Annotated in this window: 51 protein-coding genes (2 of these 51 cut by a window edge); 29 read left to right on the top strand and 22 right to left on the bottom strand. The window is 71.6% G+C overall.

Going from position 1 to position 57,671, the window contains the following annotated elements; translation table 11 throughout:
- Both O7631_RS13990 and O7631_RS13985 read left to right on the top strand, forming a co-directional pair.
- A protein-coding gene (locus O7631_RS13990; protein ID WP_278144603.1) for a MarR family transcriptional regulator crosses the window boundary here: on the top strand, window positions 1–365 show its 3' portion. The gene continues 97 nt to the left of window position 1, outside the view; the window shows 365 of its 462 coding nt (coding positions 98–462); the start codon falls outside the window, past its left edge; its stop codon occupies window positions 363–365.
- A gap of 57 nt (window positions 366–422) precedes the next feature.
- Window positions 423–1,997: a tetratricopeptide repeat protein gene (locus O7631_RS13985; protein ID WP_278144602.1), complete on the top strand. Its 1,575-nt coding sequence runs from the start codon at window positions 423–425 to the stop codon at window positions 1,995–1,997.
- Between the two features lie 447 nt (window positions 1,998–2,444).
- Here the strand turns inward: O7631_RS13985 and O7631_RS13980 are convergent, their stop codons facing one another.
- A complete protein-coding gene (locus O7631_RS13980) occupies window positions 2,445–3,836 on the bottom strand; it encodes an ATP-binding protein (RefSeq protein ID WP_278147936.1) in 1,392 nt (463 codons plus the stop codon).
- Between the two features lie 68 nt (window positions 3,837–3,904).
- A complete protein-coding gene (locus O7631_RS13975; protein ID WP_278144601.1) occupies window positions 3,905–4,561 on the bottom strand; it encodes a response regulator transcription factor in 657 nt (218 codons plus the stop codon).
- A 95-nt stretch (window positions 4,562–4,656) separates the two neighbouring features.
- On the opposite strand from O7631_RS13975, the gene O7631_RS13970 reads away from it, so the two are divergent.
- A complete protein-coding gene (locus O7631_RS13970) occupies window positions 4,657–5,820 on the top strand; it encodes a sigma-E factor regulatory protein RseB domain-containing protein (RefSeq protein WP_278144600.1) in 1,164 nt (387 codons plus the stop codon).
- Between the two features lie 60 nt (window positions 5,821–5,880).
- Here the strand turns inward: O7631_RS13970 and O7631_RS13965 are convergent, their stop codons facing one another.
- Window positions 5,881–6,516, bottom strand: a complete 636-nt coding sequence (locus O7631_RS13965; RefSeq protein ID WP_278144599.1) for an SGNH/GDSL hydrolase family protein — start codon at window positions 6,514–6,516, stop codon at window positions 5,881–5,883.
- Window positions 6,517–6,663: 147 nt separating this feature from the next.
- On the opposite strand from O7631_RS13965, the gene O7631_RS13960 reads away from it, so the two are divergent.
- The gene (locus O7631_RS13960; RefSeq protein WP_278144598.1) at window positions 6,664–8,967 is read left to right on the top strand and encodes an ATP-binding domain-containing protein; all 2,304 of its coding nucleotides are present in this window, start codon (window positions 6,664–6,666) and stop codon (window positions 8,965–8,967) included.
- A 114-nt stretch (window positions 8,968–9,081) separates the two neighbouring features.
- On the opposite strand, the gene O7631_RS13955 is transcribed toward O7631_RS13960, so the two are convergent.
- Entirely contained in the window at window positions 9,082–9,501 is a 420-nt protein-coding gene (locus O7631_RS13955) for a hypothetical protein (protein ID WP_278144597.1), read from the bottom strand.
- Window positions 9,502–9,694: 193 nt separating this feature from the next.
- On the opposite strand from O7631_RS13955, the gene O7631_RS13950 reads away from it, so the two are divergent.
- Together O7631_RS13950 and O7631_RS13945 are read left to right on the top strand one after the other, a co-directional pair.
- The gene (locus O7631_RS13950; RefSeq protein WP_278144596.1) at window positions 9,695–11,737 is read left to right on the top strand and encodes a glycerophosphodiester phosphodiesterase family protein; all 2,043 of its coding nucleotides are present in this window, start codon (window positions 9,695–9,697) and stop codon (window positions 11,735–11,737) included.
- A 178-nt stretch (window positions 11,738–11,915) separates the two neighbouring features.
- Window positions 11,916–12,290 (top strand): hypothetical protein, encoded by a 375-nt coding sequence (locus O7631_RS13945; protein WP_278144595.1) that lies wholly within the window; start codon window positions 11,916–11,918, stop codon window positions 12,288–12,290.
- A gap of 70 nt (window positions 12,291–12,360) precedes the next feature.
- Here O7631_RS13945 and O7631_RS13940 read toward each other — a convergent pair whose 3' ends face one another.
- The 5 genes from O7631_RS13940 to O7631_RS13920 all read right to left on the bottom strand — a co-directional run bounded on the left by O7631_RS13940 (window position 12,361) and on the right by O7631_RS13920 (window position 16,557).
- Window positions 12,361–13,311 (bottom strand): sporulation protein, encoded by a 951-nt coding sequence (locus tag O7631_RS13940; RefSeq protein WP_278144594.1) that lies wholly within the window; start codon window positions 13,309–13,311, stop codon window positions 12,361–12,363.
- Window positions 13,312–13,420: 109 nt separating this feature from the next.
- Complete coding sequence (locus O7631_RS13935) at window positions 13,421–14,293, bottom strand: hypothetical protein (protein WP_278144593.1); 873 nt, start codon at window positions 14,291–14,293, stop codon at window positions 13,421–13,423.
- Entirely contained in the window at window positions 14,294–15,346 is a 1,053-nt protein-coding gene (locus O7631_RS13930) for a HEAT repeat domain-containing protein (protein ID WP_278144592.1), read from the bottom strand.
- Window positions 15,347–15,469: 123 nt separating this feature from the next.
- Window positions 15,470–15,691: a DUF397 domain-containing protein gene (locus tag O7631_RS13925; protein ID WP_278144591.1), complete on the bottom strand. Its 222-nt coding sequence runs from the start codon at window positions 15,689–15,691 to the stop codon at window positions 15,470–15,472.
- Window positions 15,688–16,557: a helix-turn-helix transcriptional regulator gene (locus tag O7631_RS13920; protein WP_278144590.1), complete on the bottom strand. Its 870-nt coding sequence runs from the start codon at window positions 16,555–16,557 to the stop codon at window positions 15,688–15,690. The genes O7631_RS13925 and O7631_RS13920 overlap by 4 nt, the downstream gene beginning before the upstream one ends.
- A 331-nt stretch (window positions 16,558–16,888) precedes the next feature.
- On the opposite strand from O7631_RS13920, the gene O7631_RS13915 reads away from it, so the two are divergent.
- From O7631_RS13915 to O7631_RS13905, 3 genes are all read left to right on the top strand, one after another.
- Window positions 16,889–17,146, top strand: a complete 258-nt coding sequence (locus tag O7631_RS13915; RefSeq protein WP_278144589.1) for a DivIVA domain-containing protein — start codon at window positions 16,889–16,891, stop codon at window positions 17,144–17,146.
- A 74-nt stretch (window positions 17,147–17,220) separates the two neighbouring features.
- A complete protein-coding gene (locus O7631_RS13910; protein ID WP_278147935.1) occupies window positions 17,221–17,481 on the top strand; it encodes a hypothetical protein in 261 nt (86 codons plus the stop codon).
- 22 nt (window positions 17,482–17,503) lie between these two features.
- Window positions 17,504–18,034, top strand: coding sequence for a hypothetical protein (locus tag O7631_RS13905; RefSeq protein ID WP_278144588.1), 531 nt, complete (start codon window positions 17,504–17,506; stop codon window positions 18,032–18,034).
- Window positions 18,035–18,199: 165 nt separating this feature from the next.
- Here the strand turns inward: O7631_RS13905 and O7631_RS13900 are convergent, their stop codons facing one another.
- Window positions 18,200–18,973 carry a DeoR/GlpR family DNA-binding transcription regulator gene (locus O7631_RS13900; protein WP_278144587.1) on the bottom strand — a complete coding sequence of 258 codons (774 nt, stop codon included), beginning with the start codon at window positions 18,971–18,973 and terminating at the stop codon, window positions 18,200–18,202.
- Window position 18,974: 1 nt separating this feature from the next.
- The gene (locus O7631_RS13895) at window positions 18,975–20,990 is read right to left on the bottom strand and encodes a beta-galactosidase (RefSeq protein WP_278144586.1); all 2,016 of its coding nucleotides are present in this window, start codon (window positions 20,988–20,990) and stop codon (window positions 18,975–18,977) included.
- 284 nt (window positions 20,991–21,274) lie between these two features.
- On the opposite strand from O7631_RS13895, the gene O7631_RS13890 reads away from it, so the two are divergent.
- The 7 genes from O7631_RS13890 (at window position 21,275) to O7631_RS13860 (ending at window position 28,806) form a co-directional block, all read left to right on the top strand.
- Window positions 21,275–22,603 (top strand): ABC transporter substrate-binding protein, encoded by a 1,329-nt coding sequence (locus tag O7631_RS13890; protein WP_278144585.1) that lies wholly within the window; start codon window positions 21,275–21,277, stop codon window positions 22,601–22,603.
- Between the two features lie 21 nt (window positions 22,604–22,624).
- A complete protein-coding gene (locus tag O7631_RS13885) occupies window positions 22,625–23,581 on the top strand; it encodes a sugar ABC transporter permease (RefSeq protein WP_278144584.1) in 957 nt (318 codons plus the stop codon).
- The gene (locus O7631_RS13880; protein WP_278144583.1) at window positions 23,578–24,459 is read left to right on the top strand and encodes a carbohydrate ABC transporter permease; all 882 of its coding nucleotides are present in this window, start codon (window positions 23,578–23,580) and stop codon (window positions 24,457–24,459) included. The genes O7631_RS13885 and O7631_RS13880 overlap by 4 nt, the downstream gene beginning before the upstream one ends.
- Complete coding sequence (locus tag O7631_RS13875; protein WP_278144582.1) at window positions 24,456–26,675, top strand: alpha-galactosidase; 2,220 nt, start codon at window positions 24,456–24,458, stop codon at window positions 26,673–26,675. Before O7631_RS13880 ends, O7631_RS13875 begins: the two co-directional genes overlap by 4 nt.
- 11 nt (window positions 26,676–26,686) lie before the next feature.
- Window positions 26,687–27,088 carry a YciI family protein gene (locus O7631_RS13870; protein ID WP_278144581.1) on the top strand — a complete coding sequence of 134 codons (402 nt, stop codon included), beginning with the start codon at window positions 26,687–26,689 and terminating at the stop codon, window positions 27,086–27,088.
- A gap of 3 nt (window positions 27,089–27,091) precedes the next feature.
- Entirely contained in the window at window positions 27,092–28,363 is a 1,272-nt protein-coding gene (locus tag O7631_RS13865) for a sigma-70 family RNA polymerase sigma factor (RefSeq protein ID WP_278147934.1), read from the top strand.
- A gap of 122 nt (window positions 28,364–28,485) precedes the next feature.
- Window positions 28,486–28,806, top strand: a complete 321-nt coding sequence (locus tag O7631_RS13860; RefSeq protein WP_145784789.1) for a multidrug efflux SMR transporter — start codon at window positions 28,486–28,488, stop codon at window positions 28,804–28,806.
- A 73-nt stretch (window positions 28,807–28,879) separates the two neighbouring features.
- Here the strand turns inward: O7631_RS13860 and O7631_RS13855 are convergent, their stop codons facing one another.
- The gene (locus O7631_RS13855; protein WP_278144580.1) at window positions 28,880–30,256 is read right to left on the bottom strand and encodes a cellulase family glycosylhydrolase; all 1,377 of its coding nucleotides are present in this window, start codon (window positions 30,254–30,256) and stop codon (window positions 28,880–28,882) included.
- 377 nt (window positions 30,257–30,633) lie between these two features.
- Between O7631_RS13855 and O7631_RS13850 the strand changes: the two genes are divergently transcribed.
- Entirely contained in the window at window positions 30,634–31,596 is a 963-nt protein-coding gene (locus tag O7631_RS13850; protein WP_269680351.1) for a TIGR03557 family F420-dependent LLM class oxidoreductase, read from the top strand.
- A 174-nt stretch (window positions 31,597–31,770) separates the two neighbouring features.
- Here the strand turns inward: O7631_RS13850 and O7631_RS13845 are convergent, their stop codons facing one another.
- The 7 genes from O7631_RS13845 to O7631_RS13815 form a co-directional block, all read right to left on the bottom strand.
- The gene (locus O7631_RS13845; RefSeq protein WP_278144579.1) at window positions 31,771–32,859 is read right to left on the bottom strand and encodes a hypothetical protein; all 1,089 of its coding nucleotides are present in this window, start codon (window positions 32,857–32,859) and stop codon (window positions 31,771–31,773) included.
- Window positions 32,860–32,904: 45 nt separating this feature from the next.
- Window positions 32,905–33,705 (bottom strand): endonuclease/exonuclease/phosphatase family protein, encoded by an 801-nt coding sequence (locus tag O7631_RS13840; RefSeq protein ID WP_278144578.1) that lies wholly within the window; start codon window positions 33,703–33,705, stop codon window positions 32,905–32,907.
- Window positions 33,706–33,713: 8 nt separating this feature from the next.
- On the bottom strand, window positions 33,714–35,204 hold the full coding sequence (locus O7631_RS13835) for a phosphatase PAP2 family protein (RefSeq protein WP_278144577.1): 1,491 nt from the start codon (window positions 35,202–35,204) through the stop codon (window positions 33,714–33,716).
- A 71-nt stretch (window positions 35,205–35,275) separates the two neighbouring features.
- Entirely contained in the window at window positions 35,276–36,277 is a 1,002-nt protein-coding gene (locus tag O7631_RS13830; protein WP_278144576.1) for a YihY/virulence factor BrkB family protein, read from the bottom strand.
- Entirely contained in the window at window positions 36,270–37,274 is a 1,005-nt protein-coding gene (locus O7631_RS13825) for a diacylglycerol kinase family protein (RefSeq protein ID WP_278144575.1), read from the bottom strand. The genes O7631_RS13830 and O7631_RS13825 overlap by 8 nt, the downstream gene beginning before the upstream one ends.
- 93 nt (window positions 37,275–37,367) lie before the next feature.
- The gene (locus O7631_RS13820) at window positions 37,368–37,946 is read right to left on the bottom strand and encodes a Clp protease N-terminal domain-containing protein (protein ID WP_278147933.1); all 579 of its coding nucleotides are present in this window, start codon (window positions 37,944–37,946) and stop codon (window positions 37,368–37,370) included.
- A complete protein-coding gene (locus O7631_RS13815) occupies window positions 37,946–38,182 on the bottom strand; it encodes an HTH domain-containing protein (RefSeq protein WP_007457155.1) in 237 nt (78 codons plus the stop codon). The genes O7631_RS13820 and O7631_RS13815 overlap by 1 nt, the downstream gene beginning before the upstream one ends.
- Before the next feature lie 127 nt (window positions 38,183–38,309).
- On the opposite strand from O7631_RS13815, the gene O7631_RS13810 reads away from it, so the two are divergent.
- The 6 genes from O7631_RS13810 to O7631_RS13785 all read left to right on the top strand — a co-directional run bounded on the left by O7631_RS13810 (window position 38,310) and on the right by O7631_RS13785 (window position 45,614).
- Window positions 38,310–38,849, top strand: a complete 540-nt coding sequence (locus tag O7631_RS13810; RefSeq protein WP_269680359.1) for a PadR family transcriptional regulator — start codon at window positions 38,310–38,312, stop codon at window positions 38,847–38,849.
- Window positions 38,846–39,574 carry an ABC transporter ATP-binding protein gene (locus tag O7631_RS13805; RefSeq protein WP_269680360.1) on the top strand — a complete coding sequence of 243 codons (729 nt, stop codon included), beginning with the start codon at window positions 38,846–38,848 and terminating at the stop codon, window positions 39,572–39,574. The genes O7631_RS13810 and O7631_RS13805 overlap by 4 nt, the downstream gene beginning before the upstream one ends.
- Window position 39,575: 1 nt before the next feature.
- Window positions 39,576–41,339: an FtsX-like permease family protein gene (locus O7631_RS13800; protein WP_278144574.1), complete on the top strand. Its 1,764-nt coding sequence runs from the start codon at window positions 39,576–39,578 to the stop codon at window positions 41,337–41,339.
- 101 nt (window positions 41,340–41,440) lie between these two features.
- Window positions 41,441–42,301, top strand: a complete 861-nt coding sequence (locus O7631_RS13795; protein WP_278144573.1) for a universal stress protein — start codon at window positions 41,441–41,443, stop codon at window positions 42,299–42,301.
- A 62-nt stretch (window positions 42,302–42,363) separates the two neighbouring features.
- Entirely contained in the window at window positions 42,364–44,757 is a 2,394-nt protein-coding gene (locus O7631_RS13790; protein ID WP_278144572.1) for a phosphoketolase family protein, read from the top strand.
- An 11-nt stretch (window positions 44,758–44,768) separates the two neighbouring features.
- On the top strand, window positions 44,769–45,614 hold the full coding sequence (locus tag O7631_RS13785) for a universal stress protein (protein ID WP_278144571.1): 846 nt from the start codon (window positions 44,769–44,771) through the stop codon (window positions 45,612–45,614).
- 36 nt (window positions 45,615–45,650) lie between these two features.
- Here the strand turns inward: O7631_RS13785 and O7631_RS13775 are convergent, their stop codons facing one another.
- Window positions 45,651–47,996 carry a heavy metal translocating P-type ATPase gene (locus O7631_RS13775; protein WP_347403505.1) on the bottom strand — a complete coding sequence of 782 codons (2,346 nt, stop codon included), beginning with the start codon at window positions 47,994–47,996 and terminating at the stop codon, window positions 45,651–45,653.
- A gap of 297 nt (window positions 47,997–48,293) precedes the next feature.
- On the opposite strand from O7631_RS13775, the gene O7631_RS13770 reads away from it, so the two are divergent.
- Together O7631_RS13770 and O7631_RS13765 are read left to right on the top strand one after the other, a co-directional pair.
- Window positions 48,294–49,277: a nitroreductase gene (locus O7631_RS13770; protein ID WP_278144570.1), complete on the top strand. Its 984-nt coding sequence runs from the start codon at window positions 48,294–48,296 to the stop codon at window positions 49,275–49,277.
- 97 nt (window positions 49,278–49,374) lie between these two features.
- Window positions 49,375–51,051: a GAF domain-containing sensor histidine kinase gene (locus O7631_RS13765; RefSeq protein WP_278147931.1), complete on the top strand. Its 1,677-nt coding sequence runs from the start codon at window positions 49,375–49,377 to the stop codon at window positions 51,049–51,051.
- Window positions 51,052–51,061: 10 nt separating this feature from the next.
- Here O7631_RS13765 and O7631_RS13760 read toward each other — a convergent pair whose 3' ends face one another.
- Window positions 51,062–51,700, bottom strand: a complete 639-nt coding sequence (locus O7631_RS13760; RefSeq protein ID WP_278144569.1) for a response regulator transcription factor — start codon at window positions 51,698–51,700, stop codon at window positions 51,062–51,064.
- A 200-nt stretch (window positions 51,701–51,900) separates the two neighbouring features.
- On the opposite strand from O7631_RS13760, the gene O7631_RS13755 reads away from it, so the two are divergent.
- Complete coding sequence (locus tag O7631_RS13755) at window positions 51,901–52,875, top strand: nitroreductase (RefSeq protein WP_278144568.1); 975 nt, start codon at window positions 51,901–51,903, stop codon at window positions 52,873–52,875.
- Between the two features lie 11 nt (window positions 52,876–52,886).
- On the opposite strand, the gene O7631_RS13750 is transcribed toward O7631_RS13755, so the two are convergent.
- Window positions 52,887–53,879, bottom strand: a complete 993-nt coding sequence (locus O7631_RS13750; RefSeq protein WP_278144567.1) for an NAD-dependent epimerase/dehydratase family protein — start codon at window positions 53,877–53,879, stop codon at window positions 52,887–52,889.
- A 228-nt stretch (window positions 53,880–54,107) separates the two neighbouring features.
- Here O7631_RS13750 and O7631_RS13745 point away from each other — a divergent pair, with 228 nt between their 5' ends.
- The 3 genes in view from O7631_RS13745 to O7631_RS13735 are tightly spaced (at most 7 nt apart) and all read left to right on the top strand, a layout consistent with a single transcriptional unit that may run on beyond the window.
- A complete protein-coding gene (locus O7631_RS13745; protein WP_278144566.1) occupies window positions 54,108–55,040 on the top strand; it encodes an ABC transporter ATP-binding protein in 933 nt (310 codons plus the stop codon).
- Window positions 55,037–55,759, top strand: coding sequence for an ABC transporter ATP-binding protein (locus tag O7631_RS13740; protein WP_278144565.1), 723 nt, complete (start codon window positions 55,037–55,039; stop codon window positions 55,757–55,759). Before O7631_RS13745 ends, O7631_RS13740 begins: the two co-directional genes overlap by 4 nt.
- Before the next feature lie 7 nt (window positions 55,760–55,766).
- A protein-coding gene (locus O7631_RS13735; RefSeq protein ID WP_278144564.1) for a permease crosses the window boundary here: on the top strand, window positions 55,767–57,671 show its 5' portion. It continues 1,266 nt past the right edge of the window; 1,905 of the gene's 3,171 nt are visible here — the first part of the coding sequence; the start codon lies at window positions 55,767–55,769; its stop codon lies off the right edge, out of view.

The following is a 57,671-nucleotide window of genomic DNA, read 5'->3' as shown; positions in this document are numbered from 1 at the left end:
AGCTGCAACGCGACGCGGGGATGCCGCACGCCTACTACGAGATCCTGGTCCGCCTCTCCGAGGCACCGGGTCGGCAACTACGGATGAGCGAGCTGGCCGAGGCCGCCGGGTCGTCACGCAGTCGTCTCTCGCACGCCGTGTCCCGGCTGGAGACCGCCGGCTGGGTGCGCCGGGAGGACTGCCCCACCGACCGGCGCGGGCAGATCGCGCTGCTCACCGACGAGGGTTTCGCCACCCTCGCGGCCGCTGCCCCCGGCCACGTCGAGGGGGTACGCCGGCACCTGTTCGACGCGTTGAGCCCCGCCCAGGTGGACCAGCTGCGGCGGATCAGCGAGACATTGGCCGAGCACCTGACCGGATCCTGACCAATCGACACCGGCGCGGGTCTTGTACTTACCGTCGTCGGATGAGCACGATGGGGCGTGTCTTCCGGCTTCGGCGAACTGACTGATCAAGCGCACGACCTCGTGTCGTCTGGCGATCTGGCCGGCGCGCAGCAGCTCCTCTCCGACGCGCTCACCGACGCCGACCCCCGCCCGGCCAACGCCACCACGGAGCTGGCCGAGGCCGCGAGCCTCCAGGCGCGGGTGTTGGTGGCCCTCGGTGAGCCGCACTCCGCCCGGGGCTGGGCAGCCTTCGCGTACGCGGCCACGACCCGGCTGCACGGCCGCTCCGACCCGCGCACGGTGGCCGCCGCGGCAACCCTGGCGGCCGTGCTGCACCGGGTCGGCAGCCATTCCCGAGCTGCCCGGCTCTACCAGGAAGTCATCATCGAGCTGACCGCGCAGGACGGCCCCGAGTCCCTGCGGGTGCTCGCCGCACACGCCGACCTGGCCACGGTGGAGTACGCCCGCGGCCAGTGCACGGTGGCCCGTGACCGGCTCCAGGACGCCTGGGAACTGCACCGCGAGGTGTACGGCGACGGGCATCCCAGCGGCATCAAGATGCTGGCGCGCCTCGGGGCGATGCAGCGTGACTGCGGACAGTTCACCGAGGCTCACGACAACCTGGCGCTGGCCCGCGAGCTGTGCCGGCAGCACCTGCCGGCGGACGACCCGCTGGCGGCGCAGGTGGCGGCCCTGGCCCGGGCGGCGGCCAATCCCGACCACGCGTGCACCGACAACCCGCCGACCGCCCGGGACACTCCGGTCGTGCCGGCCGCCCGCGTCCCACCCCAGGACGACGACCCGGCCGAGGCCGGCCATCCGCCAGCGCCTCCGCCACACCACGCCGCGACGATGGCGGCCGGCGGGGCGGTGCCGAACCCCCGAGCGCCAGCCGACGAACCCGTCGGGTCGGCGGGATGGCCACCGGAGCCGACGAGCGAGCCCACGCCGTACCCCACGGAAGCCCCGGTGCCCCCGTCGGTGGTCGGGCTGGCCGGCGGCACCGAGGAGCAGTCCGGGGTGTACCGGCTGCGCCGACCTCCCCCGCCGGCCGACCCGTACGCGCCACTGGAGCCGTACACCCCGTCCCGACTGTTGCCGGTGCCGGTGCACCGCGCGCCGCCGACGCAGCGCAACCGGCTGGTGCCGGTGTTGGTGGCCGGCGTGGTCGTGGTGCTGCTCGGCGCGGCTGCGGTGATCGCCGGGGTGGCTCGGGTCGGCGGCGACGACGAGCCGACCCCGCCGCCGGCCACGGGCTCCCCCACCGCCGCTCCACCGGCCAGCACCGCACCCGCCGCGACCGTCACCCCGCCCACGTCAGGTGCCGCCGCGGCGCCGATCGGCAGTCCTCCCGGCACGGTGACGTTGCGCGACAGCCGGGACAGCATCGTCTTGAACTGGACCTACCCCACCGGCAGCGAGGGCCCGGTGGTCATCGCGGGTGGTCGCACCGGCCAGGACCGCAACGTCTTCGCGACCCTGCCCGCCGGCACCACCAACTACGTGATCTACGCCCTCAACCGCACCAACGACTACTGCTTCACCGTGGCGGTCGTCTGGTCCACCGATACCGTCGCGAGCTCCGAGCAGGTCTGCACCCGCCGCCGCTGACCCCGCCGCACCCACCGGCGGCCGCCGACCCGCCAGCCCAGCCCTCACCAGCCGGCTCTGCCAGCGACGCCCCGCCAACCGCGCCGTGCCAGCGACCCCCGCCAACCGCGCCCCGCCAACCGCGCCCCACCGCGCCCCGCCAGCGATGGCCTGCCGGGCGCGCCCTCGCGACCACGCCCGGCCGCCCTCACTGAGCGTGGTGCACCCGCCGACAAACGCGCCGTCACGCCCCGTCACATCCAGCGCACCCCGCCACACATCCCAACCCGCCTTTGCTGTGCTTACCTAGACGCACCACCGCATTGAGCAGGTTGAATGGCGCGGCGGGCGCTATGGCACACACACGGCCAGCATCGCTCTATGTAGCTGTCGCATCCGCGGGTGCACAGCAAAGGGGAATCGCCGGGTGGATGGGGAGTCCCTCGGCGTCACGGAATGTCAATGCCGTCACGGCACGTTCGAATGTGGCCCACGGCTGTCCTCAGCGCCGGCTACCGCCGGCAGCAGCAGGCGCACCCGCAGCCCGCGCTGCTCCGGCCCGTCGCCCAGGGCGATGCTGCCCCCCGCACGCCGCACCAACTCCCGGACGATCGCCAGCCCCAGGCCGGCGCCACCGTCGTCGCGGGCCCGCCCGTCGTCGAGCCGGGTGAACCGGTCGAAGACCCGATCCCGGTCCGCGACCGGGATCCCCGGGCCGTCGTCGGTCACCGTCACCAGGTGGTACGCCCCGACACCCGGCCCGACCGCAGCCCTCGCCGTCGAGGTCGCCTCGGCCGCGAGTACGACAGCGGTGTCCGCGTGCCGGACCGCGTTGTCGACCAGATTGGCCAGCACACGACGCACCTCGTCGGCGTTGCCGGTCGTCCAGAGCGGGCCAGAGGGCGACTCCACCCGGACCGGTGGCGACGGGTAACGGGCTGCGACCTCGGCCAGCAGCGCGCCCAACTCCACCGGGCCGACCCCCCGACTCGGAGGCGCTTCGTCGAGGCGGGCCAGCAGCAGGAGGTCGTCCACCAGACGGCTCAACCGGTCGGTGTCGGCGAGCAGGTTGGCGGTCACCGCCGTCCAGTCCGTCCGGTCGGCGAGGCGCTCGGCCACCTCCAACTCGGTCCGGATGTTGGCCAACGGGCTGCGCAGCTCGTGTGCGGCGTCGGAGACGAACGCCCGCTGACGGATCCGGGCGGATTCCAGCCGGTCCAGCATGCCGTTGAGGGTGACCGCCAACCGGTGGATCTCGTCGGCGGAGGCGGGCACCGGCAACCGGCCGGCGCCAGCCCGTCCGGTGATCTCCTCCGCGCCTCGGCGCAGCGCCTCGACCGGCCGCAGAGTCGCGCCGACCACCCGCCAGGCCACCGCGGCCAGCACCGCCACCAGCAGCGGGAACGCCACCAGCAGGATGGTCCGGACCACGTGGGTGCTGTGCCGCACGTCGGCCATCGAACGGGCGACCAGCACGGTGAGCGGGTCCGCCGCGGTGCCCACGGGTACGGCGACCACCCGGACCGGGCCGGCCAGCCCGACCCGCTCCGCCGGCACCTCCAGTCGCTGCCGACGGTCGTGGTCCAACCGCTCCGGGCGGACCATCGGCACCAGCCGGTCGGCGTCGATCGAGGCGGCCCTGATCCGCCCCTGCGCGTCGACGACCTGGACACGCACCTGACCGCCGGCCACCGGCAGCGGATCGGGTAACGCGTCCTCGGCGGCGAGCAGAGCGACCGCGTCGGCGGTCCGGAACGCCTCGGTGTCGACAGTTCGCTGGAGCACGAAGCCGAGCGCGCCGAGCAGCACCACCCCGCCCAGGGCGAGCCCGACCGTGAGGCCGAGCACCCCGATCGCCATGAGCCGGCCCCGCAGACCGAGCACCGGCATCCAGCGGTTCCCCGCCCGGCGGACACCCGCCGGACTGCTCACGTCGCCAGCCGGTAGCCGGCACCCCGGATCGTCTCCAGCCGGTCACGGCCGAGCTTGCGACGCAGGTAGCCGATGTACACCTCGACGGCGTTCGGCGCGGTCTCCACGCTCGCGTCCCAGACGTGGTCCAGCAACTCGGTCTTGGAGACGACCTGGCCGGGTCGGCGCATCAGGTAGTCCAGCAGCGCGAACTCCCGCCCGGTCAGGACCACCTCGGCGTCGGCCCGGGTCACCTGTCGACGGGCCGGATCCAGTCGCAGGTCACCGACGGCCAGCACCGTCGGGCGTTCCGGCGCACCCCGACGCAGCAGCGCCCGCAGCCGGGCCAGCAGCACCACGTACGAGAAGGGTTTGGTCAGGTAGTCGTCGGCGCCGCAGTCGAGGCCGTCGGCCTGGTCGTACTCGCCGTCCTTGGCGGAGAGCATCAGCACCGGCAACCAGTGCTGCTCCGCCCGCAGCCGCCGGACCAGCTCGTAGCCCGAGAGACCGGGCAACATCACGTCGAGGATCATCGCGTCGTAGCCGCCGTGCCGGGCCGCGTCCAGGCCGGCCGGGCCGGTCCCCGCCACGTCCACCGCGAACCCCTCGGCCTGCAGGCCGCGTTGCAGGGCGGCCGCCAACCGGGCCTCGTCCTCCACCACCAGCAAACGCACCACCCAAGAGTGCCACCCGGGTCAATCGTGACGGTCCGGCTTCCTCAGCACGCTCACAGGACCAAGAGGGCACGATGTACGCAGGAGGTGTCACCATGTCCGTCCTGAGGAGCCGTCCCGTCCTTCGTTGGCTGGTCCCCGCCACCGCGGCCGTCGCCGTCATCGGCGGTGGCGCGGCGGTCGGCACGTTCGCCGCCGAAGCCGAGCCGAGCCTGCCACCACGCACCGCGGCCCAACTCCTGGTCGACCTGCAGACGTCCCGGCTGGAGGGGTTGTCCGGGACCGTCGTGCAGCGCGCCGACCTCGGCCTGCCGCCCCTCGTCGGTCTGGTCCCCGGCAACGAGCTGACCACCATGCTGACCGGCACGCACACCCTGCGGGTCTGGTATTCCGGCCCGGACCAGCAGCGGGTCGCGCTGCTGGACACCCTGGGCGAACAGGACGTGATCCGCAACGGCCGGGACCTGTGGACCTGGCAGAGCCGTACCAACACCGCCACCCACCGCACCCTGAGCGGAGATCTCGGGGCCGGAAAGCCGGCTCCCGAGCAGGCAGCCAACCTCCCGGCAACCCCGCAGCAGGCCGCCGACCTGGCGTTGGGAGCGGTCGACCCGAGCACCGAGGTCAGCGTCGGCCGGTCCGCCACCGTCGCCGGCCAGGACGCGTACGAGCTGGTGCTCCAGCCTCGCGACCGGGCCTCACTGGTGCACCAGTTGCGGATCGCCATCGACGCCGAGCGGCACGTGCCGCTGCGCTTCGAGGTGCTCGCGAAGGGCAGTGACCGGCCGGCGTTCGAGGTGGCCTTCACCGAGGTGGACTACCGCCGCCCGGACGCCGACCAGTTCACCTTCAACCCGCCGCCCGGCGTGACGGTCACCGAAGAGAAGGCCGAGGCGCCCACGGCCGGTAAGCCCGGCCACGGCGTACCGCCGACGGCCGGCAAGCCCGGTCACGGCGACCCGGCGGGTGACCCGAAGGTCCGCGCGGTGGGCTCCGGCTGGACGACGGTGCTGATCGCCCGCCTCGACGGGCCGCTCGCGGGCGCGAAGGCCCCGGCCAAGCCGGCGGCGCCGGCCGGCGGCTCGGTGCCGGACATCGACGTGTCGACGTTCCTCGGCGGGCTGGCTGCCGTCAACGGGGACTGGGGCAGCGGCCGGCTCCTCACCAGCAAGCTGTTCAGCGTGCTGCTCACCGACGACGGCCGGGTGCTCGCCGGCGCTGTCACTCCGGAGCGGCTGTACGAGGCCGCCCGCGGCTGATCCCCTGCGGCGTCAACGCCGGGTCGACCTGACGGTCGGCCCGGCGTTCCGCTGCCCGGATCAGGAGGTGGTGGTAGCGCCGAGGGCGTCGAGGTAGGCGTCAGCGAGGACCGCGTGACCGGGCAGGTGCGGGTGTACGCGGTCGTCGGCCCAACGCTTCGCCGGGCTCACCGCCAGCACCCGGTCGAACGCCGCCTGGTTGGCCACGTGCACCGCGTCGAACTCGGCGGCCAGCCTGGAAACCACCGCCGCGTACCGGTCGGTGTCGGCGCGCTGCGGATCGTCGCGGTCGGCCTCGATGAGGAACGGGTCGCCGAGGATCAACCGGCAGCCGGTGGCGGCAACTGCCCGACGCAGCAGGTCGCGCAGGGTGCGCTCGTACTCGTCGATGGGAACGGCCTGGTCCGGTCGGTCGGTGTAGCGCCGCCAGATGTCGTTGATGCCGATCAGCACCGCGAGCCAGTCGGGGCGCTCGGCGATGGCGTCGTCATCCCAGCGAGTCGCCAGGTTCCGTACGGTGTCACCGTTCACACCCCGGTTGACCCATTCCAGCCGCAGCTCGGGATGCCGTGCGTCGACCAGGGCGCGCACGAGGCTGACATAGCCGTTTCCGTAGGGCGCGGCGGTGTCACGTCGACCACAATCGGTGATGCTGTCGCCGATGAAGACCACCCGTTGACCGGTCCGCAGGATCATCAGCCGCCACCTCGCGATCACCGGCGCGCCAGCCCCGACCGGCTTGGTGAGAACCGGCGGGGCGCGCTATCTTCAACAGTTCGAGGGCACAAAAAAGAACGGCTGAAAGCCGTTCCTGCAAAGGATTCTAATCTTTAGGGAGACGGCTTGTCAAGGCACTCCGGCGGTTCCGGCGAATTGCCGCTCGACGACGAGATCGGTCGCGAGCAGGAGTACGTCTCGATGCTCTACGACCGGCTGGACGGGTTGCGTGAGCAGGCCGCCGACCGGCTCACCGCCGAGCTGCGCAACACCGGCGGGACCCTCCAGGACCGCTCGCAACGCGACAGCTCGGTAGCGATGTACGCCGATCAGGTCGAACAGTTCTCGGCCGTGGAGAACGGGCTGTGCTTCGGCCGCCTCGACGGTGACGACGACTCCCGCCACTACATCGGCAGGATCGGCATTTTCGACACCAGTGGCGACTACGACCCGTTGCTGATGGACTGGCGGGCTCCCGCCGCCCGCCCGTTCTACCTCGCCACCGCCGCCAACCCGCAGGGCGTACGCCGACGCCGGCACCTGCGCACCCGGCAGCGCAAGGTGACCGGGCTCAACGACGAGGTGCTCGACATCGACACCGCCTCCCCCGGTGGCCACGAGGAGCTGACCGGTGAGGCGTCCCTGCTCGCCGCTCTCAACGCGGGGCGCACCGGCCGGATGCGCGACATCGTCGAGACCATCCAGGCCGAACAGGACGAGATCATCCGCGCGGAACTGCCGGGCGTGATGGTCGTCCAGGGCGGGCCGGGCACCGGCAAGACCGCCGTCGCGCTGCACCGGGCGGCGTACTTGCTCTACACGCACCGACGGGAACTCTCCAGCCGGGGTGTGCTGCTGGTCGGCCCGAACGCGACCTTCCTGCGCTACATCTCCCAGGTGCTGCCGACGCTGGCCGAGACCGGCGTGCTGCTGCGTACCCAGGGTGACCTCTTTCCGGGGGTCAGCGCGCAACGCGTCGAGCCGGCCGAGACGGCCGCGTTGAAGGGCCGGGCGGTGCTGGCCGAGGTGCTGGCGCTGGCCGTGCGGGACCGGCAGTGGGTGCCGGACGAGCCGCTGGAGATCGAGGTCGAGCGGGAGACGTTGACCCTGGACCCGGAGACGGTGCGTACCGCCCGGGACCGGGTACGCCGGACCGACCGGCCGCACAACCTGGCCCGTGCGCTGTTCGACGTGGAGATCGTGCACGCGCTCGCCGAGCAGGTGGCCGAACGGATCGGCGCCGACCCGCTGGGCGGGGACAACCTCCTCGACGAGGCGGACCGGGCCGAGATCCGGCGGGAGCTGCGGGAGGAGTCGGAGATCCAGGCCGCGCTCGACCGGCTCTGGCCGGTGCTGACCCCGCAGCGGCTGCTCGCCGACCTGTACGCCGACCCGGACCGGATCGCCGCCGCCGCGCCGATGCTGACCGACGACGAGCGCGCGCTGCTGCGGCGCGAGCCGGGTGGCTGGACGCCGGCCGACGTACCGCTGCTGGACGAGGCCGCCGAACTGCTCGGCGAGGACGAACGGGCCGCCGCCGCCCGGCGGGACCGCATCCGCATGATGGAACGGGAGTACGCCGAGGGCGTGCTGGAGATCGCCCGGGGTTCCCGGTCGATCGACGTCGAGGACGAGGCCGAGGGCGGTGAGATCCTCGGCGTGACCGACCTGATCGACGCCGACCGGCTGCTGGAGCGGCAGGAGGAGGCTGACCGGCTGACCACCGCGCAGCGGGCCGCCGCCGACCGGACCTGGGCGTTCGGGCACGTGATCGTGGACGAGGCGCAGGAGCTGTCACCGATGGCCTGGCGGTTGCTGATGCGCCGCTGCCCCAGCCGGTCGATGACGATCGTCGGTGACGTCGCGCAGACCGGCGCGCTCAGCGGTACGCCCTCCTGGGCGGACGCCCTCGCCCCGTACGTCGCGCAGCGGTGGCGGTTGACCGAGTTGACGGTCAGCTACCGCACGCCCGCCGAGATCATGGCGGTCGCCGCCGACGTGTTGGCCGAGATCGACCCGGCGCTGCGTCCGCCGCGCTCGGTGCGCGAGAGCGGCGTACCCCCGTGGGACCGGACGGTGCCCGACGAGCAGTTGGCGGCCGAACTGGTCGCCGAAGCCACCCGCGAGGCCGCCGGTCTGACCGACGGCCGACTCGGCGTGCTCGTGCCGGCCGGACGGGTGGGCGAGTTGGGCTCGGCAGTCACCGCCGCCCTGCCGGAGGCCGCCGTCGGCGAGCATCCGGAGTTGGAGAGCCGGGTGGTGGTGTTGACCGTCGCGCAGGCCAAGGGCCTGGAGTTCGACTCCGTGCTGGTGGTCGACCCGGACCGGATGGTCGCCGAGTCCCCACGAGGCCGCAGCGACCTCTACGTGGCCCTCACCCGCGCCACCCAACGCCTGGGCATCCTCCGCCCCACAGAGCCCCGCCCCTGACCCCCGGCCCAACGCCCCGCCCAACACACCGGTCGATCATGAGGTTGACGTGGACTGTGATCTCCGACAGCCACGTCAACCTCATGATCACGCCCAAGAGGGTGGGTGGGTGGGTTAGTCGGTGGATTTGTCTCTGATGGACTTCGCTGGGCCGGTCGCCGACGTGGACTGGTCGCTGGTGCCGCCGCCCCTCGGGGTGCTCAGCCCACCTGTGGTGGCGTCGCCGGTGGTCGTCGGGGCCACCGTGCCCGGGTGCCGCTCGGGCTGGCGGGCCACCCGGCGTACGCTCGCCGGCCCGGCGGTGCCACCGGTGGTGGTCACCGCTCCCTGACCGCCGACCGGGCCGCCGTCGCGCAACACCTGCGGGTCGATCCGTTCCTTCGCCGGGTCGAACGGGTCGTCGCGCTGGATCTGGCTCTCCACATCGGTGCGGGGCACTGTCACCTCGTCGAGGGCGCCCTTGCCGTACACACCGCCGGCGATCCGGTCCTCGGCCTCGCGGGCGGCGTTCTGCCGCATGTCGTCCTCACGCACGTCCATCACCTCGCAGAAGCTGTGGAACCGACTGCGTGCCCGGCCACCGGCCGGCCAAACCCGGGCTGACCGGCAAGGGTCGTCCACGGCGGTTCACCGGTACGCCGTCCACTGGCCGCCTTCCCGCCGCGCGAGCTGTCCATGCTGTCCGGCGACCGGTGGGAGATGCCCGCTGGCAGGAGGGGATGACAGCGTGCGCACAGTACGCCGTACCGCCGTCGCGGCTGTGGTGGCCGCGACGGTGACGACCGGGCTCGCGGTGCCCGCCCAGGCGAAGCCGCGACCGGACCGGACATTCGACGTGCAGGCCCACCGGGGCGGCCTCGGGCTGCGGGTGGAGAACACCCTCGCCTCCTTCGGCAACGCCCTTCAACTCGGGGTGACCACCCTCGAACTAGACGTGCAGATCACCGAGGACGGTCAGGCCGTCGTCACCCACGACCGGAAGATCAGCGGCGCCAAGTGCGTCGACACCACAGCGGTGACGGCCGGTGACCCGGAGTTCCCGTACGTCGGCAAGTACATCAACACGCTCACCCTCGCCCAGGTGCGCACGTTGGACTGCGGGTCGAAGACCCTTGCGGACAAGCCGGGGCAGGTCGCCGCCCCGGGCGCCCGGATGCCGTTGCTGCGTGAGGTCTTCGCGCTGGTCAACCGCTACCGGGCCAAGGACGTGAAGCTCAACGTCGAGACCAAGGTCGAGGCCGGAGCGCCCACCGAGACCGCGCCCCGCGAGCAGTTCGTCCGGGTCACCGCGGCCGAGATCCGCGCCGCCGGGCTGCTCAAGCAGGTCACCATCCAGAGCTTCGACTGGGGTGCGCTGATGCGCATGCGCCAGGTCGAGCCGAAGCTGCCGCTGGTCGCCCTGACCAACTACGACTTCCTCCAGACCGGCAAGCCCGGCGCCTCACCGTGGCTGGGCGGGCTGGACATCGACGACTTCGGCGGCGACCCGATCGCGGCGATCCGTAGCTTCGGCGCCAGCGCCTTCTCGCCCGTGCACGGCATGCCGCAGAACGGCACGGTGACCGACCCCGGCTACCAGCCGTACGTCACCAAGGCGATGGTCGCCCAGGCGCACCGCTACGGGATCAAGGTGATCCCGTGGACCGTCGACGACGTGCCGACCATGGCCAAGCTCATCGACGACGGCGTGGACGGCATCATCACCGACTACCCGGACCGGCTGCGCGGCCTGCTGGCGCAGCGCGGCTACCGGCTGCCGAAGGCGTACGCGTCGCCGTTCGACATCCAGGCGCACCGGGGCGGCCGGGCCACCCGGCCGGAGAACACCCTGCCGGCGTTCGCGAACGCGCTGTCCAACCGGGCCATCTCGACGTTGGAACTGGACACCGGCGTGACCGCCGACGGCAAGCTCGTGGTGCTGCACGACCGCACCGTGAACGGCTCACACTGCGTCGACACCAAGCCGGTGCGCCGCGGCGACCGCATGTTCCCGTACGTGGGCAAGCCCGTGCACGAGCTGACCCTGGCGCAGCTCAAGACCGTCGACTGCGGCACGAAGACGCTGCCGGAACTGCCCGCGCAGGTGCCCGCGCCGGGTGCCCGGATCCCGACCCTGGACGAGGTCTTCGCCCTGGTGAAGGCCAGTGGCCGCAGTGACATCGGGATGAACATCGAGACGAAGATCAGCCCGGGGGTGGACGACACCGAGCCGTACCGCAGCTTCACCCGCAAGCTGGTCGACGCGATCCAGCGCGCCGGCTTCACCGACCGGGCCACCATCCAGTCGTTCGACTGGCGCACCATCACCTACGCCCGCCAGCTCGACCGGCGGATCGGTACTGTCGCGCTGGTCTGGCAGTACGGGCCGGAGGAGTGCAAGACCCTCGCCGACGAGTGCTCGTTGCAGGCGGCGTACGGCGACCCGTCGGTGAAGAGCCCGTGGACCGGCGGGCTGGACTGGTGGAAGTACCGGGACCTGGGCAAGCTGACCCGGGCCGCCGGCGCCGGCACGGTGTCGGCCAACTGGCAGGTGCACGACCCGAAGCAGGGCACTGTCGCCTCGGCCGACTGGTACCTGCGGGAGAACCCGGCATACTTCCAGGGACCGGACGTCCGGACCCTTCAGACGCGGGACGACCTGAAGGTGATCCCGTACACCGTCGATGACGCGGCGGTGATGCAGCGGGTCATCGACCTCGGCGTCGACGGCATCATCACCGACGACCCGGACCTGTTGGTGAGCGTGGCCGTGCGCAACGGCCTGCGCTGACCCGACGCACACCCGATCGCCGGCCGGATTTTTCCGGCCGGCGATCGGTGTTACCTGCTCCAGGGCCTCGGGTAGTCGGGGGTTGTCCCCGCCACGAAAGCGAACCGTGCCGTGGCCGAAACGCGGTAGCGGGGCGAGGGAAGGCAGGTACGACTCATCGCATCCTGAGGAGGACCAGATGAGCACGCAGGCTGCTTCCACCCGGCCGATGAACCGGCCCATGAACGACCCGCAGAACCCCGCTCAGATGCGGGACATGCAGACCCAGCAGATGCCGTCCATGCGGGACGGTCACCGAGACCCGATGCCGTCGCCGGGCACGGAGACCAAGCAGGCGTTCCTGACGACGGAGTTCTGGGTCTACGCCGCTGCGGTCGCGCTCCTGGTGATCTCCGCGTTCTGGCGGGGCAGTGCCACCAACGGGTTGAACATCAACAACCCGAACCAGGCGTGGCTCTTCCTGACCATCCTGACCGGTGGTTACCTGGTCAGCCGTGGTCTGTCGAAGGCCGGCTCCGCGCGCCGGTCCGGCAAGGAGCGAAGCAGGCACTGACGCGTCGCGTCGAAACAGTGGCCTCCGGGAGAATCTCCCGGAGGCCACTGTCGTCTCGTTTCTGGGGTGACTACTCGTCGCCGCCGAAGTCGCCGAAGTCGCCCTCGAACGCGTCCTCGATCATCTCGCCGGCGATCATGCCGCCCGCGACACCGAGCGCTGCGCCGGCCACCATGCCGCCCATGCCCATGCCGCCCCGGCCGTGACCGTGGCCGTGGCTCGGGCCGTACTGCGAGCGGAGGCTGCCGTAGCGGGACGTGGTCTCACGCAGCCAACCGTCGACGACCTGCGCCCAGTCGACGCGGTCGACGTCGGCGTGCGACACCTGGTAACGGCCGAACGCGTCGTGGCCGGCGCTGAGGAAGCCGCCACGCTTGTCGCACTCCAGGATGACCTCGACGCCGTACTGGTTGGTGACGAAGGTCAGCTCGACCTCGTTGATGGTGCTGGCGTACTGCGGCGAGGCGAAGAACTCGATCTCCTGGTAGAACGGCAGCGTCTGCTGCACGCCCCTGATGTGACCGCGCTCCAGGTCGGCGCTCTTGAACCGGAAACCGAGGCGCTGGAACGCCTCCAGGATCCGCTCGTGCACCGGCAGCGGGTGCACCGCCACGTGGTCCAGGTCGCCCTTGTCGACGGCGCGGGCGATGGCCAGCTCGGTGCGCAGACCCATCGTCATGCCATGCAGGCGCTGCCCGTACACGTCGGTGATCGGGGTTTCCCACGGGATCGGCAGCTGGAACGGGATCGAGAGCTGCTGCTTCGGGGCGAGCTGCAACGGGCCGCTGACCACCATCCGGTGGAACTCCATCGTGCCCGCGTACTCGGCGTCGTGTCCTTCGACCTCGACCCGGGTGACCAGGCCGATCACCACCTGCTCGATGGCTGCCTCGGCATCGCCACCGACCAGGTTGACCTGCCCGTCGAGGGTCAGGCCGGGCCGGGTGTTGGGGTTGGTCAGCACGGTGTCCACGCTGGGACCGCCCACGCCGAACGCGCTCAACATCTTCTTGAAGACCATCGGAACTCCTGTGCGACAGCCGACCGATCCAGGATGGAGTCGGACGTTCACTCACCGCGCACCCTATCCAGAACCCCTGTGAGATGGCTGTGAAGCGGCACCGGACACGTCAACGCCCCACTCGCGAAGGTCGTGACCGCTGCACCTCACGGTCCTGGGCGGCGTTGTCCAGGACCGTGACCACCACCTGTTCGGGCAGATTGATCAGGGGACGCAGGTCACCGTCGATCACCATGCCGACCACGAGCCGCCGCAGACCGGACGCGGCGGCGAGGGGCGACGCCGACGCGATCGCGCCGAGACGCAAGGTGTGCAGGTTCGGAAGACCCGCCACCGGCTCCAGCCGCAGCGGCTCGACCGGCTCCCCTTTTGCATTGGGCCTGACCACCACCTCCCGCAGTTCGACCAGGCGGTCCAACGGCCCCAGGGAAGGCACTGTGGCGTCGACTACTTCGAGCGTCCGCAGCTTGGGGGCTTCTTCGACGCCGTGCAGGGCCAGTGACGTCTTGTGCCCTTCGATCCGCAGGTACACCAGCTCGGGCTTGACACCGAGCAGGGCCAGGTCCGAGCCGGTGTACCGATCGATCGTCAGGTGTTGCAGGGCCGACAGCCCGCCGATCGTCTCCAGGCCCGGTCGCTGTGACAGCACGAGCGTGTCGAGCTTCGGCGTCAGATCGAGCCGGACCGCCTTCTTGGACCGCGTCATCAATGACAGACCGAGGAGGCCTTCGAGCTCGAACACGAGCGTGTCGTCGCGCAACGGACCCTCGATCGCGACCCTGCGCAGATCGGGCAGGTCGCGTAGGAAGCTCAGGTCGAGCTTGCGACCGACGTCGCCGTCGAAGGCGAGGAAGACAGAGTCGTAACCACCCTCGACGTACCGTCGGGTGTCAGCCTCCCGCCAGACGCCGTCCGAGAGTAGGTATTCGCCAGGATTCACCGTCTGGTTGCCGAACACGGTGCTGTCTCCTCTGCCGCTCACCTAACAGCTCCCGTAGGGGCGTACACACGTCGGGGTGACGTCTGCGATCACCAGATCGGCCGCACGCTCGGTGTCATTCCCGGCTCGCCTGAGCAACCCGTCGACCCACCAATGGCCGGACAGGTCGGCTCCGTCGGTGACGTCGAGGTAGAGGCCGAGGTCGCATCGCTCACCGAAGACCGTGATCTCCAGGTCGGGTCGTCGCCGGTGCACGGCGTGCAGAAGCAACCACGCCGCCTCGTCGCGCTGGGCGCGCAGCAGCGGGTCGCACTCGCGCAGCGCCTCGGCGACAGCGTCCGCGCCCGGGTCGAAGCCGTCCAGCAGCGGCAACAGCGACGGATCGCCCAGGTACGCGGCGGCCCGGAAGGTGAGCGTGTGGACCTCGTCTTGGACGAGCAGGTCGCGTACCAGGGGAAGCGCCCGGGGGTCCCGCCGCCGCGCCAGACCCCGCGCGCCCTCCGCGCGTACCTCCGGGTGGGTGTCCTGGGTACGGTCCCACAGCGCCTGCCGGACGGCCTCGCCGTCGGCGGTGCTCACGAAACCCAGGCCGAATGTGGCCCACTCCCGGACCTGCGGATCCGAATCGGTGCACAGGTCGATCAACACCGCCTCGCCGGCCGCCTCCGGCGGATCGTCCAGCACCGCCGGCACCGCGACCGCGACCTGGAAACGCACGTCGGTGTCCCCGCTGCCCGCGAGGGCCACCAGGGTCGGCAGGGCCCGGGCGTCGAAGGTGTCGCCGAGGGCGCGTGCGATCGACCAGTGCACCTCGGGGTCGGACTCGTGCGCCGCCAATCGGATCAGGGCGGTAGCGACCTCTTCCCGCAGGTCCAGGTGCAGGCTGCTCGTCGCGCCGAGCAGGTCGCAGGCCGCCGCGCGAACCACCCGGTCGGGATCCGAGAGTTTGCCGACAGCCAGCCCGACGGCGTCCGCGCCCGATTCGGCGGCGCGGCGAATGAGGTCGGACCCGTCGTCGGAGTCGCCCGACTCGACGACGCCACGCAGCCGTTGCACCGCCTGGTCGAACAACCCCGCCACCTCGTGCGACTTCACCGCCGGATGGTGCCACACCAGCTTGTCGACGGCTGGGCCGTTTTCACCGTGATCAACTCGGGATCCCGAAAGCCGGGGTGTCCGAGCGACCGGGACACCCCGCTTTCCAGGAAGCCGAGTCGATCAGGGGTGGGTGGGGGCGAATGCGCCGTCCTTCACCCCGGCGACGAACGCGGTCCATCGATCGGCGCTGTAGACGAGTGTGGCCGCCGCGCGATCCTTGCTGTCGCGCACCGCCACCCGACCAGACCCATCCAGCACCGGCCCCGCCTCGACGCAGCTACCGCCGTTGCTGTTGCTTCGCGTGCTGATGTGCCAGGCCACCGCCGGTAAAGCCTCGCTCATGGCAGGTCCTCCGTGATCTTGGCGATCAGCGCGGCCGTTTCGCGCTGGTTGAGCGCAACATCTCGGAGCCGATGGTACGCAAGGGCGTAGCGTTTCGACCTCGGAGATTCCATGAAGCGGCGCCCGCCCAGGGTCTCGGCATAGGCGACCTCGGGATAAGGCTTGGGCATCCGGAAGAGGACGAACGAGCCGTCCAGGCCGGCGTGCAGGCCAACCTGCGACCGCAACACGCGAAGGTCGATGTTGGGTCTTTGGAGCAGGCCGCTCAGGTGTTGGAGTTGTGCGCGCATCACGGCAGGGCGGCCCACCGGTCGGCGAAGAACGCTTTCGTCGATGATCGCGGCTACACGGACGGCAGGCTCTCGGCTCAACACACGTTGGCGATCAAGCCTCAGTTGCAGCCACTTGGCGACTGAGAAATCTGTCGCCTGCTCCCCCTCGGCATTGCGGATCACTGCCTCTGCGTAGCCAGGCGTCTGCAACAGGCCCGGGATGAGAAAGGCATCCCAGGACGAGATCTGCTCGGCTCGCGTCTCCAGCCAGGGGAAGTCGATGAAAGAGGCATCCACCAACTCGTCATAGTCGTCGTCCCACCGGTCGGTCCGCCAGGCATCCTCGGCGAGCTGAATGAAACGGTTCCGCTCACGCCCGTCGTACTCGCCGTACAGATCGAGGAGGGACACCACGACTCCACGCCGAAACGGCCATTCGGCGCGCTCCCACCGCGCGATGGACGAGAAGTCGCGCTCCAAGAACTCCGCTGCCTGCTTGAGGGTGATGCCGCGTCGCTCTCGCAGCTGTCGCATCTGCTGACCGAGCCACTGTGCGCGCAGTGTCTGAACGATCGCCTCACGTCTGGCCGGCATAGTTTCCCTCTCCTCGCGAACCCTCATGACGAACTTTGTTGGTGCCGTTGCACCAATGCCGAAGCCACTGGAAACGTGGCCTGCGGGTGAGGGTGATCGCCGGCCCCCGGGAAAGCCCGGTGCAAACACGGCAACCGCGGCTGTGCCAACAGCCGAGAAGGTGACGAGAGACGGCTTTGCGAGTGGCAGTCACATACCGGCTCTCGTCGGGTCTCAACTGGAGCGTCGGGATCAATCCCGGCTCCGAACCGACTTGACGAATAACTACCACGGGAAAGGGCGCTCGCGCGACCCTGACCCGCCCGCCGATTCACGACGCGCGAGGTGACGAATGACCCGAGGCACGCTCTACGACGGCACGCGGCTGGCGCGACTGCACCCGAGTCAGGTGCGCGACCGGCAGTTCTCCACCGACGGCTTCGGCCGCCGGGGTCTCGATCCCCGGGAGGTACGACGATTCTTACACCGTGTCGCGTTGGAGCTGGCGGCGCTGCACCACGATGTCGCCCGGCTCAGCGAGGAGAACGCACGGATCAAGCGAGCACTGCGCGACTGGCAGAGCGCCTGGTCCGCGCGGCGTCAGGCATGAGCCCAGGCTGGGAGCACCAGTACAGCGGGCTCTTCACGCCGCTGCCACGTTTCGCCGTCGAGGCGTACACCGGCATGGCGGAGCCGACGCCCCGGTACGTGATTCATCTGCCGGTGGTGGTCGACGACCTGGCCGGGGCCCTGCACCTGGCCCGGATGCTTGCTCGCGCGCTGGCCTCGATGTCGCAGGTCGACGTCGGCGGCAGCACCGTCTCGGCCGAGGACGCGCAGCACGTACGACATTGGGTGTTCTGCGACCGGGTCATGCCCGACCGCCGCCGGTGCGCGCGGCAGGCCGACCACGACGACGCCTGCTCGCCTGTCGACGACCCCTGATCCGACGTCTACCCTCGTGGCGGTGAAAACGGGGAGACGGGCACGTGCAGCCACGCTCGCTGCGGCGGTCGTTCTGCTGGCGGTGGTCGGATGCGACATGGCAGCGGTGGACGAGACGCGTGGATGCCAGGAGCAACGACAGGCCGATGAGGCGAAGGTCCTTGTCGGCCGCTGGGAGTGGCCGGAGGAGCTTCCGCTCATCGGCGAGTACGCGGAGATTCACTGGCAGGCGCGCGCGTTGGGCGACCCGTGCTCACGGCTGCCGGGTCCGACGGACTGGGAATACCAGGGCGTCATCGTCCTGCGTCCCGAGGACGCGCGCACGATGGCCGAACAGTTCGACTTCGTGCCGTTCGCATCCATCGACCCGGCTGAGCTGACCCACTCGCACACACCCACGGACGTGCGACCGGACCTCGTGGCGTTCCTTCCGGCCAAGCCCCAGTGGCTGCACAGTCAGACCTACAACGAGACAAAGCCGTCTCCGCGCAGGCGGGTGGCGTTCCTCGACCTGGAGCATCACACGCTGCTGTTCATGCTGAACGACAACTAATCGCCCCTCGCCGCGTACTCACGCGAGGTCGCCGCCGGCCGCCCGTCAGCTCGCCGATGTGGCGGTGTCCCGCGCGACGGATACCGCCACATCGGCGATGTGGGGGTCGATCAACCGCGCGTGGCTCAGGCCGGACCGAATCGATCAAGGTCGGGGCCACTGCGTCTAGACCTCCACGACGACCAGCTCGCCGACCTGTTCGCCGATCGTGGTGCGGGCCTCGGCCGGCAGCCCGGCGTCGGTGATCAGGACGTCGGCGGCTTCCAGTGGGGCGATGGTGGCGATCCCGATGGTCTCCCACTTGGTGTGGTCGGCGAGCACCACGAACCGACGGGCGGCACCGATGAGGCAGCGGTTGACGCCGGCCTCCAACAGGTTCGGGGTGGTGAAGCCGGTGCGCGGGCTGAGCCCGTGGACGCCGAGGAAGAGCAGGTCGACGTTGAGCGCGCTGATCGCCGCCTCGGCGACCGGGCCGGTCAACGCGTCCGACGGGGTACGGATGCCGCCGGTCAACACGACTGTCTGATCGGCGCGCGGGTTCTGGTAGAGCGCGTCGGCCACCGGGATCGAGTTGGTCACCACTGTCAGTCCGCGTACGTCGGAGAGCAACGTCGCCAGCGCCGCGGTGGTGGTGCCGGCGGAGAGCGCGATGGCCATCCCCGGCTCCACCATCCGCGCGGCCCGCTCGGCGATGGCCCGCTTCTCCGCCTGCTGCCGGATCGACTTGGCCGCGAAGCCGGGCTCCTCGGCGGAACCCGGCCCGGCGAGCGTCGCGCCGCCGTGCACCTTGTCCACCAGGCCGCGCTCGGCCAACACCTCGAGGTCGCGTCGGATGGTCATGTCGGACACGCCGAACCGGCTGACGAGCTGACTCACCCGCACACCACCGCGTTGGCGGATCAGGTCGAGGATGGCGGTCTGCCGCTGCTGGGCGAGCAACTCAGGGAACCTCCTTCCCAGTGGAGGCGTCGGGTCGGGCCTCTCGGACGACCGCCACCTCACCGGCCGACACCGTCAGCTCACCGGCACACGGTGCGCCGGTCAACAACTCGACGCCGGTCGCCGGGAGCCGTGCCTCCGCGTCGGTGTGGTTGAGCACGAACAACCAGGTGCGGTCGCCGTCGCGTCGGCGTACCACTTCCACACCCGTCGGCGCCGGCGCGGCCGGTCGGACGCCGGCCTCGTCGACGAGCCGGGCGACCAGCCGATCGGTGGCCGGTTCGTCCAGCCGCGTGCCGACGTACCAGGCGGCACCGTCGCCGACCCGGTGCCGGGTCAGCGCCGGCACACCCGGCAAGGGCCCATCGGTGTACGACGCCAGCACCTCCGCGCCTTCGGCGTGCAGCCATTCGGTCCACACGTCGGCGGTGCTCCCGTCGTCCAGTCGGACCTGCTCGCCCTCGCGCAGCGGGAAGAACTCCTCGGTCCGTACGCCGAGCAGTGCCCGGAACGCGCCGGGGTAGCCGCCCAGCCGGATGTGGTCGTCGGCGTCCACTATGCCGCTGAAGTAGGTGACGGCCGCGATCCCGCCGCCCTCGACGTAGCGGTGCAGGGCCTCGACGTCGGCGTCCCGGACCAGGTAGAGGGTCGGTGCCAGGACCAGCCGGTAGCCGCTGAGGTCGGTCGACGGGTGCACGATGTCGGCGGTCACGCCGGCCCGCCACAGTGCGCCGTACAGGGCGTTGAGCCGGTCGGTGTAGGTCACGTCGACGCTGGGGTGCGAATCCAACTCGACCCCCCACCAGGCCTCCCAGTCGAACAGGATCGCCACGTCGGCGTCCACCCGACTGCCGCGTACCTCGGCGAGGGCCTTGAGGTCCGCGCCGAGCCGGCAGACCTCGCGGAACACCTTGGTGTCCGGTCCGGCGTGCGGCACCAGCGCGGAGTGGAACTTCTCGGCGCCGGCCCGGGAGGCGCGCCACTGGAAGAACAGCACCCCGTCCGCGCCGCGGGCGACGTGGGTCAGGCTGTTGCGGCGCAGCTGGCCGGGCAGCTTGGCCACGTTGCGCGGTTGCCAGTTGACAGCGCTGGTGGAGTGTTCCATGAGCAGCCACGGCTCACCGTTGGCGACGCCCCGGGTGTGGTCGGCGGCGAGCGCGATCCCGAGGTGCGCCCGCGGGTCGGCTGCCGTCAGGTAGTGGTCGTTGGAGACGAGGTCCACGTCGGCGGCCCACGAGTGGTAGTCCATGTTCTTGGCCATGCCGACCATGAAGTTGGTGGTCACCGGCTGACGGACCAACGTCTTCAGCACCTCGCGTTCGGCGCGTAGTTGGGCGCGTTGTTCGTCGGAGGAGAAGCGCAGGAAATCCAACTGCTGCGTGGGGTTGGCGAAGGTCGGGGCGGTGCGCGGAGGGTTTATCTCGGCCCAGTCGCCGTAGCGCTGGCTCCAGAACGCGGTGCCCCACGCGTGGTTGAGCCGGTCCAGGTCGCCGTAGCGCTCCCGCAGCCAACCGCGGAACGCCTCGGCGCTGACGTCGCAGTAGCAGTGCACGTTGTGGCAGCCCAGCTCGTTGGAGACGTGCCACATCACCACGGCGGGGTGCTCGGCGTACCGGCCGGCGACCGCGCGTACCAACTCCAACGACCGCTCCCGGAAGACCGGGGAGCTGGGGCAGTACGCCTGTCGGCCACCGGGCCAGAGGATCGCGCCGTCGGCGCGGCGGGGCAGCGTTTCCGGGTGGGCGCGGGCCAGCCAGGGCGGTGGGCTGGCGGTGGCGGTGGCCAGGTCGACCTGGATGCCGCCGTCGTGCAGCAGGTCGAGCACCCGGTCCAGCCAAGCGAACTCGAACCGGCCCGGCGTGGGCTCCAGCAGTGCCCAGGAGAAGATCCCGACGGAGACCAGGTTGACGCCGGCCCGGCGCATCAACTCGACGTCTTCCGACCAGGTCTGCTCGGGCCACTGCTCGGGGTTGTAGTCGCCGCCGAAATGGATGCCGTCACCCTGCCATCGCCGCATGACAGCTGAGGGTGCACCGGCTGAAGTACGCAAGTCAACAGGTTCCAACATCGACTTTCTTTCCAACGTTTACCCCGTAACAGCCTTGTCACGACTGGGTTATCAGAGGCGAACATCCCTCTTGACAGAGGCCTACGGAGGGGTAGCTTGATGCCCCAATGGCCGTTCGTGTTCGCCAATGTGGATTCTCGGTGGATCGCGATGAGTGATCACGACGACGGATTTACCGTCACCACCCTCTGCTGACCCTTGGACTAGCACCTCTTCATCCGCAGGAGGCACAGATGTCCCGTCCCCAATCCCAGGCCGAGTACCTGGCTCGGCTCGTACCGCCCTCCGTCGCCGGCATCAACCGACGCTCGCTGCTGGCCGGTGCGGCCGGCACGGGAGCGCTGCTCGGCACCGGTCTGCTCGCCGGCTGTGGTGACGACTCCGGCTCCGGCGGGTCCTCGAAGGACGTGTCGCTGGGCTCGAACCAGTCCGACCCGAAGCCCAAGGACGTGCTGGTCAAGGTCACCGACGGGTTCAAGACCTCGTCCGGGGTCCAGGTGGGAATCAACACGGTCGACCACAACACGTTCCAGGAGAACATCAACAACTACCTTCAGGGCAAGCCGGACGACGTGTTCACCTGGTTCGCCGGCTACCGGATGCGCTTCTTCGCCCAGAAGGGCCTGGCCGGCGACATCAGCGACGTGTGGAGCAAGCTCTCCGGCTTCTCCGACGCGTTCAAGAAGGCGTCCACCGGCGACGACGGCAAGCAGTACTTCGTCCCGGCGACGTACTACCCGTGGGCGGTCTTCTACCGCAAGTCGGTCTGGCAGCAGTACGGCTACCAGGTGCCGAAGACCATCACCGACTTCACCAACCTCGGCGCGCAGATGAAGAAGGACGGGCTGATCCCGATCGCCTTCGCCGACAAGGACGGCTGGCCGGCGATGGGCACCTTCGACATCCTCAACCTGCGGATCAACGGCTACCAGTTCCACATCGACCTGATGGCCGGCAAGGAGGCCTGGACCTCCGACAAGGTCAAGAAGGTCTTCGACACCTGGGCCGGCCTGCTCCCGCTGCACCAGCCGGACAGCCTCGGGCGCACCTGGCAGGAAGCCGCCCAGTCGTTGCAGCAGAAGAAGAGCGGAATGTACCTGCTCGGTCTCTTCGTCGGCCAGCAGTTCAGCAACGACGAGCAGGACGACCTCGACTTCTTCACCTTCCCGGAGATCGACCCGTCGATCGGCGCCAAGGCGCTGGACGCCCCGATCGACGGCTACATGATGGCCCGCAAGCCGAAGAACGAGGACAACGCGCGCAAGCTGCTGGAGTACCTCGGCGGCAAGGAGTCCGCCGACATCACGCTCAAGAACGACCCGGCCGTCCTGGTCGCCAACAGCGGCGCGAACGTCGGCGGCTACACCGCGCTGCAGAAGAAGGCAGCCGAACTGGTCGGCTCGGCCACCGAGATCGCCCAGTTCCTCGACCGGGACACCCGGCCGGACTTCGCCTCCACGGTGATCATCCCGGCGATCCAGCAGTTCATCAAGAACCCGAAGGACATCAGCGGGCTCACCTCGTCCATCGAGAACCAGAAGAAGTCGATCTTCACTGACTGACGGCGGAAGGGGGAGGACATCGTGTCCGACCTGCCCCTGATCCAAGCGGATCGCGCCGTGCCGCCGCCGGCGGCGACCACCCGTTGGGGTGGTCGCCGCCGGCGGCTACGGCTCCTGTCCCGCACCGACCGCGTGGTCATCACGCTGATGGTGCTCGTGCCGCTGCTCCTCGTCACCGGCTTCGTCTGGCTCCCGGCGGCAGCCACCGTGCTGCTGTCCGGCACCAACTGGGACGGCATCGGCCCACTCAACGAAATCGAGTTCGTCGGCGCGCGCAACTACGACGACGTGGTCAACATCTACCCGCCGTTCGTGCCGGCGGTCCAGAACAACCTGCTCTGGTTGGCGGCGCTGTTCGTGGTCGCCACGCCCTTCGGCATGTTCCTCGCCGTCCTGCTCGACAAGGAACTGCGCGGCAGTCGCTTCTACCAGACCGCGCTCTACCTGCCGGTGGTGCTGTCGCTGGCGCTGATCGGCTTCGTCTGGCAGCTGCTCTACTCCCGCGACCAGGGCCTGATCAACGCCGCATTCAACAGCAACGTCGACTGGTACGGCGACTCGAACGTCAACATCTGGGCGGTCCTGGTCGCCTCCGGCTGGCGGCACGTCGGGTACATCATGCTGCTCTACCTGGCCGGGCTGAAGGGCGTCGACCCCTCGCTGCGGGAAGCCGCGGCGGTCGACGGCGCCTCCGAGACGCGCACCTTCTTCCGGGTGGTCTTCCCGGTGCTGCGGCCGATCAACATCATCGTGCTGGTGGTGACCGTGATCGAGTCGCTGCGCGCGTTCGACCTGGTCTGGGTCGTCAACAAGGGTCGCAACGGGTTGGAGCTGCTCTCCGCGCTGGTCACCCAGAACGTGGTGGGTGAGGCGAGCCGGATCGGGTTCGGCTCGGCACTGGCGACGATCATGCTGGTCGTCTCGCTGGTCTTCATCACCATCTACCTCGCCACCGTGATGAGGGAGAACCGGGAATGAGCATCGACACTCCGGTACGTCGGCGAAAGCTGACCCCGCAACGGCTGCTGCTGCACGGTTTCCTCATCGCCGTCTCGCTGGCCTGGCTCTTCCCGATCGCCTGGGCGGTGCTGACCTCACTGCGCTCGTACGACTACACCGCCGCCAACGGGTACGTGTCGTTCGGCGGCTGGACCTTCGACAACTACGTCACCGCCTGGCGGACGGCGGAGTTCGGCCAGCACTTCCTCAACTCGCTGTACATCACACTGCCGGCGGTGCTGCTGACCCTCTTCCTCGCGTCCTGCGTGGCGTTCGTGATCGCCCGGTTCAGTTGGAAGCTCAACATCGTCCTGCTCGGGGTGTTCACCGCGGCCAACCTGCTGCCCCAACAGGCGTTGCTCATCCCGCTGTTCCGGTTGTTCACCGAGGTGCCGCTGCCGGAGTTCATGAGCGACTCCGAGTTGCTCTACGACAGCTACTGGGGCCTGATCCTGATCAACGTCGCCTTCCAGTGCGGGTTCTGCGTCTTCGTGCTCAGCAACTACATGAAGGCGCTCCCCCGCGACCTGTACGAGGCGGCGATGGTCGACGGGGCGAGCATCTGGCGGCAGTACTGGCAGGTCACCATGCCGCTGTGCCGACCGGCCCTGGCCGCGCTGGCAACGCTGGAGGTGACCTGGATCTACAACGAGTTCTTCTGGGCCACCGTCCTCATGCGCACCGGCGACAAGTTCCCGGTGACCAGCTCGCTGAACAACCTGCGCGGCGAGTTCTTCACCGACAACAACCTGGTCTCGGCGGGCAGCGTCCTCGTCGCGATCCCCACGCTCGTGATCTTCTTCATGCTCCAGCGACACTTCGTCCGGGGCCTGACCTTGGGAGCCTCAAAGGGATGACGATCCTGCACCTGCGCCGCGCGCGGACCAGCCTGGTGCTCGACGCGCGCGGCCCGGGGCTGCCCAGGGTCGTGCACTGGGGTGGCGACGTCGGCGACCTCGACGACGACGGCCTGCGGCAGCTCACCGACGCGACAGTGCCGCCGGTGGTGCCGAGCGCTTTCGACGAGCCGCCCGTCCTGTCCCTGCTGCCGGAGGCGAGCGCCGGCTGGGGTGGTCGCCCAGGTCTGGCCGGGCACCGCGACGGACGGGACTGGTCCACCGCGTTCCGCCTCGACGACCTGGACGTCGACCACACCGCCGACGGTGCGGCTCGAGTGACGGTGCGGGCGTCGGACTCGGCCGCTGGGCTGGCCCTGACCATCGAGGTCACGCTCGACAGGTACGGCCTGCTGACCGTCCGGCACCGGCTGCGCAACGACGGCGACAGCGCGTACGAGCTGCGGGAGCTGACCCCCGTGCTGCCGGTGCCGCCGGTCGCTACCGAACTACTCGACCTCACCGGCCGCTGGTGCCGGGAACGGTCCCCGCAACGGCACCCGTGGCAGCAGGGCGCCTGGGTCCGTGAGGGTCGGCACGGGCGGACCGGGCACGACGCCACGCTGCTGCTGGTGGCCGGCACAGCCGGGTTCGGCTTCGGCCACGGCGAGGTGTGGGCGGTGCACACCGCGTGGAGCGGCGACCACGTCACGTTCGCCGAGCGCCGGCCCACCGGCGAGTCGACAGTCGGAGGCGGCGAGCTGCTGGCCCCCGGTGAGGTCCGGCTCGGCCCCGGCGAGTCGTACGAGACTCCCCTGCTCTACGCCGTCTGGTCCGACGTCGGGCTGGACGGGCTCAGCGACGTACTCCACTCGCATCTGCGTGCCCGACCCGGACACCCGCGCTCCCCCCGGCCGGTGACCCTCAACGTCTGGGAGGCGGTCTACTTCGACCACGACCTGGACCGGCTGCGGGCCCTCGCCGACCGGGCCGCGCAGATCGGCGTGGAGCGGTTCGTGCTCGACGACGGCTGGTTCCGCGGTCGGCGCGACGACACCGCCGGCCTCGGCGACTGGTACGTCGACGAAGGCGTCTGGCCCGACGGCCTGCAACCGCTCATCGACCACGTGACCGGCCAGGGCCTTCAGTTCGGTCTCTGGGTGGAGCCGGAGATGGTCAACCCCGACTCCGACCTGTTCCGCGCGCACCCGGACTGGCTGCTGGCCGTACCGGGGCGGCTGCCTCCGGCATGGCGCAACCAGCAGGTGCTCGACCTGGGCCGCCCCGAGGCGTACGCCTATGTGCTGGAACGTCTCGACGCCCTGCTCACCGAACACCCCGGCATCAGCTACCTCAAGTGGGACCAGAACCGGGACCTCACCGAGGCCGGGCACCACGGCCGGCCCGGTGTGCACGGGCAGACCCTGGCGGTCTACCGGCTCTTCGACCAGCTGCGCACCCGTCATCCGAGCCTGGAGATCGAGAGCTGCTCGTCCGGCGGGGCCCGCGTGGACCTGGCCATCCTGGCCCGCACCGACCGGGTCTGGGCCAGCGACTGCAACGACGCCCTGGAACGGCTCAGCATCCAACGCTGGACCGGGCTACTGCTGCCGCCGGAACTCGTCGGCACGCACATCGGCCCGCAGCGCTCGCACACCACCAACCGCGTCCACGACCTCGGCTTCCGGGCGGCCACCGCGCTCTTCGGCCACCACGGCATCGAGTGGGACATCGCCTCGATCAGCACCGCCGAGCAGACCGAACTGGCCGCCTGGGTGGCACTGCACAAACGGCTGCGCCCGCTGCTGCACGGCGGCCGGGTGGTCCGGGTCGACCACCCCGACCCGGCCGTCTGGGCACACGGCGTGGTCGGCAGCGACAAGACCCAGGGGGTGTACGCGGTGGCGCGGCTGGCCACGTCCGCCACGCCGTCCCCCGGCGCGGTCCGGCTGCCCGGCCTGGACCCCGTGCGCCGTTACCGGGTGCGGCCGGTGTCGGACGTGCCGCTACCCGCGAGCATCGACCGGTCCACGCTGGCCTGGTTGGCGGACGGTGTCGTCCTGACCGGGGCGGCGTTGGCCCGGGTGGGGTTGCAGATGCCCGCGCTGCACCCGGAGCAGAGCCTGGTGCTGGAGGTCGTCGAGGCCGGTTGGAAAAAACTCCGATCGGGGTGTCGAGAACGGTGCGGCCTGCTTCTACCTCACTGTGAGAGCACCGAGGGTGGTGCGCAGGTGTGAGGAGCGAGACGATGAAGTACATGCTGCTGATGCAGTTCAGCGCCGCGGGGACCGACTTCCCGAGCATCGACACCTGGACCCCGCCGGAGGTCCAGGCGCACATCGCGTTCATGGGCGAGGTCAACGAGAAGCTCACCGCCGCCGGGGAATGGGTCGACGGGCAGGGTCTCGGCGGTCCGCAGCAGGCCCGGATCGTCCGCGCCGGTGAGGGCGGTGCGCCGGTCGTCACCGAGGGGCCGTTCGCCGAGACGAAGGAGTTCCTCGCCGGGTTCTGGATCGTCGACTGCGACAGCCCGCAGCGGGCGGTGGAGTTGGCCGCACACATCTCCACCGCGCCCGGCCCGGGTGGCCGTCCGCTGAACATGCCGATCGAGGTGCACCCGGTGATGTCCGCGCCACCGCAGGAGCTGTGAGCGCTGACCACCAATTCCCGCGTCGAGGACCTGCTGCGCGACCTCGCGCCGCAGGTCCTCGGCGTGCTCGCCCGCCGCTTCGGTGACTTCGCCACCGCCGAGGACGCGGTGCAGGAGGCACTGCTGGCCGCCGCGACCCAGTGGCCGACGGAGGGGCTGCCGGACAACCCACGCGGCTGGCTGATCCAGGTCGGCTACCGCCGGATGATCGAACTGGTCCGCGGTGAGCAGGCCCGACGCCGCCGGGAGGATCTCGTCGCCCGGCGCGACCCGGACGACAAGCGGCACGCGCCGGCCGCCGACGAGGAGTTGACCGCCGAGCGGGACGACACAGTGGTCCTGCTGATGCTCTGCTGCCATCCGGCGCTCGCCCCGACGTCAGCGGTGGCACTGACCCTGCGCGCCGTCGGCGGTCTCAGCACCGCCGAGATCGCCCGCGCCTTCCTGGTGCCCGAGGCGACCATGGCGCAGCGGATCAGCCGGGCCAAGCAGCGCATCCGCGCGTCCGGGCTGCCGTTCCGGATGCCCGAGCCGGCCGAGCGCGCCGGTCGGTTGACGGCCGTCCGGCAGGTGCTCTATCTGATCTTCACCGAGGGGCACACCAGCACCACAGGCCCGGACCTGCGCCGCATCGACCTCGCGGCCGAGGCGATCCGGCTCACCCGCGCACTGCACACGCTGCTGCCCGACGACAGCGAGTCGGCCGGACTGCTGGCGTTGATGCTCCTCACCGAGGCGCGCGGCCCGGCGCGGACCGGGCCTTCGGGCGAGCTGATCTCCCTGTCCGACCAGGACCGCAGCCGCTGGGACGCGGCGGCGATCGCCGAGGGCGTCGCACTGGTCACCCGGGCTCTGCCGCGTGGGCCGGTCGGCCCGTACCAGGTGCAGGCCGCCATCGCCGCGCTGCACGACGAGGCACCGAGCACCGAGGCGACCGACTGGCCGCAGATCCTGGCGCTCTACGAGGTGCTGGAACGACTCGCCGGCAGCCCCGTGGTGGCGCTCAACCGGGCCGTGGCGACCGCCATGGTGCACGGGCCGGCAGCCGGTCTCGCGGCCGTCGACGCGCTGGCCGACGACCCCCAACTCGTCGGACACCACCGACTGCCCGCCGCCCGCGCACACCTGCACGAGATGGCCGGCGACCGGGATCGGGCGATCGTCGACTACCGGGCCGCCGCCGCGCGCACGAACAGCCTGCCCGAGCAGCGCTACCTCACCATGCGAGCGGCCCGGCTCGCCGCCGAACCAGCACCGGTGCAACCCAGGGACTGACCCACGCCGCGGTGGGCTCGGTGCGTGCTCGCGGCCGGGTGCCTGGATGTCGGGCGGCGCCGGACACCGGCGATAGCCTGACCACCGACATCCAACGTCGAGCATTCAGGACTGGGGACCGCATGGCGTACGTGCTGCTGGGGATCGCCATCCTCGCCGAGGTGCTGGCGACCAGCCTGCTCAAGAGCACCGCTGGGTTCAGCCGGCTCTGGCCGACGGTGGGTTGCCTGACCGGCTACGTGCTGGCGTTCCTGCTGCTGGCGCAGGCGGTCAAGGAGATCCCGGTCGGCGTCGCGTACGCGCTCTGGTCGGGTCTGGGCACCGCAGCCATCGTGGCGATCGGGGCGGTGTTCCTGGACGAGCGGGTCGGGCTGGCCAAACTCACCGGCATTGCGCTGATCATCGCCGGGGTGGTCATCGTGAACCTGTCCGGGGAGCACTGACCGGATCGAAGGTCCCCGCGCGGCGGCGGAATGGCCGGGCCCATACGGACCCGGCCACCACCACTCTTCCTGCTCAGCCGGCGGTGCAGCTCACCGCCGGTGGGGCGTTGCTGCCGGTCCAGCCGCCGACGAAACCGAAGCTGGTGCTGGCACCGGCGGCCAGTCGGCCGTTGTAGTCCGCGTTGCGCGCGGTCACCGTGGCTCCGCTGCTGGTCAGCGTCGCGTTCCAGGCCTGGGTGACGCTCTGGCCGTTGGCGTACGTCCACCGGGTGGTCCAACCCGTGATCGCGGCGGCGCCGGCGGTCACCCGGACCTCACCCTGAAAGCCGCCCTGCCACTGGTTGGTCACCGTGTACGTCGCCGAGCAGCCACCCGTCGGCGGAGGGGTGGTCGGCGGCGGCGTGGTGGGCGGAGGCGTGGTGGGCGGAGGCGTGGTCGGCGGAGGCGTGGTCGGCGGCGGGGTGCCGCCGAAGACGCTGGCCTCCCGGGCGGTCTGCCGGATGCCGTTGGCGCCGTTGAAGAGCCGCTGACCCCAGGTGGTCAGGTTGGCCGGGTTGAAGGACGTGGCCAGGTCGAGATATTCCACGCCGCCGCCGTTGCCGCTCCACGACCAGCCCAACCAGCCGATCCCGTTGGCTTGGGTGTACGCGAGGATGGTGTCCTCGTCCGGGTCCCCGTCGGAGTGGTTGAAGCCGAACTCGCCGACCACGATGGGCAGCCCCGCCGAGCGGAAACGGCTCAGGTAGTCGCTGATCTCGGCGGCGGTGTCGAACACCCCGTACATGTGGATCGAGAAGACGGTGTTGCGGGCCGGGTCCGCGGCGAAGACCGACGCGGCGTTGTCCCGCATGGTGAACGACCAGTCCTGCCCCCAGTTGGGCGCGTCCACCATGATGGTGTGGGTCAGCCCGCCGGCACGCAGGCGCTTGATCGCGTTGGCGTTGTCGGTCGCCCAGGAAGCGTAGTTCTGGTTGCCGTACGGCTCGTTGCCGATGTTGACGATGACGTACCGCTCCTGGCCGACGAGGACGTCGGCGAGACCGAGCCAGTAGTCGACCGCGCGGGCGAGGGTGATGGCGCCGCTCTGCTCGCCGTACCCGGTGGTGTCGTGCACCTCCAGCACGCAGATCAGCCGGTTGGCCTTGCACAGGGAGATGACGTTCGCGACGTCGGCGTTGGTGTTACGGGTCCACCGGTCGCCGCTGGACAACACCACTCGCACGGTGTTCGCCCCGAGTGCCTTGACGTCGGCGAACGAGCTGGTCTGCTGTGGATACCAGGTGTGCGCGTGGTTGACGCCGCGCATGACGAATTCGGTGCCGTTGGCGTCGTACAGCTTGCCGCCCGCGACGGAGAAGCCGGCCGCCGCGTGCGCCGGCTGGCCGAACGCCAACACGGCGACGAGCAACGCGAGCAGCGCCGCGCCGACGGCAGAGAGTCGAGTCTTCATGGCCTTCCTCAGGGAGAACCCCCGGTGCCCGACAGGGGTGGGACGAGACAGGGGAAGGCGGCTGCAGCCCGGCAGCCGCGCCCGGCTCCCGGAACGCACGCATCAGCGTAGGGCGATGGATAGGCCGTCGCAACCGGTTCAGTAGGCAGGCTCTGGGCCCGGACAGCCGCAACGGCCCACGCAGGCGCAGGCCGTCACGGGGCGATCATCCCCACCACAGGATGTGCGCCACATCCGGCTCTTAACCGGTTAAGAGCGACGGTAGGCAGGTCGCCGCGATCCGTCAAGCATCGCCGGAGCCGAACCGGACGGGAGGGTTGACGGCTGTCGACCTGGGTATCCCGGGAACGATCCGTCGGTGGAGAGGGGAAACCAGGATGGTCAGCGTCGGCTACACCCTGATGAGCGAGCAGGCCGGTCCCAAGCAACTGGTGGACCACGCCATCCGAGCCGAAGCGGCCGGCTTCGACCAACTCGTGGTCTCCGACCACTACTACCCCTGGCTGGACTCCCAGGGCCACTCGCCGTACGCCTGGTCGGTGCTCGGCGCGGTCGCTCACGCCACCTCCCGCGCGCAGCTGATGTCGTTCGTGACCTGCCCGATCCGCCGCTACCACCCGGCCGTCGTCGCGCAGAAGGCCAGCACGATCGGGGCACTCTCGGACGGTCGATTCACACTGGGCCTCGGGGCGGGCGAGAACCTCAACGAGCACGTCGTCGGCAGCTGGCCGCACGTGCAGCAACGACACGAGATGTTCGAGGAGGCGTTGCAGATCATCCGGCCGCTGCTCAACGGCGAGACGCTGACGTTCTCCGGCAACCACTTCGACGTACCCGACGCCTACGTCTGGGACCGGCCGGAGCGGCCGGTGCCGATGGCCATCGCGGCGTCCGGCCGCCAGTCCGCCACGTTGGCGGCCGAGTACGGCAGCGGCATCATCTCCACCGAACCGGACCGGCACATCATCGAGATGTACGACGACGCCGGCGGCGCCGGCCAGCCCCGCTACGGGCAGGTGGCCATCTGCTACGGCCCCGACGAGGCGGAGTGCCGCAAGATCGTGCACGACCAGTTCCGCTGGTTCGGGATGGGGTGGAAGGTCAACGCCGACCTGCCCGGCCCGGAGTCGTTCGCCGCCGCCACCCAGTTCGTCCGGGAGGAGGACGTCGCCGAAGGCATCTCCTGCGGCCCGGACGTGGACGCGCACGTCGAGGCGTTCCGCAAGTTCGTCGACGCGGGCTTCACCCACGTGGCGATCATCCAGGTCGGTGGGGAGAGCCAGCCGATGTTCCTGGACTGGGCGCAGGATCAGCTACTGCCTCGACTGCGCGAGCTGTGAGCCACCCCCTCGCACCGCAGCCCGCACTCACGGACAGGTGAACCCCATGCGCATCGGTAACACGGAGATCCGCCCGCTCGGTGGTGGCATCGGCTGCCTCCTGATGATCCTCTTCTCGATCGTGGCCTCGGTGGTGCTGACTATCCTGGTCAACCTGGTGCTGTAAGGGCACTGTCAGCGGCGCAGACCCAGAGCGCTGAGCACCTCCCGGGAGGCCACGCGGGCCGGGTCGAGCACCGCGCGGCGGGTCCAGCGGGCCGCCGGCGTGACGGTTGCCCGCCAGGCCGCTCGCAGGCCGCGCGCCACCGGCACGACCGTCACCGACCAGACCCAGCGGACGCCCGAGAGCAGCGGACGCACCGTGTGCCGCCACAACCAGCGCAACCCGTGGCCGATCGGGCGCAGGATCAGTCGGTAGACCAGCCGCAGCACCCGACCGGCGGTACGCCACGCACCGACCACCGCGACGACGACCAACCGGCCGAACCCCACGACGACCCAACGGATTCCGCGTACGAGCCCGGCGAGCGCGGCACCCAACGCCCCGGCGAGCATGCCGACCCCACGCCACAACAGGCGGCCGACCGGGGTGAGTGCCGCTCCCACCCGTCGCAGCGGCCGCAGGACCAGGTGCTCGGTGAGCCAGGCCAGCACGCGCCCCAGAGCCACGAGAGGCGGGCGCAGCCCTCGGCGGGCCAACCACACCAGCGGCAACCAGACCACCGTGCGGGCCACCCAGGCGAGGGCGTACGCCAACCACACCAGCGGCAACCAGACCACCGTGCGGGCCACCCAGGCGAGGGCGTACGCCAACCACACCAGCGGCAACCAGACGAGGGTACGGGCCACCCACGCGACACCGCGGGCCAGCCACACGAGTGGCAGCCAGAGGAGATGCCGTGCTGCCCAGGTCAACGGGAGCCAGATCAGGGTGCGCGCGCACCAGACCAGGGGACGCCACAGCAGCCGGTGCAGGGCCCAGACCAGCGGGGCCACCAGCCAGTCGCGCAGAAACCGACCGGCCGGGCTGAGCAGGTGCCGGTACAGCAGCCGGCCGGCAGCCGCGATCAGCTCCCAGAGCAGGCGTACCGGCAGCACGAAGACCAGCGCGACACCGCGCGCGACGGCCGCGACGAGCGGAAACGCGACGGTGGCCGGCTCGGCCGTGTGGACGGCCGACGGGGCGCGGGCGGCGAGCGTCGCCGTCGGCGCGACCGGACGATCGGCGGGAAGCGGCGGCCGGACGGTGGGGCGGTCGGTCACGGTGGGCACGGTAGCCGTGCCGCGCCACGCGCGGGGCCCCTCCGGTCACAGGTCGATGGTGGCCAGGAGTGGATAGTGGTCGGAGGCCGTGTCCGCCGCTCCGCCGCGGATCACCCGGCAGTCGCGCACCCGTTCCGCCAGGGCCCGGGTGGCGAGCAGATAGTCCAGGCGCATCCCGGCGAACTCGGCTCCGCCGAACCCGGTGGGAACGGTGTGGCCGTCGGGCTCCGGCACACCGACGTTGCACGCCGGCCACAGGTCGACCAGGTCGGCGGCGAGCAGCCGGGCGATCGCCCGGGTGTCCACCGCGCCCCCGCCCCGACGCAGGTGCCTCCGCCGATAGAGGATGGGCATGCCGGCCAGGCGAGCGGCGTGGTCGACGGTCGGGTCGAGCGAGTTGAGGTCACCGGCGAGCAGTGTCAACGGCCCTCGGCTGTGTCGCATCGCGGCGGCCAGCCAGTCGACCTCCATCCGCCGCCGTCCGCCGGAGTACGGATAGAGGTGGGTGCCGAAGACGGTCAACGGGCCGGCGGGGGTGTCCACCACGACGCGGGCGGCGGCGTGGTGGAAGGGCCGGCGCAGGGTCCCCGCGTCGACTACCCGGTACGGCGGACGGACCAGGACCGCGACCGGCTGCCCGAAGCAGGACCTGGCCAGGTGCGGTGTCATCCCCACCCGGTCCGCCACCGCCGCCATCAGCCCGTCGCGGTCGAAGCCGCGCAGTTCCTGGAGGGCCAGCACGTCCGGTGCCTGCTCCTCGATGACCTGGACCACCCGGTCCAGCCGGTCGGAGCCGCCGTGGTCCCGACCGCCGGTGCGGATGTTCCAGGTCATCAACCGCAGCACGGCGACGCTCAGTCCGACCGGCCGGCCCGCGCCAGCTCGTCGTCGAGGGTGCCCACGTCCTCCGACTCGATTTCCGGCTGGTTGCCTTCCTTCAGGTCTTCGTTCGGGCGGATCACGAGGTAGAGCAGCCCGATCCAGAGCGCGGACAGCAGGATCGCGCCCATGAAGTCGGTCGGGTGGTGCATGCCCCGGTACATCCGGGAGGTGGCCACACCGACCGGCATGAGCACCGCCAACCCCACGAAGATCCAACGCCACCACCGGTCGGTACGCGGGAACACGATGACTGTGATCGCCAACCAGACGCAGATCGTGGCGGCGATGTGCCCGGACGGGAACGACGAGGTGGGCATCTGCCCGTCCAGGTTCTCCACCGCCGGGCGCGGCCGGTCGACGGCTCGGGCCGACGCGAGGAACAGGGTCAGCTCACCGACCATCGCCAACGCCACGAACAGCACCGGCCGCCAACGCCGCCACACCGCCAGCACCAGCGGACAGAACACCAGCGAGATCAGCAGGATCGCGTGGGTGTCACCGAACTTGCTCCACCACCAGCTCACCTCGGTCAACGTGTCGGTGTGCCGCTCGGCGAACCAGCGCGGAACGTCGGTGTCGAGGGTGTCGAAGAAGGTGCCCTTGGCGTAGTAGCTGACGTAGGTGCCGAAGGCGTAGAGCGCACCGAACACGAGCACCCAGCCGACCAGCAGCTCGGCCACCGCGGAGCGGGGGTGGGCCAACACGTGCTCCTCGGCCGGGGCGGGCGCGATGTCGTGCCCCGCCTCCGGCTCCAGGCCCTCGGTGAGCGGCGGCACCGGTCGTCCGCGTTCGCGACGCCACAGTCGGAAGGCGTACGCGGTGACGCCCAGCCAGGCCGCGCCGAGCAGCCAACCGCCCAGCACGTCCGAGACGAAGTGCACGCCCAACGCGATCCGGGTCAGACCGATCAGTGCCACCAGCACGCCGACGCCGACGATCGCCGGCTTACGCCAGCGGGGCGCCATGGCCGGCAGGAACACCAGCAGCAGTGCCCCGTACGCGACGAACGAGCCGAGCGCGTGCCCGCTCGGGAAGCTGTTGCCGGGGGCGTTGGCGATCGGCACGTCCACGATCGGGCGGAGCCGGCCGACCAACGTCTTCAGGGAGGGGTCCAGGATCAGGCCACCGACCCCGGTGATGATCAGGTAGACGGCGAGGCGAGGCTGACGCCGGATCAGCAGACCGACCACGGCGATGGTGACCAACCAGATGAGGATCGGGCGGCCACCCAGGTCGGTCACCGCCTGGAGGACGGTGACCAGCGCGTGGTGCGGGGCGACGAGACCGTTGAACCACTCGGCGGCGGCGTGGTCTGCGTCCTGCAGAGGGCTCCACCGCACCCGCACGAGCAGCAACAGCAGCCCGAAGGCCACCCCGGCGCCGGTGACGGCCACCAGGCCGGCGATGCTCCGTTCGGCGAAATGCCCGATCGGGCGCCGTGCCACCTCTTTGACCGCGGTCACCCCGCACCTCCCTTGTCGGCTCTGGCGAGGCGCTTTACCCGATCTGCGTCACGCGTACACGCGGGGCGTCGCTACAGCGCTGTCATGTCCCCGGTGTCGAGCAGTTCGGCACGGTCGGTGTCGGGCTCCCACAGGTCCGGTTGGGCCGGCTCCTGGACACCGATGCGCAGCGCCTCCAGCTGGGCGGCGAACGCCAGCCCACCGAAGAGCGCCATGCCGGTCAGGTTGGCCCAGAGCAGCAGCGCCATCATGCCGGTCAACGCGCCGTAGGTCTGCCCGAACCCGTCACTGAACTTGACGTACGCGGCGAGCAGCAGGCTGGCCAGCCACCAGAGTGCGGTGGCGATGCCCGCGCCGAAGAACAGCCAGGACAGGCCGGGCTGGTTGCGACGCGGAGCGTGCCGGAACAGCACCGCCACGGCGAGGACGGTCAGCCCGAGGCTGAGGGGAAAACGGACCACGTTCCAGATGACGTTGGCGAGCGCGCCCCACTCGTAGTGCTCCCGCACGGAGCGGCCCATCGCGCCACCGCCGACGAGGATCAGGAAGCCGGCGAGCGCGGGCAGGCCGGCGGTGACGGCCAGCACGGCGGCGCGCAGGTACTTGCGCAGCGCCGGGCGGTCCCGTTCGACGCCGTAGATGCGGTTGGCGCCCCGCTCGATCTGGGCCATCGTGGTGGTCAGCGCGACCAGGCCGGTGAGCAGACCGAGGGTCAGTGCCAGCTCGCCGGCGTCCTCGGCGCGTTCGCCCTCGCCGAGCAGGTCGCCGACGACCTCCGCGCTCTGACCGGGGGTGAGCGCCAGCACGGTGTCGGCGACGACCCGGCCGCCCTCCGCGACGCCCAGCTCGGTGATCAGCCCCGTGAGGGCGATCAGGAACGGCACCACGGCGAGGCAGAGTTGCAGCGCGAACGCCCGGGAGTGGCTGAAGCCGTCGCCGTAGCGGAACCTGATGAACGCGTCGCGCAGCAGGTGCCAGCCGCCCTCCCGGCGCAGTGTGTGCCAGGCGTCGTCGGCGGACAGCTCCTCGTCGGCCATCAGCCGGGTCTCCGGCACGATCCGGGTGCTACTCACGGCGCGCTTCCTCGATCAGCTGCTCGCCCCGCTCTCCGGCGCCCTGCGCGTCGACGGCCAGGTCGGGTGCGTCCTCCGGCTGCGGGACGCACAGCCAGAGCGCCTCCGGTCGGATCTCCGCCCGGAGCTGCCGGCCCGGGGAGATCAGATCGCCGTCCAGCTCACGCGGCTGGGCCCGACTGCTGGTGATCACCACGCGTTTGCCGCGGAACACCTCCATCCGGGGCACCTCACCGCGGCGACGGACCACCGCCCAGCCGAGCGCGAGCCAGTGCCGCAGGTTGTGCGGTGTCAGCACGGCGACGTCGAGCCAACCATCGTCCGGCTCCGCCTCGGTGAGCAGTGTGACGCCGCCCTGGAGTCGGCCGACGTTGGCGATCAGGACCGAGCGGGCCCGGCGGCGTACCGGTGGTCGGTCGTCGACGCGGATCTGCACCCGCATCGGCCGGTCCCGCAGGTGGCGGACGGCGCCCACCACGTACGCGGGCCAGCCGATGCGGGCCTTGGTGGTCTCGTTGGTGGCTTCGAGCATCTGGGCGTCGAAGCCCATGCCCGCCATCACTGTGAAGTACTTGTCCTCGACGGCGCCGACGTCGAGCAGTCGCCGGCCCCGCTCGACGGCCACCTGCAACCCGGCGGCCAGGTCGGTGGAGAGGCCCAGGTTGGCGGCGAGCAGGTTGCCGGTGCCCTGGGGCAGCACGGCCAGCGCCACGTCGGTGCCGACCAGCCCGCTGACGCAGGCCATCACGGTGCCGTCGCCGCCGCAGGCGAAGACCAGGTCGACGCCGTCCTTGACGGCCTGTTCGGTCTGGCCCCGGCCCGGGTCCTCGACGGTCGTCTCGTACCACTGGGGCGCGGGCCAGCCGGCCGCGGCGAGGGCGTCGTCGACGACGCGGCGCAGCTCGTCGAGATCGTCGACCTTCGACGGGTTGACCACCACCGCGGAGCGCAGCCCGCCGTCGCCGCCCGAGGGCCGCCTGTCGTGTCCAGCATCCACGGCGCCAGTGTGCAGCAACCGGACGGCTTCAGCGACCCGGCGACCCGGCGACGTCGAAAGCGCCACAGACAGGTTTCAACGCGAGCTCACCCGTCAGGCCGCCGCCCGGAGCGCGACCTCCACCCGGCGGCGCAGGTCATCGAGGTCGATCCCTGACTCGGTGAGCACCAACGCGCCCAGCCCCTGCCCCTCCCGGAGCACCCCGAGCAGGATGTGCTCGGTGCCGATGTGCTTGTGACGCAGGCGCAGCGCCTCCCGCAGGGACAACTCCAGCGCCTTCTTCGACCGGGGCGAGAACGGACCGCCGAGGTACCGCTTGCGCCCCCAGCGTCGGCGCGGCGCCGGCACCGCCTCGCGCAGCGCGTCCGGGCCGAAGGACTGCTCGATGCGCGCCACGATCGCGGCCAGGTCGATGCCGATCTCCCGCAGGGCCGCCGCGTCGGCGTCGCCGAGACCGGCGCCACCGGTGGTGGTGTGCCGGCGTACCCGTTCGCGCAGGTCGTCGGCGCGCACACCGGCGTCGGCGAGCACCCGGCTGGCCAGGCCCGCGTCGTCGGCGAGGAGGGCGAGCAGCAGGTGTTCGGTGCCGACCGGCCGTTGACCCTCGACCCGTGCCTCCTCCAACGCCCGCCGCACCACGTCGCGCGCCCGGTCGGTGAACCGTTCGAACATCACGCCTCCCAGGATGAGTTGACCGCCGGTCGCCCGGCGTGCTTCTTGTGGACCGCCTGCCGGCTGACCTCGAGCGCGTCGGCGATCTCCTGCCAGGACCAGCCCTGTCGTCGGGCGTTGTCCACCTGGACCACCTCGAGCCGCTCGAGCAGCCGGCGTAGTGCGCGGACGGCACGCAGCCCGACCCGGGGGTCGGTGCTGCCGGCTGCCGCCGCGAGTTCTGTCGCCTGACTCATGCCGTCAACATACGTTGACAGAGCCCGTCGTGTCAACTCCAGTTGACGAACGGGTTCCACTCGCTCCTACTTGACAGCGCTATAGCTAGCCGTTATCCATTAACGATCTAGACGAAGGACGTGCTTGGTGCAGGACGTGGTGCTGGCCATGCTGGCCAAGGAGCCGGCGCACGGATACGAGCTGCGTAGCCGGCTGCGTGCCGCGCTCGGCCCGCTGGGCGAGGCGATGAACGCCGGGCAGATCTACGTGACGCTGACCCGCCTGGGCAAGGCGGGGCTGGTGACCTCGCAGCGGGTCGAGGGCCTGCCGGACCGGCCCGAACGCCGGGTGTACGCGCTGACGCCGACGGGGCAGCAGCGGGTCGCCACCTGGCTGGCCGAGGTGAACTGGCCGAAGCCGGACCTCGCGGAGTTTCACCTCAAGTTGGTGGCTGCCGCGACCGCCCGGCTGGCCGATCCGGTGGCCTTGGTCGACGCGCAGCGGCGTGAGGTGCTGCGGCGGCTGCGCGACGCCCAACGGGCAGCGTTGGACCGGTCGGTGGATCCGGTTGCCGGGCTGCTGCTGGAGGGTGTCGTGTTACGGCTGCGGGCCGACCTGGCATGGCTGGAGGCGTGTGAACGCGTGTGGGCTGAGTGTGATCCGACCAGGCGGAAGGCGGGGGCGTGACCGGGTCGACGGTGTTGCAGGCGCGCGGGCTGAGCATGCGGTACGGCGGCGAGCGAGCGCTGGTCCGGGCGGTCGACGAGGTCGATCTGGACGTGCCGGCCGGACAGTCGCTGGCGGTGATGGGGCCCAGCGGCTGCGGCAAGTCGACCCTGCTGTACCTGCTCGGCGGGCTGCAACGCCCGACCGACGGGCAGGTGTGGCTCGCCGACCGTCGCATCGACACGATGAGCGAACGCGCTCTGGCCCGGCTGCGGCGTGACAACCTCGGGTTCGTCTTCCAGTCGTTCCAGCTCATGGACGAGCTCACCGCGGTGGAGAATGTGGAGCTGGCCGCGCTGCTGGCTGGCCAGTCACCGGGGCGGGCCCGCAAACGGGCGATGTACCTGCTGGACCGGGTGGGGCTGGCCGACCGCGCCAGGCACCTGCCCTCGGCGCTGTCCGGAGGGCAGCGCCAGCGGGTCGCCATCGCCCGCGCCTTGAGCAACGAGCCGCTGGTCGTGCTGGCTGACGAACCCACCGGCAACCTGGACAGCGCCGCCACCCTGGACGTGCTGCGGCTGTTCGAGGAGCTGCGCACCGCAGGACAGACCCTGGTGGTGGTTACCCATGACCCCCGCATCGCAGCGGTCGCCGACCGGGTGATCGCCATGCGTGACGGCGCGTTCGTCGACGACAACCGGCTTGCCGGCTCCGCCACCGGCACCCTCTACGACGGGCGGCGCTGAGATGGCCGGCCGCCTCCTGCTCGTCTGCCGGCTGCTGATGCGGGACCTGCGCCGCCGCCGAACCGAAACCATCCTGCTCCTGACCGCGATCACCGCCGCCACCGCCACACTGACCATCGGCCTCACCCTCAACGAAGTCGCCGACCGGCCGTACCACCAGACCCGGGCCGCCACCGCCGGCCCAGACGTGATCGTGACACCCCGGGCCACCGGTCAGGCGGCACTGGACGAGCTCGCATCGCTGACCACCGGGGCCGGCGTCACCGATCACAGCGGCCCCTTCCCGATCGCCTACCTGACGATGACAGCCCGCGGCAAGTCCGCGCACACAGTGGTAGCGGGCCGGGACGCCACACCCGCGTCGATCGACCGACCAGCCGTGACCGACGGCACCTGGGTACGCCGCGGGGGCGTAGTCGTCGAGCGCGCCTTCGCCGATGCCCTCGGCATCCGCACCGGCGACACCGTCGACATCGGCGGCCATCTGTTGCGCGTGCTCGGGACAGCGGTCACCGCCGCGAGAGCGACGTACCCCTACGCCGGGTGGCACTACCCCGGCAGCGTCCTGGTCGAGCGCGGCGGCCTGGTCTGGGTCGACCAGAGCGACATCGCCACGCTCGCAGGCGGTCAGCCGCTGTCGTACACCCTCAACCTCAGACTCGCCGACCCGGCGGCCAGCAGCACGTACCCCATCGGCGACCAACTGACCACCTGGCAGGCGATCAGCTACCTCAACGGTCGGCTGTACAGCGACGCGCAGATCGCTCTGCTAGTCGGCAGCTGGCTACTCAACGGCCTTGCGCTGGCCGGCGTCGCCGGCATCGTCGCGGGCCGGATCATCGGCCAGCGTCGCCGAGTGGGGCTACTCAAGGCCGTCGGCGCCGGACCGGTCATGATCGCCACCGTCCACCTCGCCGAGTATCTGGCGATCGGGCTTGCCGCCGCAGCGACGGGCCTCGTCACGGGCTGGCTCGCCGCACCCGCGCTGATCCGCCCCAGCGCCGGACTCATCGGCTCCGTCAACGCCCAACCACCTGCGCTGCGCATGGTGGTCGCCGTCACGGTCCTTGCCCTCGCGATCGCTGTGGCGGCGACCGTGGTGCCGGTGTTGCGCGCGGCAGCTACCAGCACCGTTCACGCGCTTGCCGACGCCGCAACGCCACCGCGCCGCCGGCGGTGGCGCATCTGGCTGTCGCGGCGGCTGCCCACCGCCCTGCTGATCGGGGTGCGTATCAACGCGCGCCGGCCGCGCCGCGCCCGGCTGGTCACCGTCAACACCCTGATCACCACGACCACCCTCGTCGGCATTTTCATGGTCAACTCCCAGGCTGTGCACTTCGACCTCGGCTACACCGAACTCGCCAATCCCCGGGTGGAACGGGGCGAGCAGGCCACGCTCGTGCTGACCGTCGTGCTGTGCGTCCTTGCGCTCATCAACGCCGTCGTGAGCGCCTGGACCGCAGTCCTCGACGCCCGGCAGCCACTGGCCGTCGCGCGGACGCTCGGTGCGACGCCCGCGCAGGCCGGCCTGGGCCTGGCGGTGGCGCAACTACTTCCCGCCATCCCCGGCGTCGCCGTGGGGATCCCGGCCGGCGTCGGGCTTGTCGCGTTCGTCAGCACCGGTGAGGTCCAGTACCCACCCCACTCCTCGCTGCTCGCCACCGCGCTCGGAGTCCTGCTCGCCATCGCCGCGCTCACCGCCATCCCCGCGATGGTCGCCGCCCGGCGACCGGTCGTGGACACCCTCAGGTCCGCACCGACCTGACCCCCGAGGCAACCGATCCCGCCCGCCATCGTGCTCACCCGACTACCCTCGGTCGGGGACAGCGCGGTCGTGCCGGGCGCGACGCCCGGGAGGTGATGTCGATGGCCGTACCCGCCGACGCGGCGGTGCTGGTCGGCCTCGGGTCGACCCTCGACCTCCCGGTCGTCGAACAGGCCGCGCAGGAGGCCGCCGGGCATCGGCGGGCACTGCACCTGCTGCACACCTTCGACTGGCAGGCGGCCTTCGCCGCCGACACCGTCGCCGCACCTCGCGACGAGGCCGAAAAGTTGATCACCGCGGCGGCTCAGCTCGCGCACCAGACCGAGCCGGAGCTCACCGTCCGCAGCGAGATCGTCGAGAGCGCCATGCTGCCCACCCTGATCCGCCGCTCGGAGACGGCCTTCCTGCTGGCCGTCGGCGACAGCGGGATGGCCGGCAGCTGTCAGTGCGTGCCGGCCGAGACCCCCGCCGTGCAGTTGGCCGCCCGGGCCGGCTGCCCCCTTCTCGTGGTACGCCGCGAGCCACCGCCGCAGGGCCCGGTGCTGGTCGGGGTGGACGGCTCCCCCAGCTCCCACCTCGCGCTGCAATGGGCCCTGCAGTGCGCGGCCCGCCGGGACGGCCGACTGTTGGCGCTGCGCGCGGTGGAGTACGACGAGGACACCGACGCGGTGGCCGAACAGCTCAACGAGGCGCTGACCCAGCACGTCGGCAGCCACGGCTCGGTGCCCGTCGAGTGCCGTGTCGTGCGAGGTGATCCCGCCGAGGTCCTGATCGACGCCTCCCGGTCGGCGCAGGTGGCGCTCGTCGCCGCCCGTGGCGACGAACCGGGCCGAGCCATGTTGGGCGCTGTCGCCCAGTCCCTGCTCTACCACTCACCGGCACCGGTCGTCGTCGTCCGCGGCCTTGCCGACAAGCCGCTCACCGGGCCCGACGCCCACCCGAAGCGGGACCAACGGCCCTGACCCCGGGCGTCCGCGGCGGCGAGGCTGAGGCCCGGAAGCTCCCTACTGCGAGAGGCAGCATCATGGATACCGCTCTCGACACGCACCGCGTTCTGACCGACGAGGAACTGCGCCGGCTGGACGCCTACTGGCGAGCGGCGAACTACCTGACCGTCGGGCAGATCTACCTGCTCGACAACCCGCTGCTGCGCGAGCCGCTGACCGCCGACGACATCAAACCCCGGCTGCTCGGGCACTGGGGCACCAGCCCCGGCCTCAACCTGATCTACGCCCACCTCAACCGGGTGATCGTGGCGCGCGACCTGAACGCCATGCTGGTCACCGGCCCCGGCCACGGCGGCCCGGCGATCGTTGCCAACACCTGGTTGGAGGGCACCTGGTCGGAGCGGTACCACGACGTGGCGCGCGACGAGGCCGGGATGTCCCGGCTGTTCCGCCAGTTCTCCTTCCCGGGCGGCATCCCCAGCCACGTCGCGGCGGACGTGCCGGGTTCGATCCACGAGGGCGGCGAGCTGGGGTACGCGCTGAGCCACGCCTACGGAGCGGCGTTCGACCACCCGGACCTGGTGGTGGCCTGCGTGATCGGCGACGGTGAGGCGGAGACCGGGCCGTTGGCCGGAAGTTGGCTCTCCAACGTGTTCCTCAACCCGGCGCGCGACGGCGCGGTGCTGCCCATCCTGCACCTCAACGGTTACAAGATCGCCAACCCGACCGTGCTGGCCCGGATCCCCGAGGCCGACCTGCTCGACCTCCTGCGCGGGTCCGGCTACCAGCCGTACGTGGTGGCCGGTGACGACCCCGCCCAGGTGCACCGCATCCTCGCCGCGACGATGGACCGCGCGCTGGACGAGATCGCCGAGATCCAGCGGCGAGCCCGCTCCCAGGGCGTCGTCGAACGCCCCCGCTGGCCGATGATCGTCCTGCGGACGCCGAAGGGTTGGACCGGCCCACGTGAGGTCGACGGCGCCCAGGTCGAAGGCACCTTCCACGCCCACCAGGTGCCGCTGGCGGGCGTCCGCGACAACCCCGCCCACCTGGCCGAACTGGAGCGGTGGCTGCGCAGCTACCGACCGGAGGAGTTGTTCGACGCGACCGGCGCGCCGGTCGACGAGGTGCGGACGCTGCCGCCGCGCGGGGACCGGCGGATGAGCGCCAACCCGGTCACCAACGGCGGCGTGGTGCTGCGCGACCTGACCCTGCCGGACTTCCGCGACTACGCGGTGGAGGTCCCCGAACCGGGTCAGCCGATGGCCGGTGCCACCGGTGCGCTCGGGCCGTGGATCCGTGACGTCATCAGCGCCAACCCGCAGACGTTCCGGCTGTTCGGCCCGGACGAGGTCGCCTCCAACCGGCTGGGTGCCGCGTTCGAGGTGACCGACCGTGCGTGGGTGGCCGCCACGGTGCCCGGCGACGACCACCTCTCCCCCGACGGCCGGGTCATGGAGGTGCTCTCCGAGCACCTGTGCCAGGGCTGGTTGGAGGGCTACCTCCTCACCGGCCGGCACGGTGTGTTCACCAGCTACGAGGCATTCATCCACATCGTCGACTCGATGCTCAACCAGCACGCCAAGTGGCTGAAGGTGACCCGGGCCATCCCCTGGCGGCAGCCGATCGCCTCGCTGAACTACCTGCTGTCCAGCCACGTGTGGCGTCAGGACCACAACGGCTTCTCCCACCAGGACCCGGGCTTCATCGACCACGTGGTCAACAAGAAAGCCGAAGTGGTGAGGGTTTACCTGCCGCCGGACGCCAACACCCTGCTCGCCACGATGGACCACTGCCTGCGCAGCCGGCACTACATCAACGTGGTCGTCGCCGGTAAGCAGCCCGCGCCGAACTGGCTGACGATGACCGAGGCGATCCAGCACACCCGACGCGGCCTCGGCATCTGGGAGTGGGCCAGCAACGACGGCGGCAGCGAGCCGGACGTGGTGCTCGCCTGCTGCGGTGACGTGCCCACCCTGGAGGCTCTGGCCGCCGTCGAACTGCTGCGTCAGCACCTCCCGGATCTGAGGGTGCGACTGGTCAACGTGGTCGACCTGATGCGACTCCAACCGGACACCGAGCACCCGCACGGCCTGACCGACAAGGAGTTCGACACCATCTTCACCGCGGACCGGCCGGTCATCTTCGCGTACCACGGATACCCGTGGCTGATCCACCGACTCACCTACCGCCGCACCAACCACGAGAACCTGCACGTGCGCGGCTACAAGGAGGAGGGCACCACCACCACCCCGTTCGACATGGTGATGCTCAACGACCTGGACCGCTTCCACCTGGTCATCGACGTCATCGACCGGGTGCCCGGCCTGGCCGCCCGCGCCGCGCACCTGCGCCAGCAGATGGTCGACGCCCGGCAGGCGGCCCGCGACTACACCCGCCAGTACGGCGAGGACGACCCCCAGGTCGCCGAGTGGCGCTGGGTCCGCGAAACCGACCCGACCAACCCCTGAAGGAGGACGACGTGCGCGACGCGGAGATCCTGGTCGGCTACGACGGCTCCACCGATGCGTCGGTGGCCCTCGACTGGGCGCTGGAGGAGGCTCGGCACAGCGGCCGACCGGTGCGACTGGCGTACGTCTTCGAATGGCTGACGGTCGCCGGCTGGGTCGGTCCGGGTGTGGCACCCGGGGTCTGGCCCGACGACACCGCCCGCCGGCAGGTCGACGACCTGGTCCGCACGGCGGCGGCCGACGCCGCCACCGCGAACCCCGGCCTGACGGTCACCGGCGAGGTGTACGACGGGCCGCCGGCCCTGGTGTTGCAGGAACGCTCAGCGGAGGCGGGCCTGCTGGTGCTCGGCAGTCGGGGGCACGGTGGCTTCGGTGGTCTGCTGGCCGGGTCGACGGCGGTGTCGGTCGCGGCGCACGCGCACTGCCCGGTCGTGGTGGTCCGGGACGGGACGGCCGGCGGGCCGGACGGCCCGGTGGCGGTCGGCGTGGACGGCTCGGACGCGTCGCTGGTGGCGCTCGGTTTCGCGGCCGAACGGGCCGCGCAACGGCGGGTGCCCCTGCGTGTGCTGCACGCCTGGACGCCCGGCCCCGGCGGAGCCGCCGGGGTCCCCGACGAGCGGGCGTCGGTCGAGGCGGCGCTGGAGCCGTGGCGGCGGACGTTCGCCGAACTGGACATCACCGTCGACCTCGTCGGGGGCAGCCCGGCGTCGATGCTGATCGAGGCGAGCCGCGACGCGCGGCTGGTGGTGGTCGGCAGTCGGGGCCGGGGCGGGTTGGCCGGAATGCTGCTCGGCTCGGTGAGCCAGCAACTGATCCAGCACTCCCACTGCCCGGTCGCCGTGGTTCGCGAACGCTGAGCCGCACAGGGTCGCCCGCGTCGAGCGCGGCCCGGGTCAGCGCCGCTCCGGCACCGGTTCGGCCGGGTCGAGGGTGAAGAACTCCTCCTCTTCCTGCGCCAGGTGCAGGCGCAGCACGGCGTCCAGCCCGTACAGGGTCGCGAGCAGGTCGGGAACCTGGTCCGGGCGAAGCCGCCCGTCGTCGGTCTGCCCCAGCTGCACGCCGAGCAGGTCGACCTGACGGCGGATCTCCACGTGCGCGCGGCTCATCGTGGAGGTCGCCTCGCCGCCGCCCAGCGGCTCGGCCAGTGCGGGGTAGAGCTCTCGATCCTCGGCGGCCTCGTGCGGAAGCACCTGCTCGGTCAGCCGGCGGTGCGTCTCGCGTACCGCCGGCAGGCACCTCGACGAAGCCGGGTCGGTGGCGACCAGGTCGGCGGTGTCGCGCAGCCCGGCCAGCACACCGCGTACGGCCTGGTGTTCCCGGGCGGCGCGGGCGAGCAGTTCCCGGGTACGCGGTGCGACAGCGCGACGGCGCAATCCACCCCGCAGGGCCCGCAACGCGTTGAGGATGACCAGCACGTCGATGCCCTCCTGAAGGAACGCGCCGGCCACCGGGGGGAGCCGACCGGCCGCCGCCACGAGCATCGCCAGCACGGCCAGCCCCATTCCGACGGTGGCGCTCTGCACGGCGATCCGGCGGGCGTACCGGGCGATCTCCACGGCGTCGGCGAGCCGGTCCAGCCGGTCCACGGTGAGCACCGCGTCCGCCACGTCCGCCGAGGCGGTCGCCCCGGTGGCACCCATCGCCACACCCACGTGCGCCTCGGCCAGTGCCGGCGCATCGTTCACCCCGTCGCCGACCATGACGGTGACCGCCCGGGCGGCCTCCTCCCGCACCCGGGCCACCTTCTCCTGCGGTGTGCAGCGGGCCAGGACGTCGTCCACGCCGACGGTTGCGGCGACCTGCCCGGCGGTTGCCGGACGGTCGCCGGTGACCAGCACGATCCGCCGCAGCCCCGCCGCTCGCAGCCGGCGCACGGTCCGGCGGGCGTCGGGGCGTACCGGGTCCTCCAGCAGGATCGCGCCGAGCACCCCGCCGTCGTCACTGACCCACACCGCCGACCAGCCGGCCAGCTCAGTGCGGGCCCGCGCCCGGTCCGCCCACTCCGGCAGCTCGTCCGCGAACTGACCGACACTGACCAACCGGCCGTCCACACGGCCGCTGACCCCTCGGCCCGGTTCCTCGGTCACGTCGGTCGGCTCGGACAGCGCCAGCCCGCGCTCCCGGGCCTGCCGGACCAGCGCGGCGGCCAGCACGTGCGGGGAAAGCTGTTCCACCGAGGCCGCCAGCCGTAACACCTCGTCCCGGTCGCCGCCCGGGGCGACCACCGTCTCGGCGGCACGCGGGTGGCCGGCGGTGAGCGTGCCGGTCTTGTCCACCAGCAGGGTTCGGGCCCGCCCGAGCAGTTCCAGCGAGCCTCCGTCGCGGACCAGCACACCACGCCGGGCCACCCGGGACAGCCCGGAGACGATGGCGATGGGGGTGGCCAGCAGCAGCGGACAGGGGGTGGCCACCACCAGCACCGCGACCGCCCGGACCACGTCGCCGGAGAGCAGCCACGCCAGCCCGGCCAGGACCAGCGTGAACGGCACGAACGCGGCGGCGTACCGGTCGGCCAGCCGGACCATCGGGGCCTTGTGCGCGGTCGCCTCCTCGGCCAGCCGCACGATCCCGGCGTACGTGCTCTGCGCCGCGGTCCTCACCGCCCGCATCCCGAACGCGGCACCCGCGTTCACCACGCCGCTGGCCACCGACTCCCCGGCCGCCCGCTGGACCAGCCGAGACTCGCCGGTCACCACCGACTCGTCCAGGGTGGCCGCCTCATCGACGGTCCCGTCGACCGGCACCACGTCGCCCGGCCCCACGAGCAGCCGGTCCGCCGCCTCCACCCGATCCAGCGGCACCACCTCGATCGCGCCGTCCGGCCCGCGTCGGCGGGCGGTACGCGGGGCCCGGGCCAGCAGCGCCCGCAGGTCCCGGGTAGCGCGGCGCTGCGCGTACGCCTCCAGCGACCGTCCGGTCGCCAGCATCACCGCGATCACCGCACCGGCCAGGTACTCCCCGACCGCGAGCGCGCCGGCCAGGGCCAGCACGGCGATCACGTCGACGCCGAAGTGCCGGTGCCACAAGGAGCGCAGCATCGACCATGCGGCGGGGAGCAGCGCGGCCACCGTGACGGCCGCCCAGATCACCTCGGCCGCGTCCCGCTGCCCGGCGACCCGCAGTGCGGCACCGGCGACTACCGCGACGCCGAGCCCGACGAGCGGCGTCCACGCCCACCACCGCCGGACGCGGCGGCGCGCCGGCTGCTGGTCGACGCACTCGGTCGACTCCGCTGCCATGTGCGCATCGTCGCAGCCCACAGTGTCACATCGACCGGATACCGCCCGATTCGCCCGCCGCCTGGCGGCCGGGCGCGGGCTGGTGGGCGGTGCGCTGGCGGCCCGGCGGTATGGGCCGACCGGGGTGCGGTCAGCCCGTCGCCGACGTGCGCCGGTCCCGGGTGGGCGGGACGACCCGGGGCGACGGGACTACAGCCCCTGCCTCACCACGCCCGATGCCGCGACGATGGAACGGCAACCCACCCGCGCGGCACCGCGTCGTGAGGCACGATGAGCAGAGACGGAAAGGTCGTGACCATGAGTCAGGAGAGCCAGCCGGCCACCGCGTTGGCGGAGGCCGCCGCCACCGCCGGCCATGCCCCCTCGGTGCACAACACCCAGCCGTGGCGCTGGCGGGTGCTGCCCGACGCGCTGGAACTTCGCTCCGTCGCCGACCGGCAGCTCGCCGCCTCCGACCCGGAGGGCCGGCTGCTCGCGGTCAGCTGCGGCGCCGCCCTGCACCACGCCCGGGTGGCGCTGGCCGCGCAGGGATGGCGTGCCGTGGTGCAACGGCGGCCCGACCCGGACGACGGTGAGCTGCTGGCCCGGTTGACCGACCTCAGCCGCGTCCCGGCCGACCCGGACGCCATGCGGCTCGTGCAGTGCATGCGGGTACGGCACACCGACCGGCGGCCGGTCAGCGACGAGCCGGTGCCGACCTCCGCGATCGACCAGATCACCCGCGCGGTTACCGGCGAGGGCTGCCGGTTGCAGATCCTCAACCGCGACCAGGTGCTGGAGCTGGCCTCCGCCGCCGGACAGGCCCACGCTGTCGAGGCGGAAGATCCAGAGTTGCGCGCCGAACTGGCGTACTGGACGTACCGGGCCGGCGCCGGCACCGGGCTGACGGCGGAGGTGCTGCCCGAGCAGCCCGCGCAGACCACGGTGCCGGGCCGCGACTTCGGCCGCTCCGGCAGCCTGCCCATCGGCCCCGGGCACGACCAGGCGGCGGCGTACGCGATGCTGCACGGCGACGAGGACGTACCGGACAGTTGGCTGCGCGCGGGCGAGGCCCTGTCCGCCGGATGGCTCACCGCCACCCGCCTCGGCGTGTCGATGGTGCCGCTCAGCGCCGTGGTGGAGGTGCCGGGCACCCGGCAGACCCTGCGTCAGGTGCTCTCCGGGATCGGCTTCCCGTACCTGGTGCTCCGGTTGGGCATCGCGGACCCGGCGCACGCGGGGCCACCGCACACCCCGCGGCTGACCGCCGCGCAGGTGGTCGACACCTCCGCCGTCCGCTGAGGGGCTCTGCCGGCGAGGTCACCGGCGCTACCATCCCCGGGTGACCAGCAGCGTGCCGCCGCCTCGTCAGGAGCCCTCGGCGACCCCGTCGCTCGGCTTGAGCCCACTGTCCCGGGTCCACCTCGACGAGTTGCTCCAGGAGATGCTGGACCGGGTCGGTGAGGTCGTTACCAGCCGGGAGCGGTTGCGGGCCCTGCTCGACGCGGTGGTCGGCATCGGCAGCAACCTCGATCTGCGCACCACCCTGCAACGCATCATCGGGTCCGCCTGCGACCTGGTCGGGGCGCGGTACGGCGCCCTGGGCATCCTCGGCCCGGACCGGCTGCTGCACGACTTCATCGTGCACGGCATCACCCCGGAGCAGCACGCGAAGATCGGCGACCTGCCACACGGGCGGGGAGTGCTCGGTCTGCTCATCGACGAGCCGCGACCGCTGCGGATGCCGGACATCACCCAGCACCCCCGCTCCTACGGTTTCCCCGCCAACCACCCGCCGATGCACAGCTTCCTGGGGGTGCCGGTGCGCATCCGCGACCAGGTGTTCGGCAACCTCTACCTGGCCGAGAAGCAGGGCGGCGCGCAGTTCACCGACGACGACGAGGAGATCGTCGTCGCGCTCGCCGCCGCCGCCGGCGTGGCCATCGAGAACGCCCGCCTCTACGCGCTGGCGCACCGGCGGGAACGGTGGCTCGCCGCCACCGCCGAGATCACCTCGGTGCTGCTCGGCGAGGTACGCCGTACCGACGCGTTGGCACTTGTCGCCCGCCGAGCCCGGGAGGTCGCCGAGGCCGAGCTGGCGCTCGTGCTGCTCTACGACGCCGACCTCGCGCAGTTCACCGTCGAGGTGGTCGACGGTGCCGACGCGCAGGCCCAGGCACTGGTCGGCACGGTCCTGCCGGTGGCCGACACCAGCTTCGGCGCGGCGGTCGCCGAGGGTCGCCACGACCGGGTGGACGACCTGGCGCACGCCGCGCCGTGGCCGGCCCTGCTGCGCACCGGGCCGGCGGTGATCTCACCGCTGGCGACCGCCGAGACGCTGCACGGCGTTCTGGTCGTGGCACACCGCCCGGATCGCGGCGCGGTCAGCAGCGAGGACGACGTGGCCCTGCTGGGCAGCTTCGCCGGTCAGGCGGCGCTGGCCATGGAACGGGCCCGCGGTCAGGAGGAACGGGAGCTGCTGGTGGTCCTGGAGGACCGCGAACGGATCGCCCGCGACCTGCACGACGTGGTGATCCAGCGGCTCTTCGCCACCGGCCTGCAACTACAGAGCGCCGCGCCGATGATGGGCCGACCGGAGGTGGCCAAGCGGATCAACACGGCCGTCGACGATCTGGACGCCACGATCCGGGACATCCGCCGGACGATCTTCGAGCTGCGGACGCCGATGACCGCCGCGCTGCGTACCGAGATCCGTGAGGCGATCGAGCTGGCCGCCGAGTCGTTGGGCTTCAAACCGCACCTGGAGGTGAACGGCCCGCTGGACAGCGCCGTGCCGGACGCCATCCGCCCGGACCTCACCGCGGTGCTGCGCGAGGCGTTGTCCAACACGGTCCGTCACGCGCAGGCCACCCGGGTGGCCGTCGCCGTACGCGTCGACGCCGGGCGGGTGAGCGTGACGGTCACCGACGACGGGGTGGGCTGTGACCCGGCCGCCGCCCGGGGTGGGCTGGTCAACCTGCGTGAACGCGCCGAGGGGCACGGCGGCACCTTCACCATCCGCCCGGTCGAGCCGCACGGCACCGAGGTGATCTGGTCCGTGCCGCTGCGCGACTGAGCGACCCGGGTCAGGGGGTCTTGCCGAGCAGGCGGGTGGCCAGGACGGCGGCCTGGGTGCGACGCTCCAAGCCCAGTTTGGCCAGCACGCTGGACATGTAGTTCTTCACCGTCTTCTCCGCCAGGAACATCTTGGCCGCGATCTCCCGGTTGGTGAGCCCTTCCGCCACGTACTCCAGGATCCGTCGCTCCTGCTCGGTGAGTGACCTCAGCTCGCGTGGCTGCTCGACCCCGTTGCGGATGCGCTCCAACACCCGGGTGGTGATCGCCGGGTCGAGCAGCGACTGCCCGGCCGCCACCCGTCGCACCGCGTCGACCAGGTCGGTGCCCCGGATCTGCTTGAGCACGTATCCGGCGGCGCCCGCCATGATCGCGGCGAACAGCGCCTCGTCGTCCTCGTACGAGGTGAGGATCAGGCCCCTGATGGACGAGTCGACGGCGCGGACGTCACGGCACACGTCGATGCCGTTGCCGTCGGGCAGCCGCGCGTCGAGGATCGCCACGTCGGGCCGTAACGCCGGAATGAGGCGCGCCGCCTCCTGCGCGGAGCCGGACTCGCCGACCACCTCGATGTCACCGCCGCTCTGGAGCAGGTCGGCCAGGCCACGGCGGACGACCTCGTGGTCGTCGAGGAGGAAGACGCGGATCATCCTTCGTTTCTACCCCCGTACCCCGTCGCGCCGCACGGGCCGAAGGTCCCGACCGGGTCGAGCCGACGTTCGGGGGCGATCCGGCCCGACCGGTCGGGACGTCCAGCCCTGCTCACCGGCCGACCCGACGGCGCACCGTGGAGGTACGCCAGCCGCAGCGGCACCGTCAGCCGCCGACGCGCCGGGAGAGGAGCACCGCCATGGACATCGGCTACACCGAAGCCCAGCTACGGGCCGCCGCCGTGGACGCGGTCCGGGCACCGTCGTTGCACAACACCCAGCCGTGGCGGCTGCGGCTGCGCGACGGCGGCATCGAGGTGCTCGCCGACCCGACCCGCCGGCTGCCGGCGACCGACCCGAGCGGCTGGGGTGTCCGGCTCGCCTGCGGAGCGGCGCTGTTCAACCTGCGGCTGGCGCTGGCCGTGGCCGGAAACCCGGCGCGGGTACGCCTGCGCCCCGACCCGGCCGAACCGGACCTGCTGGCCCGGCTGGTGCCGGATGCCCCGCGCCGCCCCTCCCCCGCCGAGCAGAGCCTGTACGCGGCCATCCCCCGCCGGTTCAGCAACCGGCTGCCGTTCTGGCCGGACCGGGTGCCGGCCGACGTCCGGTGGCGCCTCGGCGAGGCGGCTCGTGCCGAGCAGTGCTGGTTGGAGTTGCTGATCGGGGTGAGCGCGGTCTCCGCGATCGGCGAGATCGCCCGTAGCGCACACCGGGTGCTGGAGCGGGACCCGGCGTACCGGGCGGAGAGCGAGCGGTGGTCGCGTCGGGAGCCGGCGCCGGACGGCGTACCCGCCTCGGCCGGGGGTCCGCAGGGTGAGCCGCAGGACGTCCTACCGGCGCGCGGCTTCGGTGGGCGCGACCGAGCCCCGGGGCGGGACTTCGAGCCGGAGCCCCTCGTCGGTGTGCTCGGCTCGTTCGGCAACACGGCGGTGGACCAGGTGATCGCCGGCCAGGCCCTGCAACGGTTGCTGCTTGTCGCCACCGACGCCGGGCTCAGCGTGTCGATGCTCTCCCAACCGATCGAGGTGCCGACGGCGCGGGAGCAGCTGCGGCTGTCGTTGGGGCGGTTCGGCACGCCACAGATGGTGCTGCGGATCGGGTACGGCCAACCGGGCCGACCGACCCCCCGACGCAGCGTCGACGAGGTGCTGGACCTGCCGGTGGTGCCGGCCTGAACGGCGAACAGTCAGGTGGCGAGCACCGCGGCCTCCCGGGTCGGGTCCAGCCCGATCGAGCTGTGCAGCGGTCGCCCGGCGCGCGACGGAACGTCACCGACCTCGCGTAGCCACCGCCACGTGTCGACGACGGTCTCGGCCAGCGGCCGGCAGGTCAACCCGGCGGCGAAGGCACGAGTGACGTCCCGCTCCAACAACCCCCGGTACGGGTGGCCGATCGGCATCCAGATCGGCAGGTCACTCCAGGGCTCCACACCGGCGGCGAGAATCGGCGCCGGATCGGTCCAGCACAGCCGGGCGTCGGCACCGGTGGCGGCCACACACGCGCCGAGCAGCTCGCCCATAGTGGTCTGAGCGGGACGACCGATCGCGTTGAATGTGCCGCCCAGTCGCCGGGCGCCCGCGTCGAGCATCCACACCGCCAGATCGCGTACGTCGATGTACTGCACCGGCAGGTCGGCCGGCCCGGGGGCGAGCACGTCGCCGCCCCGCTCGATCCGCCGCAACCACCAGGGCAGCCGACCGACGTCCTCTCCCGGGCCGAGGATCAGCCCGGCCCGAGCGATGAGCGCGCGGTGGCCGAACACCTCCCGTACGGCACGTTCGGCACCGGCCTTGAGCTGCGGATAGTCGCCGTCGACAGAGTCCGCGTCGGCGTCCACCACCGGGGAGTCCTCGTCGAGCCCGTGCGCCGACGGGTCGCGGTAGACCGAACCGCTGGACACGTACACGTAGTGGCCCACCGAATCGGTGAGGGCACGGGCGGCGTCGAGGGCGGCACGCGGCGCACCGTCCCAGGTGTCCACCACCAGGTCCCAGTCACCGCCGGCCAGCGCCGCCAGGCCGTCCGGCGCGGTGCGGTCACCCCGCAACCGGTGTACGCCAGGAGGCACCACCCCGTGCAGCCCTCGGTTGAACACCGTCACCGACCAACCACGGCGTACGCCCTCGGTGACCGTCGCGCCGCCGACAAAGCCCGTTCCGCCCAGCACCAGCAGTCTCATGCAGGCCACCCTGCCGGCACGGGTCGGCGGGCGGCACCCCGTTTCACCGGTAGCGGATCTGCCCGTGGCAGAAACCGCGGGCCTCCGCCCAGGATGCAGGAAAAGCCGCCCGGGGGCATGGTCAACGAAGTCGCCGATTGCGAAGCTGCTTCAATCTGCGTCAGCACGGGCAATCGAGGCGCTTGACGCATGCGGTGGCTCGACGTCGGCACGAGGACGGAGAAGGGCATGTCCAGCACACCGCTGTCCCTGCCACAGCCATCCGCGCGGGCACCCGAGTTCGGCCGCGACGCGCTCATCGTCTGCGAGAACCTGGTGCGGATCTACCAGACCGGTTCGATCGAGGTGCAGGCACTGCAGGGACTGGACCTGGCCGTGGAGAGCGGTGAGCTGGTCGCCGTCGTCGGTGCCTCCGGGTCTGGCAAGTCGACGCTGCTGTCCATCCTGGCCGGCATCGACGCCCCCACCGCCGGGCGGGTCCGGGTCGGCAGGTGGAATCTGCTGGCGATGTCCCGCGCGGACCGGGTCGACTACCGGCGGCACACCGTCGGGTTCGTACGGCAGCAGACCGCGAGCAACCTGATCCCCTACCTGACCGCACGGGAGATGGTGGACCTGCCGATGGCGGCGGCGCGCACCGCGAAGGACGAGCGCCGGGCACGCGCGGCCGACCTGCTGGACAGCCTCGGTGTCGCCGACTGCGCCGATCGGCGTCCCGGCCAGCTCTCCGGCGGCCAGCAGATGCGGGTCGCGATAGCTGTGGCGCTGGCCAACCAGCCGCAGGTCCTGCTCGCCGACGAGCCGACCGGCGAACTGGACGCCGCCACGTCAGCGGAGGTCTTCGGCGTGCTACGGGACGTCAACCGGCGCTACGGCGTCACCGTCGTCGTGGTGACCCACGACCCGGAGGTCAGCGGCCAGGTCGAACGGACCGTCGCGATCCGGGACGGGCGCACCAGCAGCGAGGTGCTGCGCCGCACCACCACCGACGCGGCGGGCGACGAACACACGATCGCCGAGGAGTACGCCGTGATGGACCGGGCCGGACGGGTTCAGGTGCCCCGCGAGTTCCGCCAAGCGCTGGCGCTGACCCGACGGGTCCGGCTGGCCCTGGAACCCGACCACATCACGATCCGCCCCGACTCGGGAGGCGGCGAATGAGCAGCGAGCCGCTGCTGAGCGTGCGCGGCGTACACCGGCGCTTCCAGACCGGGCCGACCGTCGTACACGCCCTGCGCGGTGTGTCGTTCGACGTGGCCGCCGGTTCCATGGTGGCGCTCGTCGGCCGGTCCGGCTCGGGCAAGACCACCCTGCTCAACGTCATCGGCGGCCTGGACCGCCCGGACGCCGGCACCGTGCACGTCAACGACACCGACGTCACCGCGCTCGACGAGGACGGCCTGTCCCGGCTGCGGCGCGAGAAGCTGTCGTACGTCTTCCAGAGCTTCGGGTTGATCCCGGTGCTGTCGGCGGCGGAGAACGTCGCCGCCCCGCTGCGGCTGGCCCGCGTCGCCCCAGCCGATCGCGAGCGGCGGGTCGCGTTGCTGCTGGAGCTTGTCGGCCTGGCCGACCACGCCGCGCAGCGTCCGGCCGAGCTGTCCGGCGGCCAGCAGCAGCGGGTGGCGATCGCCCGCGCGCTGGCCGCCTCGCCCCGCCTCCTGCTCGCCGACGAGCCCACCGGGCAACTCGACGCCGAGACGGGCCTGTCGGTGATGGCCCTGCTGCGCGGCATCGTGGAGTCCGAGGGCGTCACCGTCCTGGTGTCGACGCACGACGCGGTGATGATGGCCCTGGCCGACCGGGTGATCCGCATCCACGACGGGCACCTCGACGAACAGGCCGCCGGGCAGCCGTACCAGCCCGTGCCGGACGTCAGGTGACACGACGATGCTGAGGCTGGTCAGCCGGCGCGCCCGCGCGCAGTGGCCGTTGCTGGCAGCGCTCCTCGGGGTCGTCACGATCGGCGCGACGCTGCTGGGCACCTGCACCCTGCTGGTCACCCGCACCGCCGAGCGGGCGTTGGAGGTCGCCATGACCCGCGCCGCCCCCGCCGCCGTCGACGTGACCGTCTACACCGGCACCGTCGAGGGCCCGAACGTGTCGTCCGTCGCCGCCGACACCCGCACCGCCGTCGCCTCCACGCTCGAACCGTTCCCGGTGACGACGACCGCGCGGGCGTCGACGGTGCTGCGGGCTCTACCGCCGACGCTCGCCCCGGGCACCACCGTCGGCGCCCAGGCGTACCTGTCCGGGCTGGACGACCTGCCGACCCGAGCCGAGCTGGTCACCGGGCACTGGCCACGACAGCCGGGCGACGCGGTGCTGCTGGAGTCCACGGCCCAGCTGCTCGACCTCACCCCCGGTCGCCGGGTGCGACTCGGCGCGGAGCTGGCCCACCCGCCCGTCCCGGCCCTCGACGTGACAGTCGTCGGTGTCGTACGCCCGCTGCCGGGCCGCGGCTGGGACCGCGACCCGTTGGCCGCGGCCGGCTCGGCCATCGGCTACCGGGACGGCCGGTTCATGCAGCCGGTCAACGCCTACGGCCCGTTCCTCGTCGACTTCGCCGACCTGGTCACCACGGGAGCGACAGTCGACCGGATGGAAATCACCGCCCATCCGGACCTGTCCCACAACAACCGCCGTGACCTGACGGCCGTGGCCCGGGCCGTCGAGAAGGCCGACCGCCGGCTGGCCGGCACCCTCGGCGACCGCGTCCAGCTCGCCCGTGTCTCCTCCGAGCTGCCGCTGACCCTGCGGGCCGCCGACGACCAACGGCGTGTCACCGCCACCGTCGTGCTCGCCGTCGCCGTCCTCGGTGGTGTCCTGGCCGCGACGGCGCTCGTCCTCGCCGGCCGGCTGACCGCTGGCCTCCGCGCCGACGAGACCGCTCTGCGGTCCGCCCTGGGCACCAGTCGTCGCCAGCTCGCCGCCACCGCGACACTCGAGGCCGGACTCGTCGCCACCGTCGCCGCCGCGCTCGCGATACCGGCCTCGTCGGCCCTGCACGCCGGCCTGACCCACCTACCGCCGTTGGACGGCGCCGGCCTGGCCGTCCGGCCGGCCGTCATCGGTGCCCAGGTCCTCGCGGTCGCCGGCGGCGCGCTGGTCCTCGCCGCCGTACTCACCGTCCTGGCGATCCGGCCCGTCCCGGCGGCCGGCGACCGGCGCACCCGCCGCGCACTGCTGGCCCGGTCCGGCGCCGACCTGATGCTCGCGGTGTTCGCCGCCGTCGGATGGTGGCAGCTGTACGCGCAGCCCGCCGCCGCCAGTCCCCACGCCGACGCGGTGCGGGTGCTCGCGCCGGCGTTGCTGCTCACCGCAGGCGCCGCCCTTGCTCTCCGGGTGGTGTTGCCCGCCCTGCGTGGCGTCGACCGGCTGGCGTACCGCGCCCGTGGGCTGGCGCTTCCGCTGGCGGTCGCCGAGGCCGCCCGCCGGCCCCAGGCGGTCGCCGCCGGGCTGCTCGTCGGGCTGGCCTGCGCGGCCGGAACCTTCGGCCTCGCCTTCGACACCACCTGGCACCAGTCGCAACGCGACCAGGCCGCGGTCTCCGTCGGCACCGACCTCGCCCTCACCCTCACCACGACACCGGTGGCCGGAGACGGCGCGGTCGTCGGCGCGGCCACCGCGGGGGTGGTGAGTCCGGTCCTCGACCGTGGTACCTCGGTCGGTCAGTGGCTCGGCACCGCCGGCAACGCACCGCGCCTGGTCGCCGTCGACACCACCCGCGCCGACGCGCTGCTGCGCGGGCGGCTGGACAGCGACAGCGGCTGGGCGGACGTGGGCGCCGCGTTG

Origin of the sequence: Micromonospora sp. WMMD967, assembly GCF_029626165.1 — a bacterium.
GTDB lineage: Bacteria > Actinomycetota > Actinomycetes > Mycobacteriales > Micromonosporaceae > Micromonospora > Micromonospora taraxaci.
Note: the sequence above shows the minus strand (reverse complement) of the source record. Positions and strands in the feature narration are given on the sequence as shown.

What these genes read in the sequence shown, in the direction of transcription:
- O7631_RS13880 (WP_278144583.1), top strand. Translation starts at nt 23,578, where the DNA reads ATGAGCATCGACACTCCGGTACGTCGGCGAAAGCTGACCCCGCAACGG.
- O7631_RS13875 (WP_278144582.1), top strand. Translation starts at nt 24,456, where the DNA reads ATGACGATCCTGCACCTGCGCCGCGCGCGGACCAGCCTGGTGCTCGAC.
- O7631_RS13740 (WP_278144565.1), top strand. Translation starts at nt 55,037, where the DNA reads ATGAGCAGCGAGCCGCTGCTGAGCGTGCGCGGCGTACACCGGCGCTTC.
- O7631_RS13795 (WP_278144573.1), top strand. Translation starts at nt 41,441, where the DNA reads ATGGCCGTACCCGCCGACGCGGCGGTGCTGGTCGGCCTCGGGTCGACC.
- O7631_RS13750 (WP_278144567.1), bottom strand. Translation starts at nt 53,879, where the DNA reads ATGAGACTGCTGGTGCTGGGCGGAACGGGCTTTGTCGGCGGCGCGACG.
- O7631_RS13945 (WP_278144595.1), top strand. Translation starts at nt 11,916, where the DNA reads ATGAGCACGCAGGCTGCTTCCACCCGGCCGATGAACCGGCCCATGAAC.
- O7631_RS13800 (WP_278144574.1), top strand. Translation starts at nt 39,576, where the DNA reads ATGGCCGGCCGCCTCCTGCTCGTCTGCCGGCTGCTGATGCGGGACCTG.
- O7631_RS13890 (WP_278144585.1), top strand. Translation starts at nt 21,275, where the DNA reads ATGTCCCGTCCCCAATCCCAGGCCGAGTACCTGGCTCGGCTCGTACCG.
- O7631_RS13815 (WP_007457155.1), bottom strand. Translation starts at nt 38,182, where the DNA reads ATGAGTCAGGCGACAGAACTCGCGGCGGCAGCCGGCAGCACCGACCCC.
- O7631_RS13870 (WP_278144581.1), top strand. Translation starts at nt 26,687, where the DNA reads ATGAAGTACATGCTGCTGATGCAGTTCAGCGCCGCGGGGACCGACTTC.
- O7631_RS13895 (WP_278144586.1), bottom strand. Translation starts at nt 20,990, where the DNA reads ATGCGGCGATGGCAGGGTGACGGCATCCATTTCGGCGGCGACTACAAC.
- O7631_RS13850 (WP_269680351.1), top strand. Translation starts at nt 30,634, where the DNA reads ATGGTCAGCGTCGGCTACACCCTGATGAGCGAGCAGGCCGGTCCCAAG.
- O7631_RS13910 (WP_278147935.1), top strand. Translation starts at nt 17,221, where the DNA reads ATGGCGGAGCCGACGCCCCGGTACGTGATTCATCTGCCGGTGGTGGTC.
- O7631_RS13790 (WP_278144572.1), top strand. Translation starts at nt 42,364, where the DNA reads ATGGATACCGCTCTCGACACGCACCGCGTTCTGACCGACGAGGAACTG.
- O7631_RS13920 (WP_278144590.1), bottom strand. Translation starts at nt 16,557, where the DNA reads ATGCCGGCCAGACGTGAGGCGATCGTTCAGACACTGCGCGCACAGTGG.
- O7631_RS13770 (WP_278144570.1), top strand. Translation starts at nt 48,294, where the DNA reads ATGAGTCAGGAGAGCCAGCCGGCCACCGCGTTGGCGGAGGCCGCCGCC.
- O7631_RS13755 (WP_278144568.1), top strand. Translation starts at nt 51,901, where the DNA reads ATGGACATCGGCTACACCGAAGCCCAGCTACGGGCCGCCGCCGTGGAC.
- O7631_RS13970 (WP_278144600.1), top strand. Translation starts at nt 4,657, where the DNA reads ATGTCCGTCCTGAGGAGCCGTCCCGTCCTTCGTTGGCTGGTCCCCGCC.
- O7631_RS13915 (WP_278144589.1), top strand. Translation starts at nt 16,889, where the DNA reads ATGACCCGAGGCACGCTCTACGACGGCACGCGGCTGGCGCGACTGCAC.
- O7631_RS13760 (WP_278144569.1), bottom strand. Translation starts at nt 51,700, where the DNA reads ATGATCCGCGTCTTCCTCCTCGACGACCACGAGGTCGTCCGCCGTGGC.
- O7631_RS13860 (WP_145784789.1), top strand. Translation starts at nt 28,486, where the DNA reads ATGGCGTACGTGCTGCTGGGGATCGCCATCCTCGCCGAGGTGCTGGCG.
- O7631_RS13965 (WP_278144599.1), bottom strand. Translation starts at nt 6,516, where the DNA reads ATGATCCTGCGGACCGGTCAACGGGTGGTCTTCATCGGCGACAGCATC.
- O7631_RS13745 (WP_278144566.1), top strand. Translation starts at nt 54,108, where the DNA reads ATGTCCAGCACACCGCTGTCCCTGCCACAGCCATCCGCGCGGGCACCC.
- O7631_RS13820 (WP_278147933.1), bottom strand. Translation starts at nt 37,946, where the DNA reads ATGTTCGAACGGTTCACCGACCGGGCGCGCGACGTGGTGCGGCGGGCG.
- O7631_RS13775 (WP_347403505.1), bottom strand. Translation starts at nt 47,996, where the DNA reads ATGGCAGCGGAGTCGACCGAGTGCGTCGACCAGCAGCCGGCGCGCCGC.
- O7631_RS13855 (WP_278144580.1), bottom strand. Translation starts at nt 30,256, where the DNA reads ATGAAGACTCGACTCTCTGCCGTCGGCGCGGCGCTGCTCGCGTTGCTC.
- O7631_RS13980 (WP_278147936.1), bottom strand. Translation starts at nt 3,836, where the DNA reads ATGGCGATCGGGGTGCTCGGCCTCACGGTCGGGCTCGCCCTGGGCGGG.
- O7631_RS13925 (WP_278144591.1), bottom strand. Translation starts at nt 15,691, where the DNA reads ATGAGCGAGGCTTTACCGGCGGTGGCCTGGCACATCAGCACGCGAAGC.
- O7631_RS13940 (WP_278144594.1), bottom strand. Translation starts at nt 13,311, where the DNA reads ATGGTCTTCAAGAAGATGTTGAGCGCGTTCGGCGTGGGCGGTCCCAGC.